The organism is Psychrobacter sp. AOP7-A1-24 (assembly GCF_052376235.1).
In the GTDB taxonomy this organism is placed as follows: Bacteria; Pseudomonadota; Gammaproteobacteria; order Pseudomonadales; family Moraxellaceae; genus Psychrobacter.
In genome coordinates, this window is sequence record NZ_JBQSVM010000009.1 from 1 (window position 1) to 57,671 (window position 57,671).

The window sequence follows — 57,671 nt, forward strand, 5'->3', positions numbered from 1 at the left end:
TAGATAAAGCCCCCTTCGATATAAGTCGAAGGGGGCTTTTCTTTGCGTCTATTTTATTCCTATTAAAAGCAGCTCAAGAGCTATGCTCGCAACTATCAGTGCTTTGCTTCGACAGCGTTCTCATCCTTCATCATCTCTCTATTTTAAAAGTAAAAGCCCGCAATGTTAATTTGTTAAGGGCTTTTCTTTGTAAGAGGTTGATAACATACTATGAAGGATCTAAATTGATAAATGCATCAGTTAGAGTGTTTACTAACCGTTAGGAAAGTTTATGGGTAAAGAACCAAGCTGGTATAAGTTTCAAGAAGATATTAAGACACACTTTGTTTCGTTGGGAGCTGATGCTAAGAGCAATGTTAGAGTTCAAGGCGTAAGAACTTGCCATGATATAGACGTACTCGTTAAGACTAGATTTTTAGGTGAGAATATTACTTGGATTGTTGAAGCTAAGCATTGGAAAAGTAAAGTAACTAAGACGCAAGTATTAGCACTGAGATCAATTGTAGACGATATAGGTGCAGACCGTGGTTTTATTATATCCGTAGCTGGTTTTCAAAGTGGCGCTTTTGAAGCAGCTAATAATACCAATGTAAAACTTAAAACCTTTGATGAACTGAAGGTTGATACTAAGGGACTGATTGAAACTGAGATTTTGAAGACATACCATAAGCGACTCTTACTTTTAGAAGATAGGTATTGGTCTCACTCTAAGAAATTGAGAATAAAATATGGTCTTTGACATGATACAGCAGACTATACAATGCAGTTTGTTAGACAGCAATTATTAGTGATAGCACGAACAGCGATTATGGCGGCAGAAGAACGTAAGTATCCTATAAATTTAGAGTCTTTTTTGAGGGAACAAAAAGGTGAAAAAGTTGCTCATAATTTTCAGCAACTTTCGATGTGGCTCAATCTTAATTTAAATTATTTCGATGAGAAGTTGCTAATTGCTGAGCTGAAAATGTACCAAAACGGTGATTATCAACCTTATATGGAATATAGGATTAGAGATGGTCAACTAACAAATACTGAAATTGCGGCTGACGCAATTTACAATTCTGGAAAAACTGTCAAAGAATATAAGTAAGGGCACTTTTTACTATAGGTTTATGTCAAAACTACTACTTCTTAAAACAACTCACCTATCTCAATGTCTTCCTCAAAATCAAATCCTAGCTGCTCGTTTTTGCGCAGGCGCATGAGCTCGATACGCAGCTTACGTCCTGCGATAAGCCTTAACACCTCGCGTTGCTGCTCTGTCGTCATATGATGCCATCGTTGGCGCTCGACTCGACTGCGCAGGCAACCAAAGCAATAGCCTTTTTTATTGCTTTGACAGACACCGATACAAGGGTTGTCAATGTCGAACAGCTCAAACTGTTGATTCATGACTCCTCCATAATGACTACCGTCATTCCTTTGACCTGCATAAAACCACTGTTTAACGTTATTATGTCGCAAATATTGACTAATAGTGTGCCATTTTATTGTTATTATTTTCGTCTAGCGGGTGCTATGCTTAGCTTTGATAGCCTTTATAAGATAATAATAACAAAATTAATAAGTGAGATGATACGTGAACTTGATTTATATCCATGGGTTGGACAGTAATGCCAACTCGACCAAAGGGGTTTTATTAGAAAAATATTGCCAGCGTCATTATTCTGATATTAATGTATTACGTCCTGATTTAAATAAATCTCCTGCGCAAGTGTGTGAGCAATTACTGTCTTTAATAGAAGAGCTAGATAATAATGCAGGTAGAAAATCAGCAGATAAGCAGACTGAATTATCCAATACTGTATTAATCGGTAGCTCATTGGGTGGGTACTTTTCTACCTTAATCAGTAACCAAATAGGTTGTCCTGCACTGCTATTAAACCCCAGTACGCAGCCTCATGTCACCCTACAGCGTTTTGCTGATTCGTCAGGGTTTAATCCCGACAGCAGTAATGAGTCATCGGATAACAAAACCCTGTACACGACAGCGGGCGGTTGGCAGATTACTCCTACAGATTTACAGTGGTTTGCAGGCCATCAGCTTTTATCAGTCAACTATCCCGATAAAGTTGCTGTGTTACTCAAAGAGGGCGATGAGCTATTAGATTCTGAATTGTCTAGAGCTTTTTATCTAAGTCAGGGCGCAACCGTAACAGTGCAAGCGGGTGGCAATCATCGCTTTAGTGACTTTGATGAGCAGCTACCTATGGTGATGAGTATCTTGCAAAGTTTAGTACAAGCCTAAATAGACGACATTATATGACGTAAGCGATGGACTATTGACGTTAAGGTCGCTATTTTTCGTTATAATGGTTCTATAGAATTAAACGCACGCGAACAGTTAAGGATGCATTTGTGAGTCAATATAATGCGCAATCGTTAGAAGTTTTAGAAGGTCTTGAGCCAGTCCGTCGTCGACCGGGTATGTATACCGATACCACACGCCCCAACCATTTGGCGCAAGAGGTCATTGATAACTCAGTTGATGAAGCGTTGGCTGGTTATGCGAAAACTATCAAGGTGCAATTGCATAGCGATGGGTCGTTGTCTGTTGAAGATGATGGGCGCGGTATGCCGACTGATATCCATCCTGAGTTTGGTCAATCTGGTATTGAGCTGATTTTAACCCGCTTGCATGCCGGTGGAAAATTTTCGACCTCTAATTACGAGGTATCAGGTGGTCTGCATGGCGTAGGTATTTCCGTCGTTAATGCGCTATCAACGCGTGTCGAGGTCACGGTATGGCGTGATAGCACACAGTTCGATATGGCATTTGAAAATGGCGCATCAGTTACGCCACTCACTGAGTCGGTAAGCTCGAATAAACGCAAACGTGGTACCAGAGTACATTTTTGGGCGGATGGTAGTTTCTTTGATACGCCCAAGTTTAATGTAAAACAGCTCAAACATAATTTAAAAGCGAAAGCGGTTTTAGCTGCTGGGCTGACGATTGAATTCACCGATCATATCAATGATGAAAAAGTTGTTTGGCAGTTTACAGATGGGGTGGTCGAGTATTTAAGTGAACAATTAGACGGTCTGGAAACATTGCCTGACGCACCGTTTTATTATAATTACGATGCGAAAGCGGGCGAACGCGCTGCTATTACTTTTGCACTATCTTGGTTGCCTGATGGTGGGACGCCAATTCAAGAAAGCTATGTCAATCTGATCCCGACAGCTCAGGGCGGTACGCACGTCAATGGTCTGCGTACGGGTATTTTAGAAGCACTGCGTGAGTTCTGCGATATTCATAACTTACTACCGCGTAGTGTGAAACTAACCGCAGAAGACGTTTGGGATGGGGTGAACTATATCCTATCCTTGAAGTTCTCTGAACCGCAGTTTTCTGGACAGACTAAAGAGCGTCTGTCCAGTCGTGAAGCAGCTGGCGCAGTTCAAACATTGGCAAAAGATGCTTTCAGTTTATGGTTGAATCAAAACGCAGATATGGGCACGCAAATCGCTGAATTGGCGATTAACAAAGCTGGACGTCGTCTAAAATCTGCCAAAAAAGTCGCTCGTAAGAAAATCACTCAAGGTCCAGCATTACCTGGCAAGTTGGCAGATTGCCGTGGTGATTTGCGTGATGGGGCAGAGTTGTTCTTAGTAGAGGGTGACTCTGCGGGCGGTAGTGCCAAGCAAGCGAGAGATCGTCATTATCAGGCGATATTACCTCTACGCGGCAAAATCCTAAATACGTGGGAAGTATCATCAGATACAGTACTATCAAGCCAAGAGATTCACGATATTGCCATTGCTATCGGTGTCGATCCTGCGTCTGATGATTTGTCCGAACTGCGTTATGACAAGATATGTATCTTAGCGGATGCTGACTCTGATGGACTACATATTGCGACATTGATTTGTGCTCTGTTTGTAAAGCATTTTCCTGCGCTAGTAGATGCAGGGCATCTGTTTGTGGCTATGCCGCCACTGTACCGAGTGGATGTGGGTAAAGAAGTACACTATGCGTTAGATGAGCCAGAGCTTGCACATATCTTAGCCAATGTACCGGGCAACAAAAAAGCTCAGATTACACGTTTTAAAGGACTTGGTGAAATGAGTGCTGAGCAACTACGTGAGACGACGATGAGCCGTGATACACGCCGTTTAGTACAGTTAGATATGGATGACATGGTACTGACCGCTAGCGTGATGGATATGTTACTAGCTAAGAAACGTGCCTCTGATCGTAAGTCGTGGCTTGAGAGCAAAGGTGATTTGGCCGATATTTCTTAAGAAGTATCGACGAGTCTAAAGAAATATGAGTACAGAATATCGTAACTGGACATTACTTATATTTATGGCTAAACGGTCTATCGCATAATAAAAGCACGCAAAATTTAGCCTAGCCACAAAATCTTAATGGTATTATGTCAGTACCTTTCACTATATTGTTCTGTCATGATACCGAAGATTTTTAACCGTTCTAAGTCTGCTACTACTGAATCTACACGCTCAAAGATACTGCCAAAGCTCAGTAGAAAACAAGTGGGTGACAAAGTGCCTAGGCGCGGTAATAAAGTGTCGCCTATCATTGGCTTATGGCTCATGAAGACTTTAGGATGGCGAACGGTTGGTGGTATTCCTAATATCTCTCAGGCTGTGGTTTTGGCACTGCCCCATACCTCTAATGTTGATGGCGTTTATGCACTTCCTAGTTTATTTGCGCTAGATTTAAAAATCAGTATCATGGCAAAGCATACGCTGTTTAGAGTGCCAGTATTGTCTCAGCTGCTGTACTGGATGGGAATTATACCGATCAATCGCACTGAAAAAGGCTCAGTATTACAAGCCAGTATCGATAAGTTTAAGACAGGTGAGCCCTTATTTTTGGGCTTATCACCAGAGGGTACACGGCAATATACCGAAAGCTGGAAGACAGGATTTTACTATCTGGCACTCGGTGCTGGCGTGCCTATCTTGCCCATTGCATTGGATTATAATACTAAAGAAGTTCGTTTTTTATCTGTGATACATCCAACTGGAGATATTGAAGCGGATTTACCAAAAATATATTCTCAGTATAAAGGGGTGTTACCAAGACACCTTGAGCGTTTGTCACAGCCACTACAAGACATCAATAATGCAGCTGAGTAAGCCAAATAGTATAAGTAATAGTTCAATCAGTTAAGTTATAGGTACTGGCTTTACTACAGATGCGAAGACTCAAGGTTATCTACAACTAAGTTCTGATAGTTGATATCAAAAAAGCCCCAGATATGATGATATCGAGGGCTTTTTTGAGTAATGCGCTTGAAGATTTATTAGCTTAAAAATCTAAAATTGTGGCTGTCCGTTAGAAGCGCTAACACCGCCATCGACAGGTAGGTTTACGCCAGTAATCATCGACGCATCATCACTTGCTAAGAAGGTAATTGCGGCAGCGATATTCTCTGGGGTTGCTAAACGTCCAAGCGGGCAGCGAGCTAAGAATTTATCTGTTTTAGATTCATTGTCTTGGATAGCCGTGGTCATATCGGTTTTGGTAACGCTTGGATTGACTGCATTTACGCGAACACCATCAGAACCATGATCTAATGCCAACGTGCGAGTTAAATTGGTCACACCAGCTTTAGCGGCATTGTAGGCCGCCATATTCCAGTCACCACCTACGCCCGAGAGTGATGAAATATTGACAATATTACCCTTTGATGCAATCAGGTGAGGCATAGCTGCTTGAGAGACGTAGAAGGTCCCGTTTAGATTTACATCGATAGCAGAGCGCCAATCATCAGCAGAGAGTTCTGTAATTTTACCTTGAGTTGCTTTGCCAGCATTATTTACTAAGATATCAATCTTGCCGAATTTGTCGATAGCGCGCTCAACCATTTCTTGTACTTGGCTTTGAACGCTAATGTCGCACGTAATAATAAGATAGTTATCAGTGTGAATCCAAGTACGATCTTGCGGCAACTCTTTGGCAGTTTCTTCTAGTGTTTCCGCTGTACGTCCCACTAGAACCACACTAGCGCCTTCCTCGGCAAAACGAATAGCCGTTGCACGGCCAATACCAGAACCTGCACCCGTTACAACGACGGTCTTTTCTTTAAAACGCTTCATAATGTTTAATCCTTATTATTATATAATAGTCATCAAGATTTAGATGATTATGGTTTCGATAAATTCAACTAAGTACAGTTAGTCATCCATAAACTTGCACACAAGCAATACTGCTTTGATATCATCATAACAAGTGATCGCTTTGAAAGCGACTGTCTCTGATAGTGCTTATGTAGCGTAATTTTTCATCATTCAGATATTTGTAATACGCGATAATCATGCTGCTAGTATTATGAGCTATCAGATGCGATATTTACCATACGATAATAGAAGGTTGGAATTTGTGTCCCATTCGATTACTACCATGCCCGACTGGGGTTACCTGACGACTGAACTAGTCAGCTATTTACAGGCAGACGCTAAGGCGGTGACTTTGGCGGGCATGCATACAATTGAGCATGAGTACAATGCTCAATATATCGCTCGTCACTATCAGTATCAGTTACCACTTGGCAAGCTACAGCTGTTGGAGCTGACACTATATCTACCCTATGATACAAAATCAGCTGAAATTGAGGCTGTACGTATGACCGCGGTAAAATCTGCTCTTACATGGTACAAATCATTATTATCTCAGAATGAAGACAATGAGTCAGTGGGTTACGAAGCTCTGATCTTTGATATTCAGCTTGTCGGAGGAAGTAGTAGTTTTAACAAAAACGATAGCATAGGTAAAACAACTAGTGCTCTACAGCGACTTAAACACAATTTTGGGTTTCGTTACTTTTTAGAAGATTTAGTTGTCGACATGAGCGAAAGCATGCAGCAGTTACAAGTATTTAGCTGGGATGATTGGTACTCGATCGCAGCAGCGGTACGAACGCCATGTGAATTGTGGCGTTTCTTAGCTTATCATTTAGAGCAGTTGCAGCATTCCGCCATAAACCATATCCCAAGTTTTGAGTCGGAAGACGATTTGGTTGAGCGTTTTTTACAAAGCCCAGATTTACTTGCCCCTGCCATTGCAGTCGACAATGTGCTCATCAAAAATGAAGCACAAGACGAACCTAATTCAGCACTGGTAGCTATCACGCTTGCATACAAAAACCAAAGTTCAACTGCTCAGATGTACCGTCAGCATATGATACAGGCAGCCACGATATGGTCTCAGCTAAGTATGCAGATGATAGATACGTATGGTAAAAAGCACGTAGCTAATAGCGATGAGCAGGCAGGAATACCACTCGCTCATTGGCAGCAACAACTACTAGATGAGTCTTTATTTTCGCGTCACGAGCTTATTCGTACGCTATATAGACACCCTAAACAAAGCGCATCACTGCAAAAAGATGGCTATGTCGTACACCAACATTCTTATGAAAGCTTAGGCCGACATTATGTACTGGTATTTTATGGTCAAGAGTCAAAAGGACCTAATAGCAAAGCCGCTGTCCAACCAAAGCTAGCAAATATCGCACAGGATGTTGCCACACGTTTACCAATTATTGAGCTGCATCATGTAGTCGTGCTTGGTATCGACTTTATCACTGAGAATAATGAGCATTTTTTTGATATTGATTTATGGATTCAGCCAGTTGATGCGATGACGCAAAGGGAGCGCCAGCTTACTAAGCAAATGCAAAAGTTAAAACAACAAGAGTTAGATAAGCAAAATAAGCCACCTTCTAGTAATTTAGATAGTGGTGAATCTGCGAAAGTAAAAACAAAAAAGCTACCCCAAGTACAGATGAATCTTACTATCCCAGCTCGAAAAGATAAGCATTAGATTGTAGGGTAAATTCTTTAAAAGAGATTGGATAGTAAGAACCACATACTTATTCATATATTTACTGACACAAAAAAAAGACAGCCTAGGCTGTCTCTTTTTTTATTTAAACTAAAATATCATAAATACTTATTTATTGAGGTCGTCATCAAGACCGCTACCAGGAAGTACGTCATCACTATTGTAGATGTCATTAGTATCAACACGTGGTGTTTCAACTATATCGGTACGTAAGTCGGTACTAGGTGTACTAGCAGCAGATGGCGTGTTTTCACGAACTGAATCAGCAACCTTTTCTTCAGTTGATGAACTTGGCTGTAGCGCAGATTTTGCTTTCGCTTCAGTGCGTTCATGATCCATCTTGTCCTGCATTTTACGTAGGAAGCGAGCTGCAGCTTCTTGACCACCAAGACCAAATGATAGGGCAAAAGCGACGGCTACTGCACCTAATGTTAGACCAAATGCTAGGTTAACGATTGAGTCTGCAATACCCATTGCTTTTAGACCCATGGCTAATACTAGGCCCATGATCAATACGCGTACGATGTTTGCTAGGAATTGTGAACCTTGCTCAGAACGTTCAACCACACCTGCAATAATATTAGCAAGCCAAAATCCGATAAATAGGATAATTGCGCCTAGGATGATATTCGCACCGAATGCGATAAACATTGTGATGATAGCTGAAATAGGCTCGAAACCTAATAAGTCAGCAGCTGCAATAGCAGCAAACAACATAGCAAAGAAGATGATTGCATAACCAACTAGGTCTGAGACTTTCTTATCACCCATAGCCTCTTGTAAACCTACTTTCGCAGGTAACTGATTGATTTGAGTGTTCTCAATCAGACCTTTAATGATGTTAGCAACCATGCGTACAACGTAGAAGGTTACTACTAGGATAGCCACTGCCATAAAGATGTTTGGCAATGCTTCCATAATTTTGTTGAGCATATTGGTCGCAGGGCGAGCAATCACTTCGATTTTCAGTGCGTTTAAAGCAGCAATGATGGTTGGAATGATAACCACAAGAAATGCTAATGAACCAGCAATATTAGGTAAGCTATTTTGCTCACTTAAACCTGCTTTTGTTGCCAATTCTTGTACATTGAAAGTAGAAACAAGATTGGTGACGATGCCGCGTACGACTTTGGCAATGATATAACCAACGACGAAGACTACACCAGCAATCAAGATATTAGGGATGAAACTAAAGATTTTATCGACCATATTAGTCAATGGTGCGAATAAACCATCAAGCTCTAGTTGACCAAGAACCATGGTCAATACAACTAGTAAGATGAACCAATAAACCATATCAGCAATTGTACTGCTCATTGGTTTTACACCAGCTTGTGCACTTAAGCGCTCATCCATAGAGGTTTTCGCGAGTGCAGCGTTAATCGCTGTACGTACAACAGTAGCCACGACCCAACCGATCACACCAAGTGCGATAGCGCCAATAAGATTAGGGATAAATGCCAATACTTGATTAACCATATTTGCGAACGGTGCCGAGATAGAGTTTAAGTTTAATTGGCTAAGTGCGCCTGAGATAGCAATGATAAAAATAAACCAGAAAACAATTTTAGAAATGATACCTTCAAGATCGTAGTTCTTACCAGTTGAAGAGTTCATACGCTGATTGAGATTGACTTTAGAGAGTACGCCGCGTACTAATGCTGCGATACCAAGGGCTACTAGCCAACCAATAACGAATATCAAAATAGCACCAATAATGGAGCCGATAGGCCCACCAAGATAGCCGTTAAAAGATGTGTACATTGGGTTCATCTTATCCTCCTTGAAGCATCTTATATAACTCGCCAAAAACAATATTCATATAGTGGTTAGTGAGCAAGACATACAGATGGTTATCATAAATAGTATTTTTAGAATCAGTTATATAGAGATGTTATCTCTTTTGAGTATAAGTTTTTATTAGCAGTATCTTTTATTTATATTACAGTGACACTTATATTAAGATGACTCTGCTCTCGACATCTGCTTATTCTTAATAAAATTAATACTCGGTTGCTTATCTTCTTAACTCATTCAGCTTAGCTGATGTATCAAGTGATTTAAAGACAGAAAGCTTTACCTGTTACTATATTTGTGTGATAACTTGTTATTATGATAAGAAATATTAACATAGACTATACAGTAACCCGAGAATTTTATGCAAAGCGTGGTTCCCAAAACTAAGATTTGTTATCATAGAGGAATGTGACATCTCGCCACTATTCTTACAATTAGAGAGTACTTTATGAAAAAAATCACTACTTTAGGCGTTAGTGCACTTGCTAGCGCTATGTTGTTAGTAACAGGCTGTAGCACCAATAATGGCAATCAAGAAACAGCCGCTCAAAGTGTTTCCATTACCGAACAAAGCCCAGCTAGTGAAAAAATAGGTTATAGCTTAGGTTTCATGATGGCAGAAGGCAATAAAGACGCTGTCAAAGATCTAGATCTAAATACTTTTGAAAAAGGCTTCCGTGATGGTTACGAAGGCAATGAATCAGCATTGACCCAAGAGCAAATGCAACAAGTATTGATGGACTATCAAAAAGAGCAAGAAGAGCAGTTTGTTGAAGAAATGGAAACCAAGGCAACAGAAAATAAAGCCGCTGGTACCAAATTCTTAGCAGAAAATGCTAAAAAAGAAGGCGTGAAGCAAACAGAGTCTGGTTTACAGTATAAGGTCATTGAAGCAGGTACTGGACAATCTCCAGAAGCAACTGACGTAGTCGAAGTAAACTACGAAGGTAAACTGATTGATGGCACGGTATTTGATAGCTCTTATGAGCGCGGTGAGCCAATTGAGTTCCCACTAAACCAAGTAATCGCTGGCTGGACTGAAGGTCTACAGCTGATGAAAGAAGGCGGAAAGTACGAGTTCTATATCCCATCAGACATCGCTTATGGCGAAGCGGGTAATGCTGGTATCGAGCCTAACAGTACACTTATCTTTACTGTTGAGCTGTTAGCAGTAAAATAAGTATCTAGAGCAGATGTTAATTATCTAGATATTTAGTTATAAAAAAGCCCTCATTATTTTATGAGGGCTTTTTTATGATCTGTACTTTATGACAAATTGATATCAATTTGGCGATAAATTATAAATTTTTCTGAAAGACTTTAGAGTTACGACCATTGTGGTATTTCTCTAGACGTGCTTCAGGTAAAGCGCTGGCTTCAACTTCAGCAAAGCCTTGCTCGACGAACCAGTGTTCAGTGCGAGTAGTCAAAACAAACAGCTTATACAAACCATGGCTGCGTGCTTGCTGCTCTAGAAACGCTAACAAATCAGCACCGCGGCTGCCATTACGGTACTCAGGACGTACCGCAACACAGGCAACTTCTGCTGATTCTGAATCTAGCGTATGCAATGCTGCACAGCCCAAAATCATACCATCACGCTCAATCACACTGTAATTGTCAATCTCTTGCTCCAAGCGCTCGCGTGAACGACTGACCAAAATGCCTTGCTCTTCTAGAGGCGATAGTAGTTCAATAAGACCTACTACGTCATCGATATTGGCACGACGAATTTCTTCATAAGGGTCATGGCTAATCAGCGTACCAGAACCATCACGTGTGAATAGCTCTTCTAACAATGCGCCGTTTTTGGCATACGAGATGATATGCGTGCGATGGACGCCTTGTCGACATGCCAAGCTTGCACAGTTCAAGAAATAATTGATTTCACAATTTAAGTCACGATCACGTAAGAAGCGATCAACTTCGTTTGGAATCATTTCGCGTAATAAACGATCATCGTCATTGATACCCGCCTCTTCACCCAAGAATATAAGCTTGTCAGCACCAAGCTCTACAGCAGCGCTAAGCGCCACATCTTCGGCTAATAGGTTAAACACTTCGCCAGTCGCAGAGTAGCCCATAGAGCCTAAAACAACGATATGGTCATGAAGTAGGTTGTTTTTGATGGCATCCACATCGATAGAACGCACTTCTCCCGTCATTTGGTAGTCAACACCTTCACGGATACCATAAGGACGAGCTGTCACAAAATTGCCCGATATTGCATCGATACGTGAGCCATACATCGGAGAGTTGGCCAGTCCCATCGATAGCTGAGCTTCAATCTGTAAACGAATAGCACCAACGGCCTGTAAGATAGATGGCATCGCTGCACGCGGCGTAATACGGATATCTTGATGTAGCGGAGATTCAATGTTGGTATCTTTTAAGTTATTTTCGATTTGCGGTCGTGCCCCGTGTACCAGTACCAGCTTGATACCCAAGCTATGCAACAAGGCAAAATCGTGAATAAGTGTGCTGAAATTTGCATGATTGACCGCTTCACCACCAAACATGATCACGAAAGTTTTGCCGCGATGGGTATTAATGTAGGGTGCAGAGTTACGGAACCAATGGACGTATTCAGGGTTGATCTGGGGCATGGAGCTAGTAGTCATAATGGGAGCAGTAGTCGTTAGAATCAGAAAAAGGGCGCAGCAAAAAAATGCTTAACGCTAAAGATTTACCATAGCAAAAAACGCGGTTATGAGCTATCTTTTATTTCAGCTGTATTCGAGCATTCTTATTGCCAATCGCTGATATACACAACCTCAACACTGGGTTAATGTACCCACAAACGCTTTTTGTTATGCTAAGCGCTATTGCTTTACAGATATTGAGCGAAGATAATCAGGTTAGATAAGTGAGTTCATATGTTTGACAGATTGTATGAACTATTCCACAGCGATATCTTATATACGTCGTAAGGCTTTTTAACTGTTGAACAAATTATAAAAATAACTTAACTTGCACCATCTGTGTTTTACCGATATATCAACCAGGGATAATGAAAATCATGAAAAAAAGTAACCAGTTTGCTAGCCCGTTCAGTGCTTGGAGCGGCCACCGCTTATTTCACGTTGTTGCCGGTACGCTCATCGGTGCAATGGTAGTTACACAAGCCTCAGCGATGCTGCCAACACCAGAGCAAGCGGTTGATAGCTCAATGGCTATTCAAGCAAATACCAGTAAGAGCAGCAACTCAAGCGCTCAAGCCGTTAACAGTAAAATTACAGCGTCATTGGTCAGCGTTGACGCCAACGGTCAAGAGATACTCGTCCCTGTGGATACCAACACTCGTTTGCAGTCAGGCAATGTATTGGAGTATCAAGGATATTTTACCAATACCAATGCAGATCGTGTACGCAAAATGACTGTTACGATGAGCATCCCAGAGCAGGTAGAACTATTAGAAACCGTAGCTCCTGAATTCCCGTATGGCAGTGTAGATGGCAATAACTTTTCTCGTATGCCGTTACGTACCAAAGTTGATAATCAGCTACAAGACGTCGCGCTTAAATACTATAAAGCGGTACGTTGGGACTTAGAAGGCGTAGGTCTAAATGATACCGTCGCCGTAAAATACCGTGCCCGTGTTAAATAGTTCTGAATATTTGGTTTAGCATCAATATAGTTAGCATTGAAAGTAGTTAGCACTAAAAGCTATCAATAAAAAAGCACCGCAGTTTATAGCTGCGGTGCTTTTTCGTGATGTAAGAGGATATTTAACAATCTCACTGATAAGTAACTAATAATACTCAACTACAGCGTGGCATATTGGCTACTAGATTTCTCTTGGATAAGTTGTTTGATGGCACTGATTTGTGGCGTGGTAGCTTGAGTGCCTGCTTGTATTAAACTGCGCCGCTGCCGAGTATCTATTGAACTGTTACGACCGACATTGGGAGTAATAGTAATATCCGCCCGATCCCGCTCACTCTGAGTTGATGCGGAGCGATTAGCAGTCAGGTTGGTAGCTAGAGTATTGGTTTCTAGAAAGCCCCAAAAGTCACTTAATGAGTTAATAGTCGGTATTTGATTGTTAGTATTATCACTGCCTTTAAATCCCGTCACATCAACAGCAATGACGATGTCAGCACCCAAGTCATAAGCGCTATCTACGGGTACTAAACTGACCACACCGCCATCAATGTATTTTTTACCGACTTTTTCAGGAATGCGCGGGGCAATAAAAATATTGGGTACGCTGCAGGACGCTTGTACCGCAAGGCCTACATTCCCAGTGGTAAAGACTGTTTTCTTTAGAGTGTGTTTTTCTGCTGCGATTGCTGCAAAGGCAATGGGGAAGTCCTCTATGGCTTTTGCATTTACCTTATCATTAATAAAGTTTTTTAACTTAATACCTTCGATAAATCCTTGGTTGGACAAGGTAAAGTCTGTGAGCTGGCTATCAGTAGTGGTCAGTGCTAATTGCTCAAGCTGGGCAGGCGTGTAGCCACTGGCGTATAAGCTGCCAATCAAGCTACCCACACTTGTACCGACCACCAATGTTGGTTTGATACCGTTTTCTTCTAGCGCCTTGATGACACCTACATGAGCAAATCCTTTCGCACCGCCACCACCCAAAACTAGTGCGACAGTAGGGGTGTCAATAACAGGCTCTGGTGTGGCGGGAGTAGTCGATGGTAAGGTGCTACATGCACTAATATACAAACCGAGAAAGGTTATTAAGCTTAACTTCAGTAGTTTTAGACTATCAAGAATTAGTTTGTGACGAATCAGATTGTGATGAAACTGACGAGGCAAAGCAGAAATAAGCATAGAAAAACACCTTATGAAATTGCCATAATTCAAAAAATAAGCCATCAGTTATTGGTATGATGATAAGAAGCGGTTTATCTATAGTAGACGGATTATATAGAGACGGTTTTATTATATAGCCTAGCATAAGCGATTGTATTGTCAGCTATAATGAAACGAGTCGACGTTTTTGTGCATACTATTGTGATAGCTGTTCTGTGGTACAAATCATCATGTGCAGCATATTAAAAATGCTTGATTTAATATATAAAAATTAAAAATAATATTGTTAGGATCTTTAATGCCAGTATCGGAGAGTCATACCTCAGCCAACTCGTCAGATCATTTTAAATCTGATATACCACTATCAGCATTAGATATGCCAGTGTCTGCGCTTGCAGGTGTGGGAGTAAAAGTAGCGGAACAGTTGGCGCAATTGAATATCAAGCGGATATTCGATTTGCTATTACATTTGCCCCGTGACTATGAGGATCGCAGTCGGCTGGTATCAATCGCCGATGTAGAGCATGGACAATCAGCGCTAATTACAGGTCACATTGTCCATGTCGATACCAAGCGCAGTGGAATGACTGTGACAGTGGACGATGATACGGGTACGATATCGTTGCGGTTTTTTAAGGTCTATCGTGGTCTGGTACAAACCATGAATTTGGGGACACGCTTACAGCTATTTGGTGAAGTTAAAGTCAGCCGTTATGGTAAGCAGATACATCATCCTGAATATCAAATTATCACTGATAATACAGTCATGACCGATACGGGACTGCAGCCTATTTATCCTACTGTCAAAGGTCTACATCAAAACAAGTTGCGCACTTTGATTAAGCTAGCATTGCAAACAGTTCGGAGCCAAGGTCTACCAATGACATTGTTTACGGCTGAGGATTTTGCAGTTGTATCAGATCTGCCATTAGTGCCTTTTGAGCCATCTAAATCAGCGGTGTCAGAGGCCGAATATGCCGAAGATATTTTCTCGACGTTAGCACGCAGCGTACCTGATAATGCGATTGGCAATAGCGTATACAAACCCAGTCCCTCTACCTATCAGGCAGATAATGACATACATAGCGTCGCAGCAGGCATTGCTCAGCATAATGTCTATAATTTAACGATATTTGAAGCATTGGTACTGCTGCACACGCCGCCTACTTATATCAGCGCATCTCAGCAATACAAATTATTAACGCAACTCAGCGCTCGTACGCATGCTGCCTGCCAGCGCTTGATTATTGAAGAATTAACGGCGCATCAGCTTAGTCTGCTATACCGTCGCCAACAGCTACATCAGCATAAAGCGCCTAAATGCACTACCAACAGTCCTCTTGCTGATAAGCTGTTTTCTACATTGCCTTTTGATTTAACGGGTGCGCAAAAAAGAGTGATGAAAGACATCATTGCAGACATGGCCACCTCAATTCCGATGTTACGATTGGTACAAGGGGATGTGGGTGCTGGCAAGACGTTGGTTGCAGCAGGGGCGGCGAGTTATGCGCTCGACAGTGGCTGGCAGGTCGCGGTAATGGCACCGACTGAGATTTTAGCAGAGCAGCATCTACTGAACTTTAAGCAGTGGTTTGAGCCATTGGGTATCGGTGTCGGTTGGCTCGCAGGTAAGCAAACGGCCAAACAGCGCCGCGAAGCGTTAGAAGCGGTGAGCGAGAATACCGTACAAATCGTCGTCGGCACGCATGCGTTGTTTCAAGAGCAAGTTCAGTTCGCTAAGTTAGGTTTGGTTATCATTGATGAGCAGCATCGTTTTGGTGTTGAGCAGCGCATGGCATTGACTAATAAAGGCGTAGCTAATAGCACACCGCACCAGCTAATCATGACCGCAACACCGATTCCAAGAACCTTAGCGATGAGTGTCTATGGTGATATGGATACCTCAATAATCGATGAGTTGCCACCGGGGCGTACCCCAATCACGACGGTAACCATCGATCGCAATCGACGCGATGAGGTGATAGAACGTATTGCGATTAATTGCGAAGCAGGCAGGCAAGCGTACTGGGTATGCTCACTGGTAGAAGCATCTAGCGTATTGGATGCGCAAGCAGCTGAAGCCACGTATGAGGATTTGAATGAACGTCTAGATATTCGTATTGGACTGGTACATGGCAAAATGAAGTCTGCCGATAAGCAAGCCATCATGCAGGAGTTCAAAGCAGGTAATCTGGACTTGTTGATTGCGACGACTGTCATCGAGGTAGGGGTTGATGTGCCCAATGCGTCGCTCATGGTTATCGAAAATGCAGAGCGTCTGGGACTATCACAATTGCATCAGCTGCGCGGACGAGTCGGACGTGGATCGACCAAAAGCTTCTGTGTACTGTTGTATCAAAAGCCACTATCGGAGACAGGCACAGAGCGACTAAATGTCCTACGTGATAGTACCGATGGCTTTGTCATTGCTCAAAAAGACTTAGAACTACGTGGGCCAGGAGAGCTGTTAGGTAAGCGTCAAACGGGTAACGTTGGCTACTATCTGGCCGATCTAATCCGTGATGAGCAATTATTTGCTATTGCTCAGCGGTTAGCTAAGCATTTGATAGCAGACCCTGCGCGAAAAGCAGATGTTAGTCAATTGATTCATCGATGGATGCCTGAGGCGAGTCGTTATACCAATGCTTAACGGCTAGCATTCAGTGTCTAGTACATAGACGATATTCCATCCATAGTCAGTCGTTGAATATATGAGGTATTCAATGACTGGCTATGTGTGCCTTTATTTCTTTAACTTAGTCGATATGTCTTTAACATTGCACATATATTTTGTTTAAGTTTCAATTAAATTTATGAACGCTAGACACTATACATAAAAATAAGATGATGACTAAATATATGCTATTCTCGATAATTTGATGAACTATTATAATAATAAACAGTGCTTTAGAGAACATTGTAATACTCTCTGTAAGTAACGTTCATAGACATACATCAGGCTCTCCAAACATTGCTTCGATTGCGTGCCACTTTTTATTATTGCTGTGACTGATTGATATTTTTAGTCACGCTATATCAAGTATTTCAATATTGACTGTACCTATAGAGAGTTACCATGAGCGATTTTGAAGAAACCCACTCTAAGCCGTCAGCTGAATCTGAGTTACCGCCATATCGTCAAACTGACACTTCACCTCAAAGAGCATCTTCAAAACCACAAATATGGTTGTGGCCCGTATTGGTAGCCGTGCTAGTAATTGGGGTGCTGCTTGGCAAGTATTGGGGCAATGATGGTAGTACCGCTGTAGATGAGTCGTCAGCTTCTAATTCTGTCGCAAACGATCAGTCAACCGGTAGCAATACCAGTATTGAGCAATCGGTACTCTCAGTAGAAACAGTCAGTCCAAGCCAAGATGATATCGGTAGCACGCTCAGTGCCGATGGAACTATCAATGCTAAAGATACTGCGAATGTCAGCGCCAAAGTCAATGGCGTAGCTATCGAACGTATCTTGGTCGAAGAAGGCGACCGCGTCAGAGCGGGTCAAGTCTTAGCCGTATTCGATACCGATGCTATGGAACAGCAAGTGCTACAGGCGAAAGCAGATGTCGCAGAAGCGGAAGCCACCCTTGCCAATGCTAGCGCTGACGCTGCACGTGTGCTGCCATTGATCGATATTGACGCTATCAGTAAACAAGAAGCCGACCGCTACCGCACCTCTGAAGTACGTGCCAGAGCTTCTTTGCAAGCATCAAGAGCCCGTCTGAGTAATCAGCGTTTGACATTAGAGAATGCAAAAGTCGTCGCTCCTGTCAGCGGTATTATTAGTGAAAAAGTGGTAGAAGTCGGTCAAGTGGCAGGCGGGGAACCGCTATTTACGATTATCAAAGGCGGTGTTCTAGAGTGGCGAGCAGAGTTAGATCCTAAGCTCATCGGTGATATAAACATCGGTACGCCTGTACAAGTCAGTCTGCCAGGTGGTGATAAAGTGATGGGGCAGGTGAGCCGTATCGCACCAACCGCAGATAACAACCGCCAAATTACGATTTATGCCAGCCTAGCCGCCAACTCAAAGATGCGTGCAGGCATGTATCAAACAGGCGAGTTCGTCTTGGGAAGTACCAGTACGCAAACGATTCCGAATAGCGCCGTTGTCAGCAATGATGGTTATGATTATGTGATGCTCGTTACTGAGTCGACTACTCGAGATGATCGGTCGATGGGACGTATCAAGCAGCAGCGAGTGACATTAGGTGAGCGATTGGGCGATAGCGTAGCAGTGTTAGAGCCTTTGCCAGATGACAGTCGTATCGTAAAGCAGGGCGGTAGCTTCTTAAATGATGGTGACCTAGTGCGTATTGTTAATGGTGTGTCTCAAGCCAGTAAGCCAGTGCAGGCACAGCCATGAGCTTAAACGTCTCCGCTTATTCGATTAAAAATCCGCTCGTTGCTATCCTGCTGTTTGTGCTGCTGACGTTGGGCGGTATTTACGGTTTCATGAAAATGAAAGTCCAGCAGTTTCCGGACATAGACTTGCCAGCGGTGGTAGTCACGGTCACGCTACCGGGTGCTGCGCCTTCACAGCTAGAGAACGATATCGCCAAAAAAATTGAGAACAAACTGACCAGTATCGAAGGCGTGAGTCATATTCGTACCACGTTACAGACGGGTGCGGCGACCATTGCCACTGAGTTTACCTTAGAAAAAGACATTCAAGAAGCGGTAGACGATGTGCGGTCAGCAGTTGGCGAAGTACGTGGCGATCTACCAGCTGCAGCCAACGATCCCATTATTACCAAAGTATCTACTGCTGGGTTTCCAGTGGTTACGTACTCTGTCGCTGCTGAAAATATGAGCGTGGAGGATTTATCTTGGTTTGTTGATGATACCGTTACCAAGCGGCTATCTGACATACCAGGCGTAAGTACCGTGAGCCGCGTTGGCGGACTACAGCGTGAGATTACGGTTGCTGCTGACCCAATTGCGTTGAGTGGTCTAAAGTTTTCTATTTCGCAATTATCGCAGCAAATCGCTGGTATTCAGCAGGACAGCTCTGGTGGAGAGGCAGAAGTTGGCAATACCACTCAGACCATCCGTGTTCTTGGTGCTGTTGAGCGAGCAAATGAGCTAAATGATTTGCAAGTGGCTGTCCCTACAGGGGGCACACAAGCTTTAGGTCGTATGGCAAAAATCACTGATGGCGCAGCAGATCCAAGCTCGATTGCTAAGCTGGACGGTCAAACAGTGGTGGCATTTAATATCACTCGATCACGCGGTGCCAGTGAAGTTGATGTGATGGATCTGGTTGATAAAGAACTTGCCAGGCTGACTGCTGATGTTGGTAATATCAGTATTGAGAAAGTCTATGACCGAGCGACACCCATTGCAGAGGATTATGAAGCCTCATTAAGAATGCTCATCGAGGGTGGTCTGCTAGCTGTAGTCGTAGTCTTCCTGTTTTTGCGTAATATTCGAGCGACTATTGTTGCCGCGGTCGCTTTACCGCTATCGGTCATTCCAACCTTTTTAGGTATGTATCTGTTTGGCTTTAGTCTTAACATCATCTCACTACTGGCATTGTCATTGGTCATTGGGGTGCTGGTCGATGATGCAATCGTTGAAGTCGAAAACATCATACGCCATCTACGTATGGGTAAGACGCCTTATGAAGCGGCGATGGAAGCTGCTGATGAAATCGGTCTTGCCGTTGTCGCCACCACTTTTACTTTGATTGCAGTGTTTTTACCAACGGCCTTTATGGGCGGTATCGTTGGACAGTTTTTCCGTCAGTTCGGTTGGACGGCTGCCTTATCAATTTTTGCCTCGCTGATGGTGGCGCGCTTGATTACCCCGATGATGGCAGCTTATATCTTGCGACCTGAGAAAAAACACGTCGAAAAACAAAGCGCGATGATGAAGTACTATCTCAAGATTGTATCTTGGACCCTACATCATCGCTGGCTAACCATGGGTGCAACGCTTGTTTTATTTGTAGCATCATTAGCTTTGGTTAAGCTATTACCAACGTCATTTATTCCCGATAATGATATCGATCAAACTCGAGTGGCTATTGAGCTGACGCCTGACGTGTCGTTGGCAGATACTGAGCGCGTGGCGGCGCTAGCAAGTACTCGCATTTTGGCCATGCCTGAGGTGACCAATATCTTCACCTCAGTAGGAGAGGCGCAGGCATCGATGGGGGCGTCAGATGGTGGTGGCGGTAAGGCTGAAAACATCGCAGGCTTGGATATCGTACTTGCCCCGCGTGCAGAACGAGGCACGAAGCAAGAGATAGAGCGCAAAATTAGTAAGCTGATGACCGAGGTGCCAGGAGCACGATTTACGGTCGGTCTATCGAGTGGCGGTGAGAGTGGCTATAATTTTTCATTGACCAGTACCAATCCGCAACTGCTCGAACAGACTGCACAAAAAATCATGTCTGAGATTCGAGGTCTACCAAGTGCAGGTGCGGTAACCAGTGATCGCAGCTTGCCACGACAAGAGCTAACGGTAACGCCAGATAGATTGGCAATGGCGGATAAAGGGGTTACCACGCAAGATATCGCTACGACTTTACGTGTCGCTACTGTAGGCGATTACGAACAACGACTGTCCAAGCTCAATCTTGATACACGCCAAATACCGATTGTGGTACGTCTACCTGATGTGGCTAAGCAAAATGTTAGCCAGCTAGAAGGCTTGTATGTGCCGAGTACCATGCCTGCAGGTCAAGGCGTACGTGTCGGTGAGGTTGCTACGCTAGACTTTGGCACTGGGCCTGCACAGATTAGCAGACTGGATCGAGAGCGTGCTATTAGTATCACGGTACAACCTACGAGTGGCGAGCTTGGCGATTTGGTACAAGCGGTCAAAGCAGTTCCGACTATGCAGCAACTGCCGCCTTCAATTACTATCATCGATCAGGGCCAAGCTGAAAATATGGCAGAGCTCTTTAGTGGCTTTATCATTGCGATGTCTGTCGGTGTGGTTTGTATTTTAGGTGTGCTTATTTTACTGTTTGGTCGTTTGTTGCAGCCTTTTACTATTCTGATGGCGCTACCTCTATCAATCGGTGGTGCGTTTGTCGGCTTGGTTATTACCAATAGTAGCTTATCGATGCCTTCGATGATTGGTTTTATTATGCTTATGGGTATTGCGACCAAAAACTCGATTCTATTGGTCGACTATGCGTTGATTGCTCAGCGCCGAGGGTTGGCACGTTTTGAAGCCATCGTAGATGCATGTCGTAAGCGTGCACGGCCTATCATCATGACGACCATTGCGATGGGTGCAGGTATGTTGCCATTGGTATTTGGTTGGGGCGATGCAGATCCTACTTTTAGGCGACCGATGGCAGCAGCGGTACTGGGTGGTCTGGTAACTTCTACGCTATTGAGCTTGGTTGTTATTCCTGTTGTCTATACTTTGATGGATGATTTATCAGGATGGTTTGCTAAATGGTTAGCGCCACATGGTAAACCTAGTGACCTCTAATAGTCACTTCTCATAGAAAGCCAAATAGCTAACCAAATAGTTAGCTAAGACACGACACAATAGTAGCAACGTAAGAAATGATAAACACACTCTCAGTTAGGTCGTATACTGATTAAACTAGAGTGTATTCTCATAACTTTGATCAGATTGTGTTGTCTTTGCGAGGAGCAATCAATAACAAAGTTGGAAGCTATACTAAAAAATTATCTTGAGTGCATGTATTGTCGACAAAGTAAGTGAAAAACACTACTTTAGTGCTTGCTGAAGAGAATGAACGGCTTATCGTTTTAACGGCAGGGGGCAATAGCTAGTATTCATATATCATGGATTGTTTTATATGGGTTTTGACTCCTTAACTATCTTAGCAAATGAGCGTCATTAAACTGACATTTCAATATCCTACAATCTGAATTCCTAAATGACTATCAGTGGAATCCATAAAGATGACCTCCAAATCCTTGCTAACCTTAGCAATAGCTTCCTTATCTATTTTAAGTCATGTCGCAACAGCAGCGGTAGAGTATCCAGCTACTCTTGAGTCTCACGCCATACTGCCTGCTAAAACTTTTATCGATGCCCCTTTTGATGCCCCTGAAGATCTAAAAGTCAGCGGTAAATATACCACGGGTCAATATGTCAGTGAAGTAGGGAGTGTTGAGGGGAAGTCATACAATCGTCCGACAGGTGTGAGCTTGCCGTTTAATGGACAACCTGTACAAGGTAGCTCTGGCATTAAGTATATGGACGATGGTACGTACTGGATATTGACTGATAATGGTTATGGCAGTAAGGCTAACTCACCTGATGCGATGTTGTTTATTCGTCAATACCATATAGACTGGAATACAGGGGTGTTTAAGCCAATTAAGACCATATTCTTCAATGATGCTGATCATGTAATGACGCACCGTATTGTTCACGAAGGAACGGATAATCGCTATTTAACTGGTGCTGACTTTGACTTAGAGAGCTTCCAGTTTATCGATGGGGATATTTGGATAGGTGAAGAGTTTGGACCTTGGTTGCTTCAATTCGATAGCACAGGTAAGTTAAAATCAGTCCATGATACAGTGGTCGATGGCGATATAAAACGTTCTCCTGATCATCCTGCGCTTAAACTAGCAGGGGCACCTGATGGTGACACACCAAATTATGACACCAAGCGTTCAAAAGGGTTTGAAGGTATGGCTTCTTCACCTAATGAGCGCTATTTGTATCCTTTATTAGAAGGAGCCATATACGATCATAAGACTAAGGCATATGAATCGGTAAACGGACAGAACTATCTGCGAATCTTAGAGTTTGATACTAAACGGAAGCAGTATACGGGCAAAAGCTGGAAATATGTTTTGGACAGTAATGAGTATGCTATCGGTGATTTTAATATGATTGATGATACTTATGGTCTGATTATCGAGCGTGATAATTTAGAGGGCACATCAGATCAAGTATGTTCTAATAACGCTCAAGATACGACTAAGTGTTTTGAAAATCCTGCCGACTATAAGCGTGTTTACAAAGTGGCACTCGATCAAAACAGTGACATAGTACGTAAGGTAGCTTACATTGATTTGATGAGCATTGAAGATCCAAAAAGTGTGTCTAAAAAGCCACTGGTCAATAGCAAGCTTACGTTTCCATTTTTCACTATTGAAAATGTTGATATCGTAGATTCGAGCCACATTGTGGTCGGTAATGACAACAATCTACCATTTTCATCGAGTAGGCTTCCTAACCAAGCAGATGATAGTGAGCTGGCGTTGCTAGAGGTGAAGGATTTCTTATTAGCAGCTAAATAATGGTTAACTAACTTTACCCAAAACCTTAATGCTTACTATAAACGCTCATAAAATATGAGCGTTTTTTTTGACTAGTAAAAAACAACACAATCGCATCTGTTGCTCATAAGAAGGAACGAGGTAGTATTCTTAAATTATGCCTTTGAAAAACTTAGAACCTATCTTGTTCAGATAAAAATATAGAAAATGTGCTTACTTTTATTTAATAGCTTTGTTTTGATTAGCGCAGAAAACTCCTTGTAATTCTCAACCCTCTTGGCATGAAAGACCATCCTAAACTCTGTGTAATTGACCTCTACCGTCAATGTAGTACATTCAAACTTAGGATGTTTTAGTTGATCGGCTCGCGAAAATCTTTTAGTTATGCCTCAAGGGAATCAATGATAGCAGACTATTTTAAGTGTTGATGTTTATCAGAGCGTATCTTAGAGCATCATCCAAAAAATAATAAGATTTCATACTGAGGTAACTAGATATGGATTGTGGCTTGCTTTTTACTGTGGCGGCAAGAGCGCCCCATTTTCAGCAATTGGCTTTATCTTTTACAACACTCTGTGAATATCTCAGTTATTATTTGAAACTAGGGGTACTTTAAAATAGTATATGGAACGTAAAATACCGTTTGTTGCAAACCTGCATTATGTCGATAGATTTTTCCTTTTGATATTTAGTCATCCGAAAGTATTAATGTACTCAACACATCATTTAGCTAAATAAATGACTCGATGTCATTTGCAAAAAACAATATTTTAACTTTAGCATAACAATATCTAGATTAAATTAAATCTAATGAGAACTTGCATATTAATGAATTAAATAAGAAGGAACTTACTTTGAAATTATCTTTCATCGGATTAGCGATAACTTTTGTATTGGTTGGTTGTGGAGAGGAAAGTACATCGTATTCAGCACCATCAACTGATGGTGAAGTATCACCAACTGAACCATCTAATACGACCTCTTTAGCTTGCATTAACTCAACGTTGCTAACCCTAGGCACGACGATTGATCTAGAATATGCTTCAAATAGTGCTATAGATTTTGGACTTAACGATGTTCATGAAGTTGTAGAAGCAGTTCCGCAATATAAAGGCTTTAGCGATGTATTGGCTAAAAAAGAAGGTCAATCTATTGTGTATATAAAGCACGATAAAGCTGATCAATCAGTGATCACTCTAGGGCAAACTGACAGTGAGGCTGGGATGGAAGTTGATTACCAACCGAGCGGATTAAAACTAGATTATAACTTAGAACAAGGTGAGACGAAGCATTATGCAACAGTCACCATGATTGAAACAACAGCTGGCGAAATGAAGTCTTATACAATGGACACTTCATTAAAATATGTTGGTAGAGAAACCATTACGGTTCCTGCAGGCACGTTTGAGACTTGCGTATTTGAACACAAGTTTTACGTCGTTCAAGACGACGGAATAAGCACTGATACGTTATTCACTCGTTACACTGGCGTAGATAACGGCATAAAAATCAAAGAAATAACAGAAGCAACATCGTCTGAATCTGAAGATGTTGGTTTATTCGGTGATACGATATTATTAGAGAAAGGAAGTATCAATGGTCAAGCTATACAAGGTTTATAGTCAGTTAACTCTCCTTGACTTCGTTCTTCTTCAATCCACTTCTGATGGTTTTTAGAGAGCATAAAAAAATCCCTGCTACTGTTTTACTGAATAGTAGCAGGGGTTAATACACGAGCCGGTAGGATGATACTTTATTACTCAGTATGAATCTTTATTACTCGCGTACAACGGAATTATCAGCGAGTAGGTTTCTTATTCTACCGTGACTGATTTTGCCAAATTGCGTGGTTGGTCGACGTCGGTGCCACGCATTACTGCTACATGGTACGACAATAGCTGCACAGGCACACTATAGACGATAGGGGCGAGCGTTTCGCAAACATCGGGCACATATACTAAGTGCAGTCTATCTTCAGCGACCATTTGACTGGCTTCGCTAGCAAATACAAATAACTCGCCATGACGCGCATGCACTTCTTGCATGTTGGCCTTTAATTTATCAAACATACTGTCTTTGGGCGCTAGTACGACGATGGGCATGTCTTTGTCGACCAATGCTAATGGGCCGTGTTTCAGCTCACCTGCTGCATAACCTTCTGCATGAATGTAAGAAATTTCTTTTAACTTTAGTGCACCTTCTAGAGCAATCGGGAACTGTAAGCCGCGCCCTAAAAATAGACAGCTTTTCTTATCTTCAAAGCTTTCACTCATGGTCTTGATAGGACCATCAAGATTTAAGCTGGCGTAGAGTTGTCCTGGTAATTGATGTAGCTCACTTAGCAACGTATTTAAGTGCTCATCAGTCATACGCTTCTGCGTGACGCCAACTTTCAATATCAATAATATCAATGCCACAAGCTGAGTGGTAAATGCTTTGGTAGAGGCTACGCCAATCTCAGGCCCTGCTAGCGTCGGCAAGAAAATATCTGTTTCGCGTACCAGCGATGAAGTCGGTACATTACATAATGCCAAGCTGACTAAGCCTGCTGGCGTTTGCTTCTGGATATCACGTAACGCTGATAATGTGTCAGCCGTTTCACCAGATTGAGAGATGCAGATAACCAAAGTATTATCAACGACAACAGGATTGCGATAGCGGAATTCGCTAGCAACCTCGACGGAACAAGGTATACGAATAAGGCTCTCAAACCAGTATTTTGCGACCATACCAGCGTGATAACTGGTACCGCAAGCAATTACTTGTACATGACGAATACCTGATAACAGGGTCTCATGACGCTGTAAAAAGTCATCACGTAGTTTGGTGGTTTCGCCATTATCCAAAGCCATCTCGATTGTACGAGCGACAGCATCTGGCTGCTCATAAATTTCTTTGAGCATATAATGTTTGAACTCGCCTTTATCGGCGTTGTGCTGGGTTGCATCAATTTCATGTATCTGACGTTGGACTTCGACACCGTTTGCATAAACCTGAATACTATTGCGAGTTAATTTGGCGATATCACCTTCTTCTAAATACATAAAGCGGTTAGTCACCGGCAGCAACGCCAACTGATCTGATGCGATAAAATTCTCGCCGATACCGACACCAATCACTAAAGGTGAGCCTAGACGTACAGTAATGAGCTCATCAGGGCAATCTACGTGTACGATACCCAATGCGAAAGCACCGTGCAGTAGCGGAATGATGGTGCGGACCGCTTCTAATAAATCAGGTGTTTTTTTATAGATGTCATGGATCAGATGCGCTACAACTTCAGTATCTGTCTGTGAAGTAAATACGTAGCCTTTGGCTATTAACTCTTCTTTTAGTTCAGCGTAGTTTTCGACGATACCATTATGAACGACCGCAATTTTGCCTGACACATGTGGATGCGCATTACGTTGCGCTGGCTCGCCATGAGTTGCCCAGCGTGTATGAGCGATACCAGTATGGCCATCAAAAAAATCTGGGTTGGTAGCAACGGCATTAACCAGTGCTTGTACTTTACCCACTTGGCGCTCACGATGTAGCTCACCATCACGAATAACCGTCAGACCAGCTGAATCATAGCCGCGATATTCTAAACGCTTTAAGCCTTCAAGTAAGATATTAGCGATATTTCGCTCAGCAACGGCGCCTACAATTCCACACATGGCTATTCCTTAAATTTAATTTTTAGTGGTTCGATATATAATGGTGTACGAGCAAAAAACTTGGTTTGTCGTTAATAATGAGTCATTAGCTTATAAATACGATGAAGCAGCACCACAAAGATTGCCGTACTGCTTAAATTGGTTCAAGAATGACTGGGATCGACTAAACTACCAATGAGCAGTTATTTTTTAGTTGGTCGTTGAAAGTCATTTTTTTGTACTTGGCGTGCACGCCCAAATGCCAACGCACTACCGTCAACATTTTTAGTAATGACAGAGCCTGCAGCGACGGTAGCTGTATCACCAATCGTTACTGGCGCGACTAAGCTAGCATTAGAGCCGATAAACGCATTGTCTTCAATGATGGTTTGCGATTTATTAGCCCCATCATAATTACAGGTAATGACACCAGCGCCGATATTAACGCCTGTACCGACGGTTGCATCGCCGACGTAGCTTAAGTGATTTACTTTACTGCCTTGGCCGATAGTCGATTTCTTAATTTCGACAAAATTACCAACTTTGCTGTTATCAGATAGTACGGTATCAGGACGCAAATGCGCAAAAGGCCCAATATCAACACCAGCACCGATATCAGCGCGATCGATCACGCAATGCGGTTTGATGTAGCAGGCATTACCAATCTTGGCATTTTTGATAACACAGCCTGCTTCGATATATACGTTATCACCCAAGGTGCAGTCACCTTCAAATACTACATTAACGTCAATAAATACATCTTGACCAGCGGTTAACGTACCACGAATATCGACACGAGTGGGGTCGGCGAACTGTACGCCAGCTTCTTGTAAGTCAGCAACTAACTTGCGTTGCCAAGTACGCTCTAGACTAGCAAGCTGTTGACGGTTATTTACCCCTTCAATCTCAAACGTATGCTCAGGCTCAATCGCCGCGATAGCAATACCGTCGGCAACTGCCATTTTGACAATATCCGTTAGATAATATTCTTGCTGTGCATTATCGTTAGAAAGCTCAGGCAAATATTTGTGCAGTAGCGCATTATCGACGCAGTAAATACCGCTGTTAATTTCTCTAATGCTTTGCTCTTCAGTATCAGCATCTTTTTGTTCAACGATGGATTCAATATTACCTGCTTGGTCACGTTTAATACGACCCAATCCAAATGGATTATCGACCGTCAACGTCAGCATCGACATACCGTCAGTATTGGCAGTTTTTAATGCCGTTAGCGTCTGGCAGCTTACCAATGGTACATCACCGTACAGAATGAGACTTTGCCCTGACTTAGGTAAATCAGACAATGTCACTTTGACTGCATGGCCGGTCCCTAACTGCTCCGTTTGAGCAACCCAAGTAATCGATGCTTGTGTATACTGATTGGTGATTTCTGATTTTACTTGATCACCACCAAAACCATGGACAATGATGGTTTCATCAACCGTTAGCTGATGACAAGTGTCTAGTACATGACCTAATAAAGACTTCCCAGCCAATGTTTGCAATACCTTTGGCTTTGCCGATTGCATACGTGTGCCTTTACCGGCCGCTAAAATAATTACAGAAAGAGGAGATGTCATAATAGGCTCACAAATGTAACAAAATATAATATTGGATTATAGCGCAAAGGTTCATTCAGAAAAATGTTGTGATGTGCAGGCTTTGTAACTCGAACACCGATAATTTAAGTAAATAAAACAATATATAAGACAGTTAAAACGGTAGTAAATACTCTATGCGCTAATTTCAAAAAGACATAAACATCATCACAATAATATAAATAATCAGCCAAATGACCGCTGCCATGATGCCTGCAATGATATCATCTAACATTACCCCAAGACCGCCAGCAACTTTCTTGTCTGCCCAGCCAATCGGTGGCGGTTTCAAGATATCGAATACGCGAAATAGGATAAAGGCAGTCGGTAGCCAACCCCAAAACATCGGCATCATCATTAGCGACAATGTGTTTTCAGTTTTAGGAAATAAATAGGACAAAATGTAAGATAACGGCAATAAGGTAATCCACATACCTGCCCATTCATCCCATACAATATGTGGATCATCGTGTACCTGCATCAACTCAGAAGTACGCCCACAGATCCAAACACCAACCAAACAAGATAGTATAGTCAGCACTAAAAAAGGAATAAATCCCAGACTCATGAGAGGTACGCCTACAATCAGACCACCAACGGTACCCCAAGTACCAGGTGCACGGCGTGGCAAACCACTACCTAAACCTAGCCCAAGCCAGTAAATTATACGGTCAAGCATGCTAGCACCAACCGGTAGAGGTGGGCAGTCATTTGCTTTACGGATATCAGGCTTAGATAAGTCGTGGTCAGTCATGGATTAGCCTGTAAAGTGTTGGTAACCAGTAAGATTGGGCCATGTTAAAAACGGTGCGGGCTGAGTTGGCGTCACTGGCTGATTTTGATAAAACAGTTCAAGAGGTGAGCTATCAGGTGACTTGGTATCTGTCGCTGTATGGTCTGCTAGCGCAGTTACTTCACCAATACAAGTGATAGATGTGTTGTCTGTAGGCGGTTTGATATGCACAGGCAAAGTAAATGCCAATTCATAATCATCGCCGCCCGCTAGCTGACCTAATAAGCGATCAGACAAATTGGCAGTGGATAATGTCTCACTACTCGGTAGCTTATCTAAATAGATGCGCATGCCTACAGAGCTCTGTTGACAGATATGACCAAGATCTTGATAAAGACCGTCGGAGATATCTATCATCGATGTTGCACCCATCTTTGCCAGTGCTGCACCTAACGCAATACGCGGCGTTGGCATATGTAGACGATGCGCCAACTCGATACCTTGTGCGCTGTCAGGATACTGTAAGGCGAAAGCGGCATCACCAAGTGTGCCTGAGACATAAACCTTATCACCAGCTTGCGCACCTGAGCGGTAAACGGCAGGTGTATCTGCGGCAAGCAGCCCCTTTGCGCTGATACTAAGTACTAAGCGCTCACTGCGCGTCGTATCGCCACCTATCAGCGCCACACCAAACAGCTGGCACGCATGAAATAAGCCTTCGGCGAATTTAGTAAGCCATTCATGATTTACTAGACGTTCAGGTAATGCAAGCGCTAGCATAATACTATGCGGCGTCGCACCCATAGCAGCTATGTCTGAGACATTGACAGCGACAGCTTTGTAGCCAATCGCAAACGCTAACTCGTCAACCTTTTGCCAATCAGCATGAAAATGACGACCTTGAACCAGTGTATCAATACAGCTAACCAAGCGTGATCCTGCTGGCAGCGCCATTACAGCTGCATCGTCACCGATACCTTTTTCGATACCAGGTAATGGCGCATGCGTGGCCTGCATCTGTGAGAATATACGCTCAATCAGCTCAAACTCGTTCATGATTCATCTTAGTCTTTGGTGTCGTTAGCGTTTTTTTTGCTCGCCCTAAAGTCACTGATATTTGCACTGGCTTTACTGGCGCTGCTACGTTTGACATTAGCTTTGTTAGCACTGATACGCGGCTTGTTTGATGCAGAAGGCTCATCGATGATAGTGCTTTCCGTTTCAGCAGCAGTTTCAACGCTATCCACTGAGTTTGCTTCAGCCTGCTTAGAAGCCGCTTTTTGTGAGGTACGTAGGTTGGCGTTGGTATCTGCTTGCACTTCGATTGCGCGCACTTCAACAGCCATTTTATCCAGTACCGCGTTGATCAATTTGTGAGCGTCAGTCGCCCCAAAGTGATTATTTAGCTTCATTGCTTCATCAAGCACGACCTTGTAAGGAATCTCTACACGGTTTTGTAGCTCGTACGCGCCAATCAGTAAGATAGCATGTTCAACAGTATCTAACTTATCAACCTCACGATCTAGATGCTGACTGATCAGAGCGTCTAGCGCTTCAATCTGCTCTGGGATATCGCGCATCATTTCATGATAATAACCGATATGGACGGTATGCATGGCATTGGTTGCACGCGTGCGAGCAGCAATATCATGCGGCGCATTGGCCTTCCAGCCAAGCTTGCCATCTACATCAAAGCGGCGATCAGTGACGAGCCATTCGTATAGGCCTTGCATCGCAAAGCGACGAGCCTTACGGATAGCAGTGTGACTGGTCTTATAAGAAGACTCACTCATATCGAAGGTTTGATCACCTGCACTACTGCTCGCTATACGGGTAGCTTCAGCTTCATTGGCTTGTGCGGTTTTCGCAGCGCTGATAGCGCGCTTGAGTTGGTCAGTCATAGGGGGTCTGTACCTAAATTTTTGAGATGATACCCAGTCAAAATATGAATTGGCAAAGTAGCTTTTTAGCTTTACTGATTCAACATCTTAAAAGGTATAGAAATACGGCGAAAATTCAAAAAGTAGCCAATTTTTTTGATAGCTGGCTAGTGCTATGAGGTGCTGTTATTACTAAATAGCAGCATCCTTCAAACTGGCAAACACGAGCTTTAGAGCTTACGCTTCATCGATATTGTCATCAACATCTAGCTGTGACAAAACAGCGATCATTTCTAGTACAACCATCGCAGCTTCAGAGCCTTTGTTACCAGCTTTAGTACCAGAGCGTTCGATAGCTTGCTCGATGCTGTCAGTGGTGATCACGCCATTAGCAACAGGAATATTATAGTCAATAGCAACACTGCTCAAACCTTTGGCAGATTCGCTAGCAACGAAATCAAAATGTGGTGTGCTACCACGAATGATTGCGCCTAGTGCGATAATAGCGTCAAAACGATCTGATTCAGCAGCACGTTGGGCCACAAGTGGTAGCTCAAATGCGCCAGGCACACGAATAACAGTAATGTTGCTACCCAATACCCCATGACGGAGTAGGGCATCGATTGCACCATCAACCAATGACTCAACGACAAAACCGTTAAAACGACCAACAACGATACCAATGCGAGCATCAGCGTTTTGATGTAGGTTACCATCGATATGAGTCACGTCGTTGCGCTGCTGTTGTAAATTCGACATAAAAAATCCTTTGCTTAATAAGCGTTCAATTGAAATATAGGCGTCAATAAATAGCTGAATAGTCTGATGCGTTCAATCGACTCGGTCGCCTATTATTTTGGCATTGCCCTAGTTAATTGAACGAAAATAAATGGTTAGCGCTATGATAGCATTTTTTTGGGTTTTATTTGTATATTACGAGCGTGCTAAAGACGCATCTGTATTCCTTGCGCTGCCATATACTCTTTGGCCTCCAATACTGTGTACTCGCCGAAGTGAAAAATACTGGCGGCAAGTACGGCATCTACGCCGCCTTCTAGTACGCCTTCTGCTAAATGTTGCAGATTACCAACGCCGCCTGAGGCAATAACTGGTACATTAACGCGGCTCGTAATTTGTTGCATGAGTGCTAAGTCGTAGCCTTTTTTGGTGCCATCACCGTCCATCGAGGTGACCAGTAATTCACCAGCGCCTAGTTCAGCCATTTTGCTTGCCCAAGCGACGACATCGATACCTGTTGGCTTGCGACCACCATGAGTGAAAATCTCCCAACGTGGTACGACGATACCATCGACATTGATATCAGCGACGCGTTTGGCGTCGATAGCCACGACGATACACTGGTTACCAAATTTCTGCGCGGCCACACCAACGAATTCAGGCGTAAATACGGCTGCTGAGTTAATCGCCACTTTATCCGCGCCAGCATTGAGCAAATTGCGAATATCAGCGATTTTGCGAACGCCGCCACCGACAGTCAGTGGAACGAATACCGTTTCTGCCATGCGTTCAACAGTATGATAAGTGGTATCGCGCTCATCATTGGTCGCCGTAATATCCAAAAAAGTAATCTCATCAGCACCCTGTTCATTGTAGCGTTTGGCTACTTCGACAGGATCGCCTGCGTCTTTAATATCGACAAATTGCACGCCTTTGACCACACGGCCATTGTCAACATCCAAGCAAGGAATGATACGCTTTGCTAACATAGGGTCTTTCACCTTATAATCAATTCATAGGCGCTAGTCTAGCAAAATCACTGCTATTTCAGGCAGATTTTCGCAAGATTATTACGCTTTTCACCATAGTTTTATCATGCGCGGTACAATTGCTGCCATTACCGCATAAATTTATCCTATTTAACTTCTTATCCAATTGCTATAAGTGAGATGTCATGTCCGTCTATACCCAGTTAACCGATGACCAGTTTGCCGCCTTTTGCCAAAGCTTTGGCGTGTCGTTTGCCCGTGCGATTCCGATTACTCAAGGTATTAAAAACTCAAACTGGTTTATTCAGACGACTGACGATGTAGATGGCACGTACTCTTACGTATTCACTTTATTTGAAGAGCGTCCGCCCGCTGATATCGAAAAGATGGCGGTTATCCTCAATCAATTAAATGGCAAATTACCAGTTGCCGCGCCGCTAGCTGTTATTGACTCAAATGGTTCGCAAACGAATGGTGATGATAAACGCTATGTCATCCATTATGAAGACAAAGCCATTACTTTAGTGCCATGCCTAGCAGGTTCACATCCAGAGCAAACCACGCAAGCGATGTGTCATGATATTGGTGCGGCGTTAGCAACGCTGCACGAAACACTACAAGCACTGCAGCCAAGTGAGCAATATGGCGTGCCTTTGTATCCATGGGCAGATGTGCGTGACCGTGAAATGCAATTTATGCCAGGTGATGAAGCCAAGCTGATGAGTGATATTTGGCGTTCTTATTCAAAATTGCCACTGGCAACCTTGCCAAAAGGTCTGTGTCACTTAGATATGTTTGCTGATAATACCTTGTGGGACCTACAGAAAGGCGAAGCGCGTTTGACAGGTCTACTAGACTTTACTGAAGTCAGTGTCGAGCATTATGTGATGGATATCGCCATTACTATTAATGATTTTTGTACGACGTGGGGCGTTGCGGAACAAGGCGAGTCCGTAAACTTTAACCGTAGCAAAATGGCGGCTTTCTTACAAGGTTATGAGTCTATACGCCCACTAAATAACGATGAAAAACATGCGCTACCTGTTATGCTAGCAAAAGCGGCGGTGATATTTTGGTTGTTACGTTTAAATGTGATTCATTACAACCGTACAGAAGGGCGTACGGGTGATAACATTATGGTCAAAAATCCTGACTTGATGAAACGTCTGGCCGCTTATCATTGGGCGCATGTCGAAAAATCACAAAATACCGTATATGTGCTATTAAATAAACAAGACAATCAAATAGTCGGTGTGTTTAGCAACATCACGCAAGCCGAGCAAGCGCAAGAAACCTTAAATAGTAGTGAGTCTGCGATCAAAGAATATACACTGGATCAATTATCGTAAGCGTTGTTTATTCATTTATTCTGGTACCGAAACCTAGCACCAAACCTCAGAGGCGAACCCATGACCGATCAAGTTGATAACTGGCACAAACTGGCACGCTATGACACCAATATGCAAGGCGAGTTACATGCCAATTTGCTGAGAAATAACAATATTACGGTATCGATGCAAGCGTTAAGTAGTATCCCAGGCATGAATTCAGGTGCGGTACTTTGGGTGCAAGATACGGACTTAGCAGAAGCTCAGCGCATTTTGGATACCATTCCAACTGATGGTGCTGCTCTACTTGATGAAATGAGTGATGCGGACTTTGACGCGCTATCTGCTGCTCACAGTAATTCTACTCAAGGCAACCCGATAACAGGTGATGATTCGCTTAATAATAACAACGGTGGTAACGATTAAATGTGTCAACTCTTAGGTATGAACTGCAATACCCCGACTGATATTGGTTTTAGCTTTGCAGGATTTCGCAAGCGTGGCGGCATGACGGACAGCCATGAAGATGGTTTTGGTATTGCTTTCTTTGAGCGTAGCGACTGTGTAAATAATGACGAAACGACCAATGACTCAACAGGTCTGCGTCTGTTTCATGACAATCGCCCAAGCCATTTGTCACCAGTCGCTGATTTGGTCAATAATTACCCAATCAAAGCCATGAATGTCATTGCGCATATTCGTAAAGCGACGCAAGGACAGAACTGCTTGGCAAACACCCATCCGTTCGTGCGTGAAGTATGGGGTGAGCAGTGGGTGTTTGCGCATAACGGTCAGATGAATAGCGAATTTATCAAACGCTGTCAGCGTCTGCAAGACAATGGTAACGCCTCACATTGTCAGCCAGTCGGCTCAACTGACTCAGAGATGGCATTTTGTTATTTGGTTAATCGCCTAAAAAGCAGCTTTAAGTCGCGTCCTGATGACAAAACGTTGTTTAACTTTTTGACCACGCAATGTCGTTATCTATCTGCCAACGGACTATTTAATTGCTTGATCTCAAATGGTAAATGGCAGCTGGCTTATGCGGGTAGCTTATTGTTTTATCTCACGCGCAAGGCGCCATTTGGTGAAGCAAAGCTGGCTGATGATGATATGGCGATTAACTTCGGTGATGTTACCACAGATACGGATAAAGTCACGATTTTGGTCACCGTGCCATTGACTGAAAATGAAAAATGGCAACAGCTAGCGGTCAATGAATGTCTGATATTTCAAGATGGCGATGTCATCTATAAAGACAGCCCGAGCCAGCGCAAGTTTTTAACAGTGGACGAAGGCATTGCGATTGCACGAGCCGTTGGAGCGAGTGTTTAGGGAATGGTAAATATCTAATATTATTTAAATATAACCCCCGCAACACCGCTTAAACTTCTCACCTGAGCCACAAATGCACGGTTGCTTTTGCGTCACAGTCATCGCAACCGTCGGATCTAAAAAGTACCAGCGTGCGTCGTTATTGGTCTTGTTTGTTATCTTTACAAAAGCAGATAGCTCATGATGCGCCTGTACTTTTTCTTCTAAACTGACTGTATTATCTTTGGTATTAAAATAAGCCTTAAACTCAACCTGCGCGTGCCGTTTACCAAGCTTTGGTGTGTGTCTTACAATCTCTAGTCCTGCCCAGTGCGTTTCTTTTGCCCAACTCTTAATCGCTGCAATATCAAGTAACGCTTGCTGCGCAGGCAGTGTGGTCTTGACGATATACTCTGGTTTCACCAACACAAAAGCACTATAGCGCGTACGCATGAGCTGCTCGGCTGTTTCCGCTTTTATACCATTTGCTTTGTCAACATTACCATTATAAAAAGCATCATGATAAGGCTGACAGCAGTCTTGATAGGACAGTAGAGCATTTGCCGTCTCTGCTGTTGGATTGATTTGGCACGGGCAAGTATTTAGGGAAGATTGCATGTTTTACTCTAATTTTTTTGGCTTATTCGTTTAGGCTTAATAGCCTTATGATAACTTTATTGCAGCATGCTTTTTATTAACTCTGGCAATATACCAACTTTGAGCTGCGCCCATGCAGAAGGATCGCTCAATCGTGACCAAAACATCTCAAAAGGTGGGGCAGCATATACCAGTAACGCAAGGATAGTATATAAGAGCAGGTACCACCATTTGTCTTTTGGCTGATAAAACTTCATCGCCGTGCCCGATGAGCGCTTCATTTTCATATTGGATAAATTGACGCTATACAGCTCGTCCAATGATAAGTGCACCATCGCACCACCAAATAAAAATAGACCATAAAACCAGCTAGTAGTCAGTGGTAGGTGCAATCCATAATAACTTAGGCACGTCAAACCTAGTCCCAGTATCGCCATATACGGCACAGAGTGGATGACGCCGCGATGTACCGTCATCGTCGTAAAAATATGAAAGACGACATAGCGCATAAAACCGTAGCCTGCCAGCCACAATATCATTAAGGCGAGTAAGCTTAAATCACTACGCCAGTGCATGACCAAACCAAAGGCAAAGATAAACGAGGTGATATTAAAACCGAGCTTAATCGGTGTTGAATTATCAGAATCCAAGTCAGGCAGCAACCCACCGATAGTACCAAGCGCCACGCACACTAAAAACCCTGAATCATCAACCAATCCAGCTTTGTAAACCGTCAAACTTAGTGTGCCACTGACCATAAAAGCGACATTTAAGTGGGTATTGAAATTTGCCATAAAACTCATTCATCCATAGCGCTCAAAAAGTCCTTCCGAGCAGCATATCTAGCAGTAAAAAAGCGCACCATGATACCATAGACCGTCTATACGTCTAATAGAGATAGTCCGCAAGAGAGAGCTTCTATGCCTACCAGTGATTTACCTGACACACTTAATTCTGATACTCATACCAAGCAGCTGCCTGTAGTAGAAGATCAGCTCGATAACAGCTTTGCTGAGATTGATTGGCAAGCGCCTTGGTTATCGCATATCACTCAGTTGAGTTACATCAGCAGCATGATTGAGCGCCTTAGTCGCTCAAGCTCGCAGAGAGATAGTTTGAATGGTTTGGATAATACGAAAAACCTAGATGCACACGATACAAATACTTCTGATATCAATACGCCTGACACGATTGCCAACGTCTTAAAAACAGCGATGGCGCAGCAGGCTGATCACTTGCAGCAGCCGTTACCGCATACCAAACCCGCCCATGAACACAAATTTCAAACGCTACAGTTCGTCTCTCAAAATGCATTGCTTGAAGGGGAAGCCTATGAGCAATTTATCGGCACAACTGGCAACATTCCGACACGTGACAACTTGCATGACTTGTTTAATGGCAGTATTTGGCTGACCTTTCCAAAGACTAAAGCGGTGCTGAATTACTACCATATGCTAGAAATCGAAAAGCAGGGTATCAGTGAGCGACGAGGGCGGGTACGTGACACCATCACAGTGTTCGATGAAAATGGCGCATTGCTAGTGACTTCTGACGCTAGTATCGGTGAAGCGTTGGTTGACTTCGACTGGCAGGCAAGTTTGGTGAAGCCTCGTGCTAAATGGGACAACCCAGCACAACCAGATGCAAGTGCCCAAGCCGCAGTTTATATCTTTGGGCATGCTCTACTTGAGCAATTGGTACATCCACGCAAACCGCTATGCGCCCACAGTATTATCATTCACGTTGCACAAGAATTTTTTACTCTACCATTAGCTGAGCGGATGAATTATTTAGATAGCAAGGTTGCTGAATACATGAACACATTGTTATCAAATGATGATGTCAAACCGCGCCAGCTTGCACCGTTACCTATTTTGGGTGTGCCACATTTTTGGGCAGAAAATAAGGCTGCTGATTTCTACGAAGACAGTTATGTGTTCCGCAGTGGACGACGTAAAAAAATAAAAATTGAATAGGAATACATCATTTAAAGATAGCTCGCTAAACCGTTGTTACGTTTACGTTTGTCCCACGATTCGACAACGTCCAGACGTTAACAAAGCCTTGTATGTTTGTTATGGTAAAAGGGAGTTTCTGTTAACCATTACAGATATGATTATCTCTTTTGTTAACATTGACTTATATCAGACAGTTTCACGAAACTGCTCTGTTGATTCAGAACAGATCAATCATTTATCGAGCCACCAGTCACACATAAACTTATAATAATTTATGTTCAGGATTTATAACAACGATAAGGAAGCTATCATGAGTGATATTTTTGATGTAAAAGACACCCTTTCAGTCGCTGGCAAGGAACATGCCTACTACAGCCTACCAAAGCTGACCGAGACTTACGAGCATATCAAAACACTACCATTTTGTATGAAGGTGGTACTAGAGAACCTACTACGTAACGAAGATGGCGGTCAGTCGGTTGGTAAAAACCATATCGAAGCGGTTGCCAACTGGGATGCAGGCGCCGAGGCGTCAAAAGAAATCGCCTTTATGCCAGCGCGTGTGGTTTTGCAAGATTTCACAGGTGTACCTTCAGTGGTCGATTTGGCTGCAATGCGCGATGCGGTGGTTGAGCTGGGCGGTAAAGCTGAGCAGATCAACCCATTTATCCCTAGTGAGTTGGTCGTCGATCACTCTGTACAGGTGGATGCCTATGGCCGCGAAGATGCACTAGATCTCAACGAAAAGATTGAATTCAAGCGTAACAACGAGCGCTATGAGTTTTTACACTGGGGTAAACAAGCGTTTGAAAACTTTGTCGTGGTACCACCAGCGACAGGTATTGTGCATCAGGTTAACCTTGAGTATTTAGCCCGTGTTGTGATGGCAGCAGATGTTGATGGCGAACTGATGGCTTATCCAGACACCGTATTTGGTACAGATAGCCATACCACGATGATTAATGGTATCGGCGTGCTTGGTTGGGGTGTAGGCGGTATCGAAGCCGAAGCGGCGATGCTAGGTCAACCATCTTCGATGCTGATTCCGCAAGTAGTCGGATTTGAGTTAAAAGGCAAGTTAACCGAAGGTGTCACAGCAACTGATTTGGTACTCCGTGTGGTAGAGATGCTACGTGCACATGGTGTGGTCGGTAAGTTTGTTGAATTTTATGGCGAAGGTTTACACAGTATGCCGCTCGCTGATCGCGCGACTATTGCCAACATGTCACCAGAGTACGGTGCGACTTGTGGTATTTTCCCGATTGACCAAATGGCAATCGATTACCTGCGTCTATCAGGCCGTGACGAAGAGCAAATTGAGTTGGTTGAAAAATATGCTAAGGCGCAAGGCTTATGGCATGATGCCGATACACCAGCTGCGACTTATTCGAGCAAGTTAGAGTTGGATTTATCTTCAGTACAACCAGCACTGGCTGGACCTAACTTACCTCAGCAGCGTATCAACTTATCAGATATGCATGAGAAGTTTGGCGAAACGCTAGAGAAGATGAATAAAGACCGTAAAGTAGAAGCGGATGGTAAGATACGTTTTGATCAAGAAGGCGGTGAGCAAGAACAGGCAGAGGATCTCGCAGCTGAGCCAAAGATCGAAGTCGATACAAGCGATGATGATCTTCAGCATGCTCCGGCAAATAATGTTTTCTCAAATGTCAGTATCGATGACAAACAGCATAAACTAAGAGATGGTTCTGTGGTTATTGCCGCCATCACTTCTTGTACCAACACCTCAAATCCAGCAGTTATGATTGGTGCGGGTCTGGTAGCTAAAAAAGCCGCTGCTAAAGGACTTAAGGCCAAACCATGGGTAAAAACGTCATTGGCACCAGGTTCAAAAGTGGTGACTGATTACCTAGAGAAAACCAACCTTATGGATGAGCTAGAAAAAACAGGCTTCTATCTAGTAGGTTATGGCTGTACGACTTGTATCGGTAACTCAGGCCCACTGCCTGAAGCTATCGAAAAGGGTATCGAAGAAAATGATTTGGTTGCTTCTGCAGTGCTGTCGGGTAACCGTAACTTTGAAGGTCGTATTCATTCACATGTGAAAGCCAGTTATTTGGCGTCACCACCGTTAGTAGTAGCCTATGCATTGGCAGGTACGGTCGATATTGACCTAACCACCCATCCACTAGCACAAGATCAAGATGGTAATGATGTTTACTTAAAAGATATTTGGCCAACATCAGAAGAGATTAATGAGTTGATTGCCAACAACATTGATGCGGACATGTTCCGCAAAAACTACGGTGAAGTGTTCGACGGTAGTGCCGCATGGAACGCAATCAGCTCAGCGGATAGCCAGCTGTACCCATGGGATGAAGGGTCGACCTACATTAAGAATCCACCGTTCTTTGATGGTATGACCATGGAGCCAGAAGGTATTCCTGATATCGAAGGTGCGCGTATCTTAGGTCTGTTTGGTGATTCAATCACGACCGATCATATCTCACCAGCAGGTAATATCGATCCAGACTCACCAGCAGGCAAGTACTTGCAAGAGCGCGGTGTCATGGAAGCAGACTTCAACAGCTATGGCTCACGCCGTGGTAACGATGCAGTCATGACTCGTGGTACTTTCGCCAATATCCGTATCAAAAATACCATGATGGGCGGTAAGGAAGGTGGTTATACCTACTACTTCAAAGATGATAGCGCCACCCTACAAGATGGCGAAGAAATGCCTATCTACAATGCAGCGATGAAGTATAAAGAAGATAAGCGTCCGCTTGTTGTACTGGGTGGGGCAGAGTATGGCTCTGGTTCGAGCCGTGACTGGGCAGCAAAAGGTACTATCTTGCTCGGCGTAAAAGCTGTATTGACCAGCTCGTTTGAGCGTATTCACCGTTCGAATCTCGTCGGCATGGGCGTGCTCCCATTGACGTTCAAAGATGGTCAAAATGCAGAGACCTATAAACTAGATGGTTCTGAAGTGCTCAGCATCACAGGTCTAGATAATGGCGAAAGTAAAACTGCCAACGTTACGGCTACACGTGCTGATGGATCAAGCGAGACTTTCGAGGTAAATGTCGGTCTGCAAACGCCAAAAGAGCGTGAGTATGTGCGTCATGGCGGTGTATTACACTATGTACTACGTCAATTGGCTGCTGAGAGCAAAGAAGCAGGCTAGCGTTTAATTAAGTTTAATATAAAAAAGCCCAATCTCCTTCAAAGTGGGGGATTGGGCTTTTTTATTGGGTAATTAATTAAATTTCCTAAATGCAATACGAAACCGTGTTTTTCGGCTAGCTCTGTTCCTAGTGAAAACTAATTCAGAGAAACAATTCCGCTAGATTTTATATTAAGTTTCACTACCATCGTCTCTAGACGGATATGAAGTCAACGTTGCAAGATACGTAGGTAAAAACCACTCTCTGACAAGCTCCTCATACATATTTGACAGATTAGTTAATCGATGCCAAATATAGTCCGAACAGTAGGTTAGGAATTGCTGGTGATCTTCAGTTTTCACGCCTTTACACATTTTTTCACTGAGTGTGAGCAGCTCGTTATGACTCCATTCCATTGGATTCCAAAAGTCATGACCTGACCATATATCTTGTCTTAATGCTATGTCAACAAAAGTCTTAATCATATCGACGGCATAATCAAAAGGTACACTGTGTAGCATGGCAGACTTACCCTGCATACGCCAAATTTCTTTCAATTGATAATTAAATAAGGAGAATGCACCATACATCTTTGAGCGTTTTCCATATGCTCTTAATGCTACAAGCGCACCCTCCTGATTCAATATTTCATTAGCAATAGGGATATAGATAATTTTTGAACCTTTAGAGGCGTAACTAGGATCTTCTGGTATAAGAACTTTATCTATATAATCGTTAAGACAGACAAAAAACGCCTTTTCAGAGTTTGTATCGACCAAAACCAGTAAAACTGGAATCGCTATCCCCATAGACTGTACTGTTAATATGTCGGACATATCTAGCTTAAATTTAGCAACCTCAATTTCAACGTAGTCGTTTTTATCTTCCCTTAATCTACCCTTCGCTACATTTCCGCGGCTATATGCTTTTCTAGTTGTGTACTCAATACAGTCTGATGATTTCAACTGAATGAATAAATTTTCACCAAGAGTCTCCGCTAATTTCTTGTCATTATTTACAAAGTCAAAGAGCTCGACTACGCAATCAATTCCGTAATCAGCACCGTAACTGTGAACCACCCATTCTTGAGGTAGCTTCTCCCTTAAAACTCTAAAAGATATATCTTCTTTGACTTGGTTTAGCGATCTTTGTTTTCTAGGCATGAAGACTTCTCAATATTTAACATATATTTTACCGCTGTCCATATAACTAATTGGCTCCAATTGTTTCAACCCTTCTCAGCCAACAATTTAATACCTAAGCCAAAAAAGACAACGCCACTGACTTTATTCAATACTGTCTCAACAGATGGCTTTTCGCGCAAACTTTTGCTAAAGCGTGACGATAACAGAGACAGACAGGAGAACCAGATAAAGCCAGTAATAGCAAAGGTAATGCCCAGCATTAGAAATGACAACATACCATAAGCATAGCTAGAGTCGATAAACTGAGGGAGGAAGGCTAGAAAGAATAGAGCGACTTTTGGATTAAACACATTGGTCAATACGCCTTGCTTATAAGTCTGCCAACCTTCTCTACCATGTTTGTTGGCAACGCTTTGATCACTAGCTAGGCTACTGGCTATCGAGTTTGAGTTTTTGCTGAGCAACATTTTCAAACCTAAATAGCATAAGTAAGCCGCACCAATGTATTTAACGATCATAAATGCCATCGGTGAGCTGGCGAGCAATACTGATAACCCTAAGGATGCCAGTAGCGTATGTACCAAAATACCTGAGGTAATGCCCAGTACAGAATGAAACCCAGCGGTCTGTCCTTGTGAGACGCTACGAGTAATAATGTAGATACTATCAGTACCTGGCGTTAGGTTTAATAAAATAGCCGCTAAGATAAACCCTAGATAATTCTCGATACCAAACATCGCAATCACTTCCCTTTAATCACACTAAGCCCATCATTTATAGTATGTGGCTGCACTTTATAAAAACGCTCATCAGGTCGATATTAACGAGTATTAGATATGTTGGCAATAGCGCTATTAATAATAAACTAACGGCAGTAGAATATAGAAGACTAGCGGTAGTAGAATATAGAATTTTGAAAAACGACAGACATAAAAAATCCCAGTCACCGTATGATGACTGGGATTTTTTATTGTTCGCTTATTAGTCTAATCTGATGCTAAGCAAAAGTGCTAATAAGTAACGCCGAATAGTGGCGTCCCCAGGGGGATTCGAACCCCCGTTACCGCCGTGAAAGGGCGGTGTCCTAGGCCTCTAGACGATGGGGACGCATAGAGTGTTATAACCAGTGGTTACAACGGTACTTCACAATATCAGATGGCTTATTAAATAAGCATTGCCTAGGTGCTGATATTGTCCTACTAGCGAGTATTTATTATTACGTTTCAGTAATACTGAGCGTTGCTATAAATAAGTATGGTGGAGCTAAACGGAGTCGAACCGTTGACCCCTTGCATGCCATGCAAGTGCTCTACCAACTGAGCTATAGCCCCTCGCTAAGAGTGTGCGTATTTTATGTAAGAGTGACAGTCTTGTCAACAACTATTTTAAAAATAATTCATAAATATGCAAAAAAAAGCGTTTTAGCCTATTTAAAAGGCTCAACAAGCCCAAATTAGCGTGGATTTTGCTTGATGGCAATCTCTTTGATGGCTTTATCGGTATAAAACTCTTCTTCGCTACCATCAGAAAAAACAATCGAGCAGCATTCAGTTGGCACATATTGCCCACTTTTTTCGCGGATCGTTCTTATACCTTTGACGCCGATGATGTCATATTCGCTCAATTTATCCAGATTATGCTTGGTGTAACCACAGTAAGCGCTATATATCCACTTTAGATCTTCGAAGTCTTGGCCCTTTGTTAGGGTTAAGGTTGCGTCGAAAAGCTCCTTTACGACGGCGTCATAGTATTTCTGTGCTTCTTTTAGGGTATTAAAGACATAGTCTTTGCTTTCTATCGTGACGGTTTTGGCAGCCATGTTTATTTCCAATTAAAATATTTAACGAAAGACATTTAATAGTACGAGGGTAGTTGTACTGATTAGCAACGAAAAAAGGGCCAGAGATGGCCTGACCCTTTTACACTCGACAAGTTTGGCTAATTAACTGTTTAGCAGAGAAGTTGTTCAGTTTATAAACTATTCAGCAGCAGCCAAAAAATCCGGCAACTCCGCCGCTTGTTTCTCTAGTTTTTTCAGTTTCTTTTTACCGAGGCCGCCTAGTATATCAACCGCATGGCGCAAGCGTGTCAGGGTCATATCAGCACCGATAATCGCCATAGAGTTCATCACTGGCGTCGATGAGGTGCTACCAGCGATAGCGATAAAGAATGGCGCCATAAAGTCACGCATCTTAATATCAAGGTGAGCGGCAAGACCTTTTAGCGTGGCATAGATGCTTTCTTCTGACCACGTTGGCAGCACTTCTAACTGCCAAAGCGCTAATTGCAGCATCTCGATGATTTGCTCAGGTGCGAGTGATTTATGAGTAAAACTCTCAGCATTGATGTCAGGTAGGTTTTGGAAGTAAAAACCACCCCAGTTTACCGCATCAGACAATAGTTCGATACGTGGCTGAATCGCTGCTGCGATAGCCGTTAGCTTGTCGCTATTGCTAGCCCACTCAAGGATTTTGTTCTTTAGCTCTTCAGGGGTGAGCGCACGTAGCCATTCGCTATTTACCCAGTTGAGTTTTTCGATATCAAAGATAGGGCCGCCAAGTGATACACGCTGAATATCGAAGCTGGCAATCATCTCATCTAAGGTGAATTTTTCTGCTTCATCAGGCATTGAATAGCCCATACGCCCGAGATAGTTCAGTAATGCCTCAGGCAACACACCTGCGTCACGGTAATAGGTGATTGAGGTTGGGTTTTTACGCTTAGACAGCTTTGATTTATCAGGGTTACGCAATAGTGGCATATGGCAAAGGGTCGGCATCTCCCAACCAAAGTATTCATACAGTAGTTGATGCTTAGGCGCAGAGTTTAGCCATTCTTCGCCGCGCATAACGTGGGTGATTTCCATCAAGTGGTCATCGACGACGTTGGCCAGATGATAAGTAGGCATGCCGTCAGTTTTGAGCAGCACTTGCATGTCTACCTGTGCCCAAGGAATTTCAACCGTACCGCGCAGCATGTCATGTACTTGGCAAGTGCCTTCGGTTGGTACGTGCATACGAATGACGTATGGTTTGCCATCGGCGACCATTTTGTCTGACTCTTCACGTGATAAGTTGGCATAACGGCCATCGTAACGAGGGGTCTCGCCATTGGCCATTTGTGCCGCACGCATCGCATCTAGCTCTTCGCTGGTACAAAAACAGCGGAAGGCATGACCACTGTCTAGCAGCTGCTCAGCGTGTTTTTTGTAGATATCGCCGCGTTCGCTTTGACGATAAGGGGCATGTGGACCACCGATGTCTGGACCTTCGCTCCAATCGAGTCCTACCCAACGCAGCGCATCCAAAATCATTTGTTCAGATTGCTCAGTTGAGCGCGTTTGGTCAGTGTCTTCGATACGCAAAATAAATTCGCCGCCATTCGCTTTAGCAAAGGCTAAATTAAATAGTGCAATATAGGCTGTGCCTACATGAGGAAAGCCAGTCGGTGAAGGCGCGATACGAGTACGAATAGGGCGCGTTGATGCTTGGGTCGATGGTTGCGTCATAAGAATCTCAGAGTGTGTTTGTTGATGAATGTGTTTGTTAATGAGTCTAGCAATGAAAGAGGGTAGTGAAAAACTGCCATGACAAATACGAACGAAATATTCGAATAAAAAATACGGCTGAAACAGTCGTCGTCAAAGTAGAAAAATAGCGTAAAATATAGCGCTAGTATAACAGAGAGATGGGATATTTTTAATGAAAAGCCTGTCTAGCGCTTGACTACAGATATATCCTTGCGATAATAATGCTAAGCAAGGCATAACTTGTTTATTTTCATCTGATTTTTTACTATTACAGGCCAATATGGTCGCCATCTACTGAGTCGTTTGTGTCACTATTAAATAATAAGCCAGAAAAAAAGCCACTATCTAACGTAAATCATTCTGAAACTGCTGACGATACCCACTCTGACGAATTAAGTTTTGTTCATGATGCCGTACTCCTACCAGAGACAGTTGCGGCAGTGCTGGGTGTTAAATCTCTGCCTAAGCAAACAAGCAGCGAGGGTAAAGGCAGTAATGACGACCAAAATAGCTTGAAGGCAAGCGGCATCTACGTTGATGCAACCTTTGGGCGCGGTGGTCATAGCAGGCTATTGTTAAGTCAACTTGCCGATGATGCACAGTTGATTGTCTTTGACAAAGATCCGACAGCTATCAGCGTGGCGCAAGAGCTGGCAAGTGCAGATAGCCGTGTGACAGTGGTTCATGACAGCTTTGCGACGTTGACAGACAGCTTAGTAGCTATGGGTATTACTGAAGTGGACGGGTTGATGGCGGACTTGGGTATTTCCTCACCGCAAATCGATGATGGTAGTCGCGGCTTTAGTTTTATGCGCGATGGGGCGGTCGATATGCGTATGGATACCAGTCGTGGCCAGTCAGTTGCTGAATGGCTAGAAACAGTCGATGATGAAACGTTGGCTAATGTACTTTATGAATTTGGCGAAGAGCGCCACAGTCGCCGTATTGCTCGTGCTATCAAACAGATGGAATGTTATGAATCAACACTTGAGCTAGCAGAAGTCATCAAAGTGGCACATCCGAACTGGCAGCGCGGCAAACATCCAGCGACCCAGAGCTTTCAGGCCATGCGAATTTTTATTAATAATGAGCTTGGTGATGTAGATGTTTTTTTAGAACAAAGTATTCCAATTTTGAAGTCGGGCGGACAGCTGGCAGTGATTAGTTTTCACTCGTTAGAAGATCGCCGTATCAAGCAGTTTTTGCAGCGGCATAGTAAAGGTCAGTATCCAGAAGACGAAAACCTGCCGATGCCACCCAACCGTCCGCGTTACTTTAGTAAGCCAAAACGTGTCGGTCCAAGTAAAGCTGAGACAAGTCAAAACCCGCGCGCGCGTAGTGCATGGCTGCGCATGGCAACGCGTACTGACACAGTTTATGAGCAGAAAACTGCACTATAGAATATTGTGACGCCACAAGTCATAGATAAATATGATTAGCGACTTGATTAAGATTGCTAATGTTTGTCTAAATGATGCTCAAATGTCTTAATGGCTACGCCACTGTTAAAAAGCTGTAAATATTGTCTGTTAGGCTCAGCAGTTCGTTTTTATCTGCTTAATAGTTGAAGGGCTTGATATGCTGTACAGTCACTCAACGTGTTTGGTTGAGGTATGACATATCAATATCTATGAGTTGTGATGGCTTATGGCTATTAAATATATTTTTTAGGTTCGATTTTTTACGTTTGGTTTTTACATCTATAAGTGTCTTTGTTTTTATATTTATCGATGACATGAGCGCATAATGACACGTTCATTTTTCGTAGTCCGTTATCTACTCTATCGTTTACGTTCACCTTTTTGAGATCGTCATGGCAATATCTGACAAACCTGCGAATCGCCGCACTGCTACACCTTATAACACCGATGTCGGCGAGCTGTTCGTACGCCGGTTTAATGTGGTGAGTATTTATGTGGTCGTGCTACTACTATTGGCAGCCACGATTGTATGGAGTGGTATCAAAACTGCCGAAGAAGTTCAGCAATATCATCAGGACTATAAAACCTTGCAAGATATGAAAAAACAAGAACGTAAGCTACAAGTAGAGCATCAACGTCTATTGATTGAGCAACAAACTTTTAGTGCCACACCGCAGATTGCCAGTCGAGCGGTTGCTGAATTAGGCATGTATTCGCCAACATTAAAGGATAAGCTGATTATCCAACCTGGTGTCGCAACTGCACTGGTACCAGTGGTCACCGAAGACTCAGATGAAGATATATCTGATGTTATTGGGCCACGTGCCTCTACCGATATCTCTCCTGAAGAGCCAGCGACGGAGGCAGGACAATGAGTGAGAAGAAGCCTAAATCCACCGCAAAAAAAACCAACAAGAAACCAGCCAGCGGCAAGGTAACCAAACCTCTACGCCGAGCCAGTGCTGCTAAATCTGGTCAAACGAGTAGTAAGCCTGATAAGGCCGCAAATAATCGCAAGGCAAAACTATTTGGTCGTATCAAAAAAAGCGATACTCAAGGCGCTTATACCAGTGTAAAAAACCGCAAAAGCAAAATGGTTTTTTCGAGTAAAGCTTCAGGCGCTTCTGCTCTCGGTGGTTTCGAACAAGACAAAAACCGTTTTCGTATGGTATGGGGTTTAGCGCTGGTTATATTAGCGCTATTGATTAGCCGTGCCTATTATATTCAGGTTGCCAACGCACAGTTTTATCAAGACAAAGGTAATCAGCTCATCACCAGTGAGCGTACCCAAAAATCTTATCGCGGTATGATTACTGATCGCAATAATCTACCGCTTGCAGTCAGCGCGCCGCTCGCGACTGTCTCATTCAGTCCGCATGATTATTCGCGTGAATATTATGAGCTAAAGCGTATTATCATTACCAATCCTAGCAGTCCACAATTACAGGCGCGTATGCAAAAGCGTCTAGACAATATGGACCTGACAAAGCTAGCCGCTGCTGCCAATATCTCGGTTGATGAGTTGAAAAAAGTCACGGCCATTGATGACAGTATTGATGTGACCGATGAGAAGGCGGTAAAAGCAGCTTTGCCATCTGGTGCAGGCTCGCACTATCTGCCACTACTTAATAAGGTCACACCTGAGATTGCTCAAAGCGTCAGCTCGCTTGACTTTCCTGGCGTCTATGAAAAGAACTTCTTTCAGCGCTATTACCCACAGCCACAGTCTAACGCTCAGTTGCTGGGCTTTATGGGTCAAATCGCCAACGATCCTGAAGGTGGCTACGAAGGCCGTGCTGGTATCGAACGCCAATATGAAAAAGATCTGGCGGGTGATGACGGTAAGGTGCTAGTTCTAAAAGATGCTAAACAGAACAGTCTGAAAGAGATCAAACAAATTGAGCCAGAAGTACCGGGTAAAGATGTGGCATTGACGATTGATTCGCGCTTGCAGTACCTGCTCTATAAAGAGCTGGAAAAGGCTGGTCGCTTGCAAAAAGCACGCTGGTCAACGGGTATGATCGTGGATGTACAAACTGGCGAAGTACTTGCATTATCAACATGGCCGTCGTTTAACTCGAACAACCTTAATGAAATGACAGGTGAAAACCAGCGTAACCGCGCACTGTTAGATGTGTTTGAGCCAGGTTCAGTGATGAAACCGTTTACCGTTGCCACAGCGTTAGACTCGGGCAAGTATACGCCAACGACTTTAATTGATACCAACCCCGGTTCGATTCGCGTACGTGGCTATACCATTCGAGATCATAATAATTTGGGTATGATTAACATGGCAACGCTACTACAAAAATCTAGTAACGTTGCCTCGACCAAGATTGCCTTATCTTTGCCTGCAGATGCTATTACTAACATGCAAAAACAATTTGGCTTTGGTTCAAAGACACCTTTACAATTTCCAGGTGAAGGTAGTGGGCTGGTCGTGACACCAAAAGAAAAAGAAACAGCACGGCGTGCAACCGTCAGTTATGGCTATGGTCTACAAGTGACATTGGCGCAAGTCGCACAAGCTTACTCAGCGCTAGCAGCAGGTGGGGTCATGCACCCACTTACCTTAACCAAAACTGACAAGCCGCAGCCAAGCAAACGCATCATGGCGCATGAGCAAGCAATGTCTATCGTACAGATGCTCGAGAGCGTGACTGAGCCTGGTGGTACGGCGAAAGCCGCCGCTATTGACGGGTATCGTGTGGCAGGCAAAACAGGTACATCACGTCGCATCAATCCAGACGGTGGCTATTATACTGACCAGTATCGTAACGTCTTTGCTGGTATGGCACCTGCATCCAATCCAAAGCTAGTGGGTGTGATGCTTATCGAAGACCCGCGCGGTCAGATTTATGCTGGTCTAACAGTCGCACCTGTCTTCCATAATGTGATGAAAGAAGCGTTACGGTTGTACAATGTGCCTTTGGATAAGCCATTGAAAACGGAAGCGCAGTAAGCGTTCAATTATTTTAAATGTCCAGTTCTATTGAGCTGACACGTCTTAACTGTTTAGGATTTATCTATGACCATGTCATCGCTAGATAGCGCTACTGTTACTTTACAACAGCTTGTAGATACCAATAAAAGCCAGCAGCATAAACTGGCTGAGCAGCTGACAGCGATGGTAGCAACATCGATTCAGAAAGCATCCAATCAGGCAGACTCAGGTCAAGCTCAATCTATTGCTCATATTCCATTCCAACAGTTTCGATTAGACAGTCGTCAACTTGAAGCGAATGATGTATTTGTCCTTCTAAAAAGCCAAACGGCAAACCCTCAAAAAAGTCGCGACTATTTACGGCAAGCTGCTGAGCAAGCCGCGTTTACTCTCTCAGAGATTGACCCTAGTGTTTTGCTTAGCGAAGCAAACAATTCTTCAAGTACTAGTAGCGAACCAAAGATAGATAATATTGCTGATACGCAGCAGCCATTAGCAGCGCTGCCATGCTCTGCCTTATACGTTCCCAATATTCGCGATTTTTTAGGTAGTTTGATTCAAGCGCGCCTACAATATCAGCAGTCAGTGACTCTACCGACTGTGGTTGCGGTGACTGGTACCAATGGCAAAACCACAATCAGTCAATTAGTAGCACAGCTTACTCAGTTAATGGGTCAGAGTAGCGCGGTGATGGGTACTGCTGGTAATGGTAGGCTCGGTGCTCTGGTGCAAGCTAGCCATACCACGGGTGATGCTTTAGCTGTTCAACAGTTCTTGTATCAAATGGGAACAGAACATGCTGAAATATTGGCATTAGAGGCCAGTTCTCACGGATTAGATCAGCAACGTCTACAAGGTATGCCAGTCACTGTAGCGATTTATACCAATTTGAGCCGTGACCATTTAGACTATCATGCCGATATGGCAGAATATGCTGCTGCCAAAGCCAAGCTGTTTGATAAAGCCCATTTCCCAGATTTGACTCATGCCATTATTAATATCGATGATGAGCACGCTAAGATTATGTTAGATACGGCAAACGCTAGCGACTTGACGGTATGGACATACAGTTTGGATTCATCAAAAGCGGCTACTTTTGTTGCTGTCGATATTACGCCAAGTCTGCAAGGCGTAAAAATAAATCTGCGTACTGATTTTGGTGATGAGAAAACTGACAATATAGAGATCGTCAGTCCATTATTAGGTCGCTTCAATGTTGCCAATTTGCTTGCAGCGATAGCAGTCGTCGTAGCACTTGATGCCAAGTCAGGTGCTAATGCTAAGCGCGCTGAGCGTATTGCTCCTGCTATTACACAGCTGCAAGGTGCTGTTGGACGTATGCAGCGCGTACCGTCAAATGATGGTTGTTTTATCGTTGATTATGCGCATACCCCAGATGCTCTAAGCCAAGTGCTGGCCAGTCTTAAGACTCACTGTAAAGGTCAGCTATGGGCAGTATTTGGTTGCGGCGGAGATCGTGATGCAGGCAAGCGACCACTAATGGCGCAAGCAGGTCTGGCAGGTGCTGATCGAGTTGTTTTGACCGCGGATAATCCACGTACCGAAGACCCCAATGTGATTTTGCAAGATATGCAGGCTGGTATGACAACTGAGCAATATCAACGAACCCATATCGAGCCTGCCCGCCAAACCGCCATTGAGTATGCAGTGAGTCACTCTGGTTCCGACGATATCGTAGTCATCGCAGGCAAAGGTCATGAGACCTATCAAGAAATTAACAACGTTCGCTATGATTTCGATGACAGTGTTGTTTTGCAGCAGACATTGAACCAAGCTGGTCGTGTGTAATTGATTGGCTATCTACACACGCATTAGTAAAAAACTGATCATTAAATATAAAAATTAAGTAGTCATCACACAAGGTAATCATTATGACAGCCGACACCGATAATACTGCCCACTCGCAAGGGCTCTATGTCTGGCAAATGGACAATCTACTCGCAGCAACTGCGTCGCTTGATGGACATTGGCAGCTACCACAAGGCCATTCAGCAGAACAGACAGCATTAGCCAGTAAGCGTATAGCCACTGATACCCGCACGATAAAGCCCGGTGATATATTTTTGGCGCTAAGCGGCGATAATTTTGATGGCCACGATTATATCGAGACAGCAATGTCAAAAGGAGCTATTGCCGCTGTCATCTCACGTCCTATCTCGTTGTCCGGTTCAAATGCTATTCCGCAATTGGTGGTCAGTGATACCCGTTTGGCGCTAGGCCAGCTGGCAGCGTATCGTCGTCAGCAACATACAGATTTAACCGTGATTGCTATTACAGGCTCTAGCGGTAAGACTACTTGTAAAGAAATGCTAGGCAGTATTTTTGGTAGATTGGCACCGACATTGATCACTCGTGGTAACCTCAATAACGATCTAGGTGTACCAATGATGTTGCTTGAGCTATCAGATCATCATCGTTATGCTATTTTGGAGTTGGGCGCAAACCATATTGGCGAGATTGCTTATACAACTGAGATTGTTCAGCCTGATGTAGCCTGTATCTTAAACATTGGAACAGCACATTTGGGTGAGTTTGGTAGCCGTGAAGGTATCTGCCAAACCAAGGCAGAGATTTATCATACGTTGACAGATGCACAGTTTGCGATTGTGCCTGATAGAGATGATTTTACCAATCAGCTACGTCGTATCGCTGAAAAACACACGTCTCATGTGATTGGTTTTGGTAATACGGATGTGAGTTCCAGCCATCTAGACGTAGAGCCTGAACGTAGCGAATTTAAGCTACATATTGGCAACCAAATCCATGATATCAATTTGCCATTGGCAGGTGAGCACAATGTTAATAATGCCTTGGCTGCTGCCGCCTGTGCGCATGCGCTAAACATTGAGGTGAGCGATATTGTGGTTGGGCTAGAAAACGCGCGTCCTGCTAAAGGTCGTTTAAATAGCCAGATACTTGGTATGCATCGTCTCATTGATGATACTTACAATGCCAATCCTCATTCGGTACGTGCTGCCGCCAAAGTATTGGCTGCGCAAACAGGCACGCAAGTTATGGTGCTGGGCGATATCGGTGAGCTAGGAGATGCGGCTATTAGTGAGCATCAAAGCTTAGGCCGTACTATTGCGACCACGGGTATCAATGTGCTGCTTTGTGTTGGTGAGTTTGCACCTTATACCGTCGCGGGAGCGCAAGAGGTATCTGATATCAGTGCTCATGCTTTTGCCGATAAAGAAAGTTTATTACAGTATTTACAGCCGTATTTGCAAGCGCAACAAGCCAAGCCTTGTACTGTGTTGTTCAAAGGCTCTCGTTCCATGGGAATGGAAACTCTTATAAATGCGCTAGTCAAGGAGTAGGCGGTGTTAGTTTGGTTGTTCGGCTGGCTTGGCCAGTATTATACGCCGTTTTCTGCGGTTTCTTCGTTGACGCTACGAGCATTGCTCGCTGTTGTTACCGCCCTTGTATTTAGTATGATGTTTGGTGGTCGTGTTATTAGGCACCTACGCTCGCTCAAATATGGTCAGGCCATTCGTAACGATGGGCCTCAATCGCATTTGGTCAAGACTGGTACGCCAACCATGGGCGGGGTGTTGATCCTAAGTGCGATTGGTATATCGACGCTACTGTGGGCAAGATTAAACAATCCTTATGTTTGGATTTTGCTCGTGGTTATGGTTATCTTCGGTGCCGTAGGTTGGGCCGATGATTGGCTAAAAATTAAGTATAAAGATCCAAAAGGCTTAATCGCTCGCAAAAAGTATTTTTGGCTGTCGATGGGCGCGCTATTTGTTGGTGTGTCGTTGTATTATATCGCCACGTTACAACCCGATATCAATACCACGCGTGAAATGCAGGATCTGCTATTGCCAGTATTCAAAGACTGGATGATTCCATTTTCAGCGGTGCCATTTGGTATTGGCTTTATCATTTTTACTTATTTTGTGATTAATGGCGCTTCTAACGCAGTCAATCTAACCGATGGTTTAGATGGCTTGGCGATTCTGCCAGTCGTTCTTGTTGCTGCAGGTCTGGGCGCGATGGCTTATGTATCAGGTGATGTACGCTTTGCTGATTACTTACATGTTCCTTATATTCCTTATAACTCTGAAGTTATCATTGTCTGTGGTTCAATGGTTGGCGCAGGTCTTGGTTTCTTATGGTTTAATGCGCATCCAGCACAAGTATTTATGGGTGATGTTGGTGCGCTAGCATTGGGCGCGATGTTAGGTACTATCGCCGTGATGACTCGCCAAGAGATTGCTTTTGCTATTATGGGTGGTTTATTCGTTGCTGAAGCGCTATCAGTTATGTTGCAAGTTGGCTCGTATAAGCTGCGTAAAAAACGCGTATTCCGTATGGCGCCACTGCATCATCACTTTGAGGAAATTGGTTGGAAAGAAACACAAGTGGTGGCGAGATTTTGGATTATTGCCATTATTCTTGTCATTCTTGGGTTAATGACGCTAAAACTGCGTTAAGCTATAACAGCTGAATATCTATATAGATATCAATTTGCAAAACTCTAAAAAGCCGTTTCAATCATGATTGAGACGGCTTTTTGTCGCTCAAGACTCATGAATTTTGTTAAAATGCGAAATATATCAACATCACTTTGAGATGCCCGTGTCGTTATTTATTTGTCCACTTTGTCAGTCACCGCTAGAGCCCGCCGCAGATACTTGGCGTTGTGATGGTAGTCTGCATCCTAAACATACTTCACACCCCTTTGATGTGGCGCGACAAGGCTATGTTAACTTATTGCCAGTGCAGCAAAAAAAATCCAAAGCACCTGGGGATAGCCAAGAGTCTATCGATGCGCGTAAGCGGTTTTTGAATCATGGGCACTATGCTCCGCTCCAAAAGCTAATTAGTCAAAAAATGGCAGAATTGTTGTCTAACGATGAGCTAATAAATGAGCAAGCTAGCGCGCCGGTCAACTGGCTCGATATTGGCTGCGGAGAAGGCTACTACACGCAAGAAATGGCGCAAATGGGACCAGATGCTATAGACCTGCTGATAGCCGCTGATATTAGTAAGCCTGCAGTGGTTGAGTTGGCTAAGGTTAGCAAAGTAGCAGGTCATCTATGGTATCAGCTGCGTCAAGAAAATACTGCCAAGACGACAACAGTCTATCCATTAGTGACTAGTGCTGCACATCTACCATTACGCCCACACAGTATGACGGGTATTAGTAGTATCTTTAGTCCTATTTTGCCCGAGGCGTTTGATAATGTATTGATGGATACTGGCTATCTGATCATTGCCAAACCTGATGTTGGGCATTTGGCAACGATGCGTGATGCGTTATTTGATGATGTACGTGAGCACGATTCTGATAAGTTTTTGCAAGAATTGGCACCGTATTTTACGTTGGTTGAGACCTGCCGTGTCAGTACAGAGTTGACGTTATCCGCAGGTGATGTGGCTGATTTGATGACGATGACGCCTTATGCTTACCGTGCCCGCAGTGAAAAAAGGCAAGCATTATTGACCGCCGTAGAAACAGCAGCATTTAGCACAGAGGCGAAGTTTGTGGTTTATATTTTGCAGAAAATATCTGTTTAGCACATTTAGAGCGTAGTAGTATAGAGTACTGCTATGCTTGTTTAAAATATTAGCCAATAACTTCTAATGAGTCAGGTTTTTCGATCAATAAAAAGAAAGATATAAGAGATTTAGGTTATCCATATATGTATTTACATTTGTCATCAACCAGCTAGTAGTTCGCCTTTCTATAAATACGATGCTTACCGATAAAGTGTAAATACGCTGTCATTTAACCAAACATTACGCCAACACCTAACATGCCTTTGATCGCGCATGCCCTCGTAACAATCGCAACCTTTCTTCAAGTTTTATAAAGCTACTTAATACTAGAATCATTTATCATTCTCTTTGTCGATAGAGTAAAGCTTTATCACGATAGTTTATTCAACACTAAGTGAACTATCTATAACTACTCTAAATATAAATTCAGAGGAATAAAATAATGAAAAAAATACTAGTTAGCTCAATTTTAGCCGCTACTGCTTGTTTGTCGATGGTGGGTCAAGCCAATGCTGCACCTAATTTTGATAAGCATCATTCAGCTCAAGTACAGCATCAAAAATACAGCAGCAATAAAGCGAGTAATAAATATAAGCAAGCCAAAATTAAGGCAGCGAAATCACATCACAAAGCACGGGTAGTAGCTGCTAAACACAAAGCAACAGCCAAAAAGGTCCATGCTAAAAACAGCCACGACAAAAATAACCATGACAGAAACAACCATGACCGTCGCTCGTAAAAACTCGATTTTACCATCTAAAAATAGCGCCTAATTAAGGCGCTATTTTTTTGTTCTTATATGACACTATTGGTTGTTCCTAATCGAGCAAAGGCTACTGACTATTAAACACTATTGGTTTGGACATACCACTTTCATTAGGCTGAGTGAGAGTCACTTTACTACTCAAAATATCACCTTTGGGATTTATCTTATAGCATTCTGAAGAAGTGCCTGCTGGGTCAAAACTTAGTAGTAAGTTGCTTGAGTTTTCTATACAGAGCCACGCCGTATCATTAGTGTTTTGGGTGAGGGACCATGCCTGATTATAAATAGCAGTTTTTTGGCGCATACTACTGTCAGCATATACGTTTTCAGTGATGAGTTGACTTGAGTCGCCTACAGTAGCTACCTTGGGGATACTCGTCGTTTGGTTAGCGACTGAATACTCCCCCGTACTATCCGTAAAACCATGGAATGCTAATGGGTCTAATGTAAAATAATTGATAGCGACTGACTGGTCCGTGATTTGCTGATTCACTGTGTTTATTGTGCTGACTTCTGCGCCTTGTACCATTTTATTATTAAAGCGTAAGTTGCCTTTTGGAGTGGTTTTAATGTCGACAGCTACGCTATATCCATCGACAGTAGCGACCAGTTTTTCACTACGTTGTTTGGTATAGATATTGAGTAGGGCAGTCTCAACTGGGTATTGAGTAACCACTTTATCAGTGTTGTTATTTTGATTAGCCGTACCTGTTGTCACGCCATCCATACCAGTAGCACAAGCACTCAATCCGAGTCCTGCTACGATACACATCCCTAGTGTTTTCATCGTTATATCCTTTAGTTTATTTAAATAAATACT

45 protein-coding genes and 2 tRNA genes are annotated in these 57,671 nt (G+C 43.3%); 26 read left to right on the forward strand and 21 right to left on the reverse strand.

What is annotated here, in order from left to right:
• The first annotated feature begins 271 nt into the window (after nucleotides 1-271).
• Together ACT3QQ_RS04695 and ACT3QQ_RS04700 are read left to right on the forward strand one after the other, a co-directional pair.
• Nucleotides 272-739: a restriction endonuclease gene (locus tag ACT3QQ_RS04695; RefSeq protein ID WP_444527122.1), complete on the forward strand. Its 468-nt coding sequence runs from the start codon at nucleotides 272-274 to the stop codon at nucleotides 737-739.
• Between the two features lie 69 nt (nucleotides 740-808).
• Nucleotides 809-1,090 carry a hypothetical protein gene (locus ACT3QQ_RS04700; RefSeq protein ID WP_444527123.1) on the forward strand — a complete coding sequence of 94 codons (282 nt, stop codon included), beginning with the start codon at nucleotides 809-811 and terminating at the stop codon, nucleotides 1,088-1,090.
• A gap of 41 nt (nucleotides 1,091-1,131) precedes the next feature.
• On the opposite strand, the gene ACT3QQ_RS04705 is transcribed toward ACT3QQ_RS04700, so the two are convergent.
• The gene (locus ACT3QQ_RS04705) at nucleotides 1,132-1,392 is read right to left on the reverse strand and encodes a DUF1289 domain-containing protein (RefSeq protein WP_444527124.1); all 261 of its coding nucleotides are present in this window, start codon (nucleotides 1,390-1,392) and stop codon (nucleotides 1,132-1,134) included.
• Nucleotides 1,393-1,579: 187 nt separating this feature from the next.
• On the opposite strand from ACT3QQ_RS04705, the gene ACT3QQ_RS04710 reads away from it, so the two are divergent.
• The 3 genes from ACT3QQ_RS04710 to ACT3QQ_RS04720 all read left to right on the forward strand — a co-directional run bounded on the left by ACT3QQ_RS04710 (nucleotide 1,580) and on the right by ACT3QQ_RS04720 (nucleotide 5,106).
• Nucleotides 1,580-2,248, forward strand: coding sequence for a YqiA/YcfP family alpha/beta fold hydrolase (locus ACT3QQ_RS04710; RefSeq protein WP_444527125.1), 669 nt, complete (start codon nucleotides 1,580-1,582; stop codon nucleotides 2,246-2,248).
• A 110-nt stretch (nucleotides 2,249-2,358) separates the two neighbouring features.
• A complete protein-coding gene (gene parE, locus ACT3QQ_RS04715) occupies nucleotides 2,359-4,245 on the forward strand; it encodes a DNA topoisomerase IV subunit B (RefSeq protein WP_444527126.1) in 1,887 nt (628 codons plus the stop codon).
• A gap of 165 nt (nucleotides 4,246-4,410) precedes the next feature.
• Nucleotides 4,411-5,106 (forward strand): lysophospholipid acyltransferase family protein, encoded by a 696-nt coding sequence (locus ACT3QQ_RS04720; RefSeq protein ID WP_444527127.1) that lies wholly within the window; start codon nucleotides 4,411-4,413, stop codon nucleotides 5,104-5,106.
• Nucleotides 5,107-5,286: 180 nt separating this feature from the next.
• Here the strand turns inward: ACT3QQ_RS04720 and ACT3QQ_RS04725 are convergent, their stop codons facing one another.
• The gene (locus ACT3QQ_RS04725) at nucleotides 5,287-6,069 is read right to left on the reverse strand and encodes an SDR family NAD(P)-dependent oxidoreductase (RefSeq protein WP_444527128.1); all 783 of its coding nucleotides are present in this window, start codon (nucleotides 6,067-6,069) and stop codon (nucleotides 5,287-5,289) included.
• A 283-nt stretch (nucleotides 6,070-6,352) separates the two neighbouring features.
• Between ACT3QQ_RS04725 and ACT3QQ_RS04730 the strand changes: the two genes are divergently transcribed.
• Entirely contained in the window at nucleotides 6,353-7,795 is a 1,443-nt protein-coding gene (locus ACT3QQ_RS04730) for a hypothetical protein (RefSeq protein WP_444527129.1), read from the forward strand.
• Nucleotides 7,796-7,924: 129 nt separating this feature from the next.
• Here the strand turns inward: ACT3QQ_RS04730 and ACT3QQ_RS04735 are convergent, their stop codons facing one another.
• Nucleotides 7,925-9,589, reverse strand: coding sequence for a mechanosensitive ion channel (locus ACT3QQ_RS04735; RefSeq protein WP_444520730.1), 1,665 nt, complete (start codon nucleotides 9,587-9,589; stop codon nucleotides 7,925-7,927).
• A 472-nt stretch (nucleotides 9,590-10,061) separates the two neighbouring features.
• Here ACT3QQ_RS04735 and ACT3QQ_RS04740 point away from each other — a divergent pair, with 472 nt between their 5' ends.
• Nucleotides 10,062-10,793: an FKBP-type peptidyl-prolyl cis-trans isomerase gene (locus ACT3QQ_RS04740; RefSeq protein ID WP_444527130.1), complete on the forward strand. Its 732-nt coding sequence runs from the start codon at nucleotides 10,062-10,064 to the stop codon at nucleotides 10,791-10,793.
• Between the two features lie 118 nt (nucleotides 10,794-10,911).
• Here ACT3QQ_RS04740 and argA read toward each other — a convergent pair whose 3' ends face one another.
• Complete coding sequence (gene argA, locus ACT3QQ_RS04745) at nucleotides 10,912-12,234, reverse strand: amino-acid N-acetyltransferase (RefSeq protein ID WP_444527131.1); 1,323 nt, start codon at nucleotides 12,232-12,234, stop codon at nucleotides 10,912-10,914.
• Nucleotides 12,235-12,632: 398 nt separating this feature from the next.
• Here argA and ACT3QQ_RS04750 point away from each other — a divergent pair, with 398 nt between their 5' ends.
• Nucleotides 12,633-13,220 (forward strand): hypothetical protein, encoded by a 588-nt coding sequence (locus ACT3QQ_RS04750; protein ID WP_444520727.1) that lies wholly within the window; start codon nucleotides 12,633-12,635, stop codon nucleotides 13,218-13,220.
• A gap of 158 nt (nucleotides 13,221-13,378) precedes the next feature.
• On the opposite strand, the gene ACT3QQ_RS04755 is transcribed toward ACT3QQ_RS04750, so the two are convergent.
• On the reverse strand, nucleotides 13,379-14,398 hold the full coding sequence (locus ACT3QQ_RS04755; RefSeq protein ID WP_444527132.1) for a patatin-like phospholipase family protein: 1,020 nt from the start codon (nucleotides 14,396-14,398) through the stop codon (nucleotides 13,379-13,381).
• A gap of 280 nt (nucleotides 14,399-14,678) precedes the next feature.
• Here ACT3QQ_RS04755 and recG point away from each other — a divergent pair, with 280 nt between their 5' ends.
• From recG to ACT3QQ_RS04780, 5 genes are all read left to right on the forward strand, one after another.
• The gene (recG, locus tag ACT3QQ_RS04760) at nucleotides 14,679-17,030 is read left to right on the forward strand and encodes an ATP-dependent DNA helicase RecG (RefSeq protein ID WP_444527133.1); all 2,352 of its coding nucleotides are present in this window, start codon (nucleotides 14,679-14,681) and stop codon (nucleotides 17,028-17,030) included.
• 426 nt (nucleotides 17,031-17,456) lie between these two features.
• A complete protein-coding gene (locus tag ACT3QQ_RS04765; protein WP_444527134.1) occupies nucleotides 17,457-18,749 on the forward strand; it encodes an efflux RND transporter periplasmic adaptor subunit in 1,293 nt (430 codons plus the stop codon).
• Nucleotides 18,746-21,835, forward strand: a complete 3,090-nt coding sequence (locus tag ACT3QQ_RS04770; protein ID WP_444527135.1) for an efflux RND transporter permease subunit — start codon at nucleotides 18,746-18,748, stop codon at nucleotides 21,833-21,835. Before ACT3QQ_RS04765 ends, ACT3QQ_RS04770 begins: the two co-directional genes overlap by 4 nt.
• A 443-nt stretch (nucleotides 21,836-22,278) precedes the next feature.
• Nucleotides 22,279-23,634 carry an esterase-like activity of phytase family protein gene (locus ACT3QQ_RS04775; RefSeq protein WP_444527136.1) on the forward strand — a complete coding sequence of 452 codons (1,356 nt, stop codon included), beginning with the start codon at nucleotides 22,279-22,281 and terminating at the stop codon, nucleotides 23,632-23,634.
• An 833-nt stretch (nucleotides 23,635-24,467) separates the two neighbouring features.
• Nucleotides 24,468-25,235, forward strand: a complete 768-nt coding sequence (locus ACT3QQ_RS04780) for a hypothetical protein (RefSeq protein WP_444527137.1) — start codon at nucleotides 24,468-24,470, stop codon at nucleotides 25,233-25,235.
• A gap of 192 nt (nucleotides 25,236-25,427) precedes the next feature.
• Here the strand turns inward: ACT3QQ_RS04780 and glmS are convergent, their stop codons facing one another.
• From glmS to hisF, 7 genes are all read right to left on the reverse strand, one after another.
• Nucleotides 25,428-27,272: a glutamine--fructose-6-phosphate transaminase (isomerizing) gene (glmS, locus tag ACT3QQ_RS04785; protein WP_444527138.1), complete on the reverse strand. Its 1,845-nt coding sequence runs from the start codon at nucleotides 27,270-27,272 to the stop codon at nucleotides 25,428-25,430.
• Nucleotides 27,273-27,454: 182 nt separating this feature from the next.
• Entirely contained in the window at nucleotides 27,455-28,831 is a 1,377-nt protein-coding gene (gene glmU, locus ACT3QQ_RS04790; protein ID WP_444527139.1) for a bifunctional UDP-N-acetylglucosamine diphosphorylase/glucosamine-1-phosphate N-acetyltransferase GlmU, read from the reverse strand.
• 166 nt (nucleotides 28,832-28,997) lie between these two features.
• Nucleotides 28,998-29,603: a phosphatidylglycerophosphatase A family protein gene (locus tag ACT3QQ_RS04795; RefSeq protein ID WP_444527140.1), complete on the reverse strand. Its 606-nt coding sequence runs from the start codon at nucleotides 29,601-29,603 to the stop codon at nucleotides 28,998-29,000.
• Between the two features lie 3 nt (nucleotides 29,604-29,606).
• Nucleotides 29,607-30,638 carry a thiamine-phosphate kinase gene (gene thiL / locus ACT3QQ_RS04800; protein WP_444527141.1) on the reverse strand — a complete coding sequence of 344 codons (1,032 nt, stop codon included), beginning with the start codon at nucleotides 30,636-30,638 and terminating at the stop codon, nucleotides 29,607-29,609.
• Nucleotides 30,639-30,646: 8 nt separating this feature from the next.
• Nucleotides 30,647-31,483: a transcription antitermination factor NusB gene (gene nusB, locus ACT3QQ_RS04805; protein ID WP_444527142.1), complete on the reverse strand. Its 837-nt coding sequence runs from the start codon at nucleotides 31,481-31,483 to the stop codon at nucleotides 30,647-30,649.
• A 216-nt stretch (nucleotides 31,484-31,699) separates the two neighbouring features.
• Complete coding sequence (gene ribH, locus ACT3QQ_RS04810) at nucleotides 31,700-32,221, reverse strand: 6,7-dimethyl-8-ribityllumazine synthase (RefSeq protein WP_444527143.1); 522 nt, start codon at nucleotides 32,219-32,221, stop codon at nucleotides 31,700-31,702.
• A 185-nt stretch (nucleotides 32,222-32,406) separates the two neighbouring features.
• Nucleotides 32,407-33,189 (reverse strand): imidazole glycerol phosphate synthase subunit HisF, encoded by a 783-nt coding sequence (gene hisF / locus ACT3QQ_RS04815; protein WP_444527144.1) that lies wholly within the window; start codon nucleotides 33,187-33,189, stop codon nucleotides 32,407-32,409.
• 185 nt (nucleotides 33,190-33,374) lie between these two features.
• On the opposite strand from hisF, the gene ACT3QQ_RS04820 reads away from it, so the two are divergent.
• From ACT3QQ_RS04820 to ACT3QQ_RS04830, 3 genes are read left to right on the forward strand one after another with little or no spacing between them, the layout of a single operon-like run.
• Nucleotides 33,375-34,538 (forward strand): homoserine kinase, encoded by a 1,164-nt coding sequence (locus ACT3QQ_RS04820; RefSeq protein ID WP_444527145.1) that lies wholly within the window; start codon nucleotides 33,375-33,377, stop codon nucleotides 34,536-34,538.
• A gap of 60 nt (nucleotides 34,539-34,598) precedes the next feature.
• Nucleotides 34,599-34,943, forward strand: a complete 345-nt coding sequence (locus tag ACT3QQ_RS04825) for a hypothetical protein (protein ID WP_444527146.1) — start codon at nucleotides 34,599-34,601, stop codon at nucleotides 34,941-34,943.
• Entirely contained in the window at nucleotides 34,944-35,852 is a 909-nt protein-coding gene (locus tag ACT3QQ_RS04830; RefSeq protein WP_444520713.1) for a class II glutamine amidotransferase, read from the forward strand.
• 24 nt (nucleotides 35,853-35,876) lie between these two features.
• Here the strand turns inward: ACT3QQ_RS04830 and ACT3QQ_RS04835 are convergent, their stop codons facing one another.
• Complete coding sequence (locus ACT3QQ_RS04835; RefSeq protein WP_444527147.1) at nucleotides 35,877-36,449, reverse strand: YchJ family protein; 573 nt, start codon at nucleotides 36,447-36,449, stop codon at nucleotides 35,877-35,879.
• Nucleotides 36,450-36,505: 56 nt separating this feature from the next.
• Nucleotides 36,506-37,222 carry a metal-dependent hydrolase gene (locus tag ACT3QQ_RS04840; protein ID WP_444527148.1) on the reverse strand — a complete coding sequence of 239 codons (717 nt, stop codon included), beginning with the start codon at nucleotides 37,220-37,222 and terminating at the stop codon, nucleotides 36,506-36,508.
• A gap of 126 nt (nucleotides 37,223-37,348) precedes the next feature.
• Between ACT3QQ_RS04840 and ACT3QQ_RS04845 the strand changes: the two genes are divergently transcribed.
• Nucleotides 37,349-38,404: a DUF3025 domain-containing protein gene (locus ACT3QQ_RS04845; protein WP_444527149.1), complete on the forward strand. Its 1,056-nt coding sequence runs from the start codon at nucleotides 37,349-37,351 to the stop codon at nucleotides 38,402-38,404.
• Nucleotides 38,405-38,696: 292 nt separating this feature from the next.
• Complete coding sequence (locus ACT3QQ_RS04850) at nucleotides 38,697-41,534, forward strand: aconitate hydratase (protein ID WP_444527150.1); 2,838 nt, start codon at nucleotides 38,697-38,699, stop codon at nucleotides 41,532-41,534.
• 171 nt (nucleotides 41,535-41,705) lie between these two features.
• On the opposite strand, the gene ACT3QQ_RS04855 is transcribed toward ACT3QQ_RS04850, so the two are convergent.
• From ACT3QQ_RS04855 to gltX, 6 genes are all read right to left on the reverse strand, one after another.
• A complete protein-coding gene (locus tag ACT3QQ_RS04855; protein WP_444527151.1) occupies nucleotides 41,706-42,677 on the reverse strand; it encodes a DUF4365 domain-containing protein in 972 nt (323 codons plus the stop codon).
• A gap of 65 nt (nucleotides 42,678-42,742) precedes the next feature.
• On the reverse strand, nucleotides 42,743-43,396 hold the full coding sequence (locus ACT3QQ_RS04860) for a LysE family translocator (RefSeq protein WP_444527152.1): 654 nt from the start codon (nucleotides 43,394-43,396) through the stop codon (nucleotides 42,743-42,745).
• A 294-nt stretch (nucleotides 43,397-43,690) separates the two neighbouring features.
• Nucleotides 43,691-43,766: transfer RNA gene (locus ACT3QQ_RS04865), tRNA-Glu, on the reverse strand.
• A gap of 148 nt (nucleotides 43,767-43,914) precedes the next feature.
• Nucleotides 43,915-43,990 (reverse strand) — tRNA-Ala (locus tag ACT3QQ_RS04870).
• 122 nt (nucleotides 43,991-44,112) lie between these two features.
• On the reverse strand, nucleotides 44,113-44,478 hold the full coding sequence (locus ACT3QQ_RS04875; protein ID WP_444527153.1) for a hypothetical protein: 366 nt from the start codon (nucleotides 44,476-44,478) through the stop codon (nucleotides 44,113-44,115).
• Nucleotides 44,479-44,637: 159 nt separating this feature from the next.
• The gene (gene gltX / locus ACT3QQ_RS04880) at nucleotides 44,638-46,167 is read right to left on the reverse strand and encodes a glutamate--tRNA ligase (protein WP_444527154.1); all 1,530 of its coding nucleotides are present in this window, start codon (nucleotides 46,165-46,167) and stop codon (nucleotides 44,638-44,640) included.
• 326 nt (nucleotides 46,168-46,493) lie between these two features.
• On the opposite strand from gltX, the gene rsmH reads away from it, so the two are divergent.
• The 8 genes from rsmH to ACT3QQ_RS04920 all read left to right on the forward strand — a co-directional run bounded on the left by rsmH (nucleotide 46,494) and on the right by ACT3QQ_RS04920 (nucleotide 56,824).
• Nucleotides 46,494-47,588 carry a 16S rRNA (cytosine(1402)-N(4))-methyltransferase RsmH gene (rsmH, locus tag ACT3QQ_RS04885; protein ID WP_444527155.1) on the forward strand — a complete coding sequence of 365 codons (1,095 nt, stop codon included), beginning with the start codon at nucleotides 46,494-46,496 and terminating at the stop codon, nucleotides 47,586-47,588.
• 413 nt (nucleotides 47,589-48,001) lie between these two features.
• Complete coding sequence (gene ftsL / locus ACT3QQ_RS04890; protein WP_444527156.1) at nucleotides 48,002-48,484, forward strand: cell division protein FtsL; 483 nt, start codon at nucleotides 48,002-48,004, stop codon at nucleotides 48,482-48,484.
• Nucleotides 48,481-50,571: a peptidoglycan D,D-transpeptidase FtsI family protein gene (locus ACT3QQ_RS04895; protein WP_444527157.1), complete on the forward strand. Its 2,091-nt coding sequence runs from the start codon at nucleotides 48,481-48,483 to the stop codon at nucleotides 50,569-50,571. Before ftsL ends, ACT3QQ_RS04895 begins: the two co-directional genes overlap by 4 nt.
• 66 nt (nucleotides 50,572-50,637) lie before the next feature.
• Complete coding sequence (locus tag ACT3QQ_RS04900) at nucleotides 50,638-52,362, forward strand: UDP-N-acetylmuramoyl-L-alanyl-D-glutamate--2,6-diaminopimelate ligase (protein ID WP_444527158.1); 1,725 nt, start codon at nucleotides 50,638-50,640, stop codon at nucleotides 52,360-52,362.
• An 83-nt stretch (nucleotides 52,363-52,445) separates the two neighbouring features.
• Entirely contained in the window at nucleotides 52,446-53,894 is a 1,449-nt protein-coding gene (locus tag ACT3QQ_RS04905; RefSeq protein ID WP_444527159.1) for a UDP-N-acetylmuramoyl-tripeptide--D-alanyl-D-alanine ligase, read from the forward strand.
• A gap of 3 nt (nucleotides 53,895-53,897) precedes the next feature.
• A complete protein-coding gene (gene mraY / locus ACT3QQ_RS04910) occupies nucleotides 53,898-55,016 on the forward strand; it encodes a phospho-N-acetylmuramoyl-pentapeptide-transferase (protein WP_444527160.1) in 1,119 nt (372 codons plus the stop codon).
• A 139-nt stretch (nucleotides 55,017-55,155) separates the two neighbouring features.
• Nucleotides 55,156-56,103: a putative RNA methyltransferase gene (locus tag ACT3QQ_RS04915; RefSeq protein ID WP_444527161.1), complete on the forward strand. Its 948-nt coding sequence runs from the start codon at nucleotides 55,156-55,158 to the stop codon at nucleotides 56,101-56,103.
• Nucleotides 56,104-56,527: 424 nt separating this feature from the next.
• Nucleotides 56,528-56,824, forward strand: a complete 297-nt coding sequence (locus ACT3QQ_RS04920) for a hypothetical protein (protein ID WP_444527162.1) — start codon at nucleotides 56,528-56,530, stop codon at nucleotides 56,822-56,824.
• 94 nt (nucleotides 56,825-56,918) lie between these two features.
• On the opposite strand, the gene ACT3QQ_RS04925 is transcribed toward ACT3QQ_RS04920, so the two are convergent.
• Nucleotides 56,919-57,638 (reverse strand): hypothetical protein, encoded by a 720-nt coding sequence (locus ACT3QQ_RS04925; RefSeq protein WP_444527163.1) that lies wholly within the window; start codon nucleotides 57,636-57,638, stop codon nucleotides 56,919-56,921.
• Between the last annotated feature and the right edge of the window lie 33 nt (nucleotides 57,639-57,671).

Coding starts and splice junctions, on each gene's coding strand:
- ACT3QQ_RS04695 (WP_444527122.1), top strand. CDS start 272: ATGGGTAAAGAACCAAGCTGGTATAAGTTTCAAGAAGATATTAAGACA.
- ACT3QQ_RS04700 (WP_444527123.1), top strand. CDS start 809: ATGGCGGCAGAAGAACGTAAGTATCCTATAAATTTAGAGTCTTTTTTG.
- ACT3QQ_RS04705 (WP_444527124.1), bottom strand. CDS start 1,392: ATGAATCAACAGTTTGAGCTGTTCGACATTGACAACCCTTGTATCGGT.
- ACT3QQ_RS04720 (WP_444527127.1), top strand. CDS start 4,411: ATGATACCGAAGATTTTTAACCGTTCTAAGTCTGCTACTACTGAATCT.
- ACT3QQ_RS04725 (WP_444527128.1), bottom strand. CDS start 6,069: ATGAAGCGTTTTAAAGAAAAGACCGTCGTTGTAACGGGTGCAGGTTCT.
- ACT3QQ_RS04735 (WP_444520730.1), bottom strand. CDS start 9,589: ATGAACCCAATGTACACATCTTTTAACGGCTATCTTGGTGGGCCTATC.
- ACT3QQ_RS04740 (WP_444527130.1), top strand. CDS start 10,062: ATGAAAAAAATCACTACTTTAGGCGTTAGTGCACTTGCTAGCGCTATG.
- argA (WP_444527131.1), bottom strand. CDS start 12,234: ATGACTACTAGCTCCATGCCCCAGATCAACCCTGAATACGTCCATTGG.
- ACT3QQ_RS04750 (WP_444520727.1), top strand. CDS start 12,633: ATGAAAAAAAGTAACCAGTTTGCTAGCCCGTTCAGTGCTTGGAGCGGC.
- ACT3QQ_RS04755 (WP_444527132.1), bottom strand. CDS start 14,398: ATGCTTATTTCTGCTTTGCCTCGTCAGTTTCATCACAATCTGATTCGT.
- recG (WP_444527133.1), top strand. CDS start 14,679: ATGCCAGTATCGGAGAGTCATACCTCAGCCAACTCGTCAGATCATTTT.
- ACT3QQ_RS04765 (WP_444527134.1), top strand. CDS start 17,457: ATGAGCGATTTTGAAGAAACCCACTCTAAGCCGTCAGCTGAATCTGAG.
- ACT3QQ_RS04770 (WP_444527135.1), top strand. CDS start 18,746: ATGAGCTTAAACGTCTCCGCTTATTCGATTAAAAATCCGCTCGTTGCT.
- ACT3QQ_RS04775 (WP_444527136.1), top strand. CDS start 22,279: ATGACCTCCAAATCCTTGCTAACCTTAGCAATAGCTTCCTTATCTATT.
- glmS (WP_444527138.1), bottom strand. CDS start 27,272: ATGTGTGGAATTGTAGGCGCCGTTGCTGAGCGAAATATCGCTAATATC.
- glmU (WP_444527139.1), bottom strand. CDS start 28,831: ATGACATCTCCTCTTTCTGTAATTATTTTAGCGGCCGGTAAAGGCACA.
- ACT3QQ_RS04795 (WP_444527140.1), bottom strand. CDS start 29,603: ATGACTGACCACGACTTATCTAAGCCTGATATCCGTAAAGCAAATGAC.
- thiL (WP_444527141.1), bottom strand. CDS start 30,638: ATGAACGAGTTTGAGCTGATTGAGCGTATATTCTCACAGATGCAGGCC.
- nusB (WP_444527142.1), bottom strand. CDS start 31,483: ATGACTGACCAACTCAAGCGCGCTATCAGCGCTGCGAAAACCGCACAA.
- ribH (WP_444527143.1), bottom strand. CDS start 32,221: ATGTCGAATTTACAACAGCAGCGCAACGACGTGACTCATATCGATGGT.
- hisF (WP_444527144.1), bottom strand. CDS start 33,189: ATGTTAGCAAAGCGTATCATTCCTTGCTTGGATGTTGACAATGGCCGT.
- ACT3QQ_RS04820 (WP_444527145.1), top strand. CDS start 33,375: ATGTCCGTCTATACCCAGTTAACCGATGACCAGTTTGCCGCCTTTTGC.
- ACT3QQ_RS04825 (WP_444527146.1), top strand. CDS start 34,599: ATGACCGATCAAGTTGATAACTGGCACAAACTGGCACGCTATGACACC.
- ACT3QQ_RS04830 (WP_444520713.1), top strand. CDS start 34,944: ATGTGTCAACTCTTAGGTATGAACTGCAATACCCCGACTGATATTGGT.
- ACT3QQ_RS04835 (WP_444527147.1), bottom strand. CDS start 36,449: ATGCAATCTTCCCTAAATACTTGCCCGTGCCAAATCAATCCAACAGCA.
- ACT3QQ_RS04840 (WP_444527148.1), bottom strand. CDS start 37,222: ATGGCAAATTTCAATACCCACTTAAATGTCGCTTTTATGGTCAGTGGC.
- ACT3QQ_RS04845 (WP_444527149.1), top strand. CDS start 37,349: ATGCCTACCAGTGATTTACCTGACACACTTAATTCTGATACTCATACC.
- ACT3QQ_RS04850 (WP_444527150.1), top strand. CDS start 38,697: ATGAGTGATATTTTTGATGTAAAAGACACCCTTTCAGTCGCTGGCAAG.
- ACT3QQ_RS04855 (WP_444527151.1), bottom strand. CDS start 42,677: ATGCCTAGAAAACAAAGATCGCTAAACCAAGTCAAAGAAGATATATCT.
- ACT3QQ_RS04860 (WP_444527152.1), bottom strand. CDS start 43,396: ATGTTTGGTATCGAGAATTATCTAGGGTTTATCTTAGCGGCTATTTTA.
- ACT3QQ_RS04875 (WP_444527153.1), bottom strand. CDS start 44,478: ATGGCTGCCAAAACCGTCACGATAGAAAGCAAAGACTATGTCTTTAAT.
- gltX (WP_444527154.1), bottom strand. CDS start 46,167: ATGACGCAACCATCGACCCAAGCATCAACGCGCCCTATTCGTACTCGT.
- ftsL (WP_444527156.1), top strand. CDS start 48,002: ATGGCAATATCTGACAAACCTGCGAATCGCCGCACTGCTACACCTTAT.
- ACT3QQ_RS04895 (WP_444527157.1), top strand. CDS start 48,481: ATGAGTGAGAAGAAGCCTAAATCCACCGCAAAAAAAACCAACAAGAAA.
- ACT3QQ_RS04900 (WP_444527158.1), top strand. CDS start 50,638: ATGACCATGTCATCGCTAGATAGCGCTACTGTTACTTTACAACAGCTT.
- ACT3QQ_RS04905 (WP_444527159.1), top strand. CDS start 52,446: ATGACAGCCGACACCGATAATACTGCCCACTCGCAAGGGCTCTATGTC.
- ACT3QQ_RS04915 (WP_444527161.1), top strand. CDS start 55,156: ATGCCCGTGTCGTTATTTATTTGTCCACTTTGTCAGTCACCGCTAGAG.
- ACT3QQ_RS04920 (WP_444527162.1), top strand. CDS start 56,528: ATGAAAAAAATACTAGTTAGCTCAATTTTAGCCGCTACTGCTTGTTTG.
- ACT3QQ_RS04925 (WP_444527163.1), bottom strand. CDS start 57,638: ATGAAAACACTAGGGATGTGTATCGTAGCAGGACTCGGATTGAGTGCT.